Below are 57312 nucleotides of genomic sequence, written 5' to 3'. Positions count from 1 at the left end.
CGAGATCCAGCGCATCCTCGACCTCGGCGTCAACGTCCGCACCGGCTACCGGGTCGGCGAGCAGGTCACCCTTGAACAGCTCGAAAGCAACTACGACGCCGTACTCTGGGCCGTGGGCACCCACGAGGGGCGTCCCCTGCCGGTAGACGGCTGGGACGAGGCGTCCAACTGCCTGACCGGCGTCGAGTTCCTGCGCGCCTTCAACGAGGGCCGTCTAGGTGCGGTCAGCGACCGGATCCTGGTCATCGGCGGCGGCGACACCTCCATCGATGTGGCCTCCGTGGCCCGACGCCTGGGCTACAGTGCCGAGCTGCCCGACGAGGACCGGCCGGAGCACGCCGTGCTCGGTTACACCGCCCACGACGCCGCCAACCTGGCGATCCGCGAGGGAGCGGAGGTGGTTCTCACCTCCCTGTTTCCCCGTGAGGAGATGGCCGCCTCGGAGCAGGAGATCGAGGACGCGCTGCGCGAGGGGGTGACCATCCGCGACGGGGTGATGCCCCTGGTCGTCGAGCGCGACGCCGACGGCCGCGCCTGCGCGGTGCGCTTCGCCGAGTGCCGCATGGAGGGCAACACCCCGCACCCGATCGAAGGCACGGAGTTCCGGGTCGAAACCGACCTGGTCATCGCCGCCATCGGCCAGCGGGGCAACCTCGAGGGGCTCGAGGCGCTGGATAACGGCCACGGATTCATGGATGCGGACCAGTCCTACCAGCTCAGCGGCCGTCCGGGCCACTTCGTCGCCGGCGACATCATCCAGCCGCACCTGCTGACCACAGCCATCGGCCAGGCGGCCACGGCAGTGCAGGGCATCGACGCCTACCTCCAGGGCCGCGAGCCGTCCCGGCCGCCCAAGGTCAATGCCCACCATTTCCGACTGCTCGACGCGCTGCGGCGGGCAGACCGCGAACCGGAACCCTATGAGCCGGCAGCGGTGCGCGGCACCGATACGAGCGGCTTCGCCATCCACAACTTCGAGGACCGCGCCACCCACGAGGTGATTCGCCACGACCGGCTCTACCTCGGCCACTTCACCCCCGGGGAACGCCCCGAGCGCGAACGCCGAGCCATCGACCCGGAAGGCGTGATCGGCGACTTCAGCGAACGCATCCAGCCGCTGCCCGCCGAGACGGCCGTTGGCGAGGCTCGCCGGTGCATGAGCTGTGGGCTCTGCTTCGAGTGCGACAACTGCCTCGTCTACTGCCCACAGACCGCCGTGCAGCGCGTGCCCAAAACTGAGCGGGCCATCGGCCGCTACGTGCAGACCGACTACAGCCGCTGCGTGGGCTGCCACATCTGCCGAGACGTCTGCCCCACGGGGTACATCGAGATGGGCTTGGGCGAGTAGGGGGAACCGGCCATGCGGCGGAGACATCGACTGGCGTGGATCGGCTCCGGGGCCGCACTGGTGCTGGTGGCCACCGGCCTTGCCCTGGCCATCGGCGGCCTGCCCGGCAACGGTGGCGAGCCGTCAGCCCTCGCCGACCGTCCCGAGCCCCGGGGCGACGCTTGCATCCACGACGATGCCGGCACCATGCGCCGCGAGCACATGGACCTGCTCCGGGCGCACAAGGATGAGTCAGTGCGCGAGGGCCGGCGAGACGCCGACAAGAGCCTGCAGGGGTGCGTGAACTGCCACGCCACCCCTGCCGAGCAGCAGGCGCAGGGCGTCCCGGAGATGGCCTTCTGCACCAGCTGCCACGAGTACACCGCCGTGGAGATGGCGTGCTTCCAATGCCACAGCAGCGACGACACGGAGGGGCACGATGAGCGATAGGGATCCGGGCGGCATCAGCCGCCGGCGGCTGCTCGGCAGCGCCGCGGCGCTTGCCGGCGCCGCGCTCGCCCCCGGGCTTTTCCTAGTCCAGGCACACCCGGATGGCGGGGCCGATGCCGGGGCCCGCTGGGGACTGCTGGTGGATACCAACCGCTGCCGCCGGGATTGCCGGGCCTGCGTGGACGCCTGCCGCGAGGAGAACGGCTGGCCCGCCGCCGACAACGCGGGCGGCGACATCCACTGGATCCGCAAGGTGGACCTGCAGCCAGCCGAGGCAGACGGTCCCGGCCACTCTGCGCCGGTGATGTGCCAGCACTGCGCCGAACCGCCCTGCGTCAGTGTCTGCCCCACACGGGCCTCGTTCCGGCGCGCCGACGGCATCGTGTTGGTCGACAAGCATCGCTGCATCGGCTGTCGCTACTGCATGGTGGCCTGCCCCTTCCACGCCCGCGCCTTCGTCCATGCGCCGGTCGACGAACGCTCGCCCAACCACCCACGGGGCAAGGGTACCGTGGAGTCATGCACCCTCTGCGTCCACCGCATCGACCGGGGCGAGGCCCCGGCCTGCGTGGCACGCTGCGCCGAGGCGGGGCACGCGGCCCTCGTCTTCGGCGATCTCAACGACCCCGACAGCGAGATACGCCACGCCCTGCGCGAGCGCAGCGCCGAATCTCTGCGCCCGGACCTGGCGCTGGATGCCGGCGTGCGCTACCACGGACTGTCCTGAGGGAGCATCAGTCATGGCGACACGGATTCGCTATCAACACCTGGGCACGCGCCACCCGCTGCGCTGGGCTGCCGCCATGGCTGGCGCCGGCGTGCTGGCGCTGATCGGGGCGGCAACAGGCCTCTATCTCATCGTGGCCGGCCACCACCTGACCGGCATGGGCCAGCAGGTGGTCTGGGGGTGGCCACACGTCGTCGCCATCGGCCTGATCCTCGCTGGCGCCGGGGCCTTCGCCCTGGCGGCACTGGCCCCCGGCGCCCTGGGGCAATCCGGCGAGCCGTGGGCCCGCCTGGGCACGGCGTCCGCGGCGGCACTGCTGGTCGGCGGGCTGGCGGTCCTCAGCCTGGATCTGGGCAGCCCGCAGCGCATCCTTCCGCCGCTGGAACTCAACCTGATGTCGAGCTTCAGCCGCAACCTCTTCCTGTACACGGCGTTTCTGGCCGTCGCCCTGCTCTACCTGGCCACCCTGATCGAGCCGCGCATGCGTCGCTACACGGTGACCGCCGGCGCCCTGGCCGCGGTGGTAGCGGTCCTGCTGGCGCTGAACGTCGGCTCGATCTTCGCCATGCTCGCCGCCCGTCCGGTCTACGGCGGCGCCATCATGATGCCGCTTTTCCTCGCCGCCGCACTCACCCTGGGCACGGCGGCCCTCTCCCTGATCTGGCTGGCGGTGCTGCGCGCCCAGGGCCAGGCGCCGCCGCCCCGGGCCACGGAGCGGCTCGGCAGCATCCTGCTCGTCGCACTGCTGGCCCTGGCCACCCTGCTGGCGCTGCACTTCGTGACCCTTGCCTACCAGCCGGGCCATAGGGACATTGCCCGTTTCCTCCTCGTCGACGGCGGCGTCTACCCGATCGTGTTCTGGCTCGGGGCAGTCGCCGTCGGCATCATCACGCCCACTCTCCTCCTGCTGCGGAAGGCGGCCCGCGCTCGTGGTCAGGCCCTCGCCTGGGCCTCGGGGGTTGCCCTGATCGGCGGGTTCGCCCATCTTTTCGTGATGATCGTCGGTGCCCAGGCCTTTCCGCTGCAGATCTTTCCGGGGCGCGAGGTCCAGGGCGCCGTCTTCGACGGGGAGGCTGCCTCCTACCTCCCCAGCGCCTGGGAGGCCCTGCTGAGCTTGGCCGGCCCCGGGCTGGCCCTGCTCATCCTCCTGCTGGCGCTGCGCGCGCTGCCCCTGGCAGCGGTGCACCCCCCGGAGGAGCGAACGGCGGCGGAAGACCCGCCAGCAGCCGACTCCGAAACCCGGGCAACCCCCGAGCCGGGCCAGTGACCCGCGGCATGACCGGACACCCAGCCAGGCTCTACCTCTCGGCCCTGCACAAGGGCTCCGGCAAGACCTCCCTGAGCGTCGGCCTGGCCGCAGCCCTGATCCGCCAGGGGGTCGGGGTGCGACCCTACAAGCGCGGGCCGGACTATATCGACCCCGGCTGGCTGACGCTGGCCAGCGGCCACCCGTGCCGCAACCTCGACCACCACACCATGGCGCGCGACGAGATCCGCGCCGAGGTGGCCGGGGCCGGCGACAGCCTGGCGCTGATCGAGGGCAACAAGGGCCTGCACGATGGCGTCGACCCCGGCGGCCGGGACAGCAACGCCGCACTGGCCGCAGAGCTGCAGGCACCGATCGTGCTCATCGTCGACACCCGGGGCATGACCCGCGGGATCGCCCCCACGGTCCTCGGCCACGCCGGCTTCGACCCGCAGGCCCCGGTCGCCGGGGTGATCCTCAACCGCGTCGGCGGCTCCCGCCACGAACGCAAGCTACGCCAGGCCCTGGAGACCTACACCGATCTGCCCGTGTTCGGGGCCGTTCCCGACGACCGCACGCTGCACATCGACGCCCCGTATCTGGGGCTGATCCCGGCGGCGGAGCAGGCGCAGGCCCAGCGGGTGATCGATCGCTGGGCCGACCGGGCCGAGACGCACCTCGATCTTGACGGCCTACAGGCTCTGGCGGCGACGGCCCCGCCACTACCAGCCCCAGCCCGACCCGCGACCCTGGGGCGGGCGGCGGATGTGGACATCGGGATCGCCCACGACCGGGCGTTCAACTTCTACTACCCTGGGGACCTGGAGGCCCTCGAACGGGCCGGTGCCCGGCTTCACTGGATCGACCTGATCTCCGACATGCGCCTTCCAGCGCTCGACGGGCTCATCCTCGGTGGCGGATTCCCTGAGCGTCACGCCGCCGAACTCGCCGCCAACCAGGCCATGAGGCGAGCGGTTGCCCGGCTTGCGGCGGCGGGACTGCCCATCTACGCCGAGTGTGGCGGACTGCTCTACCTGTGCCGGCAGCTCCACACCCACGATGGCTATCACGCCATGGCTGGTGTTTTCCCGGTGGACGCCGAGATGACCGACCGGCCCCAGGGGCACGGATACATGACGCTGCACGCCTCGCCGCAGGCCCCGTGGAACCCGGGGGCCGGGACGGCCGGGATCCCGGCCCACGAATTCCATTACTCCCGACTCCGCGCGCCTCTGCCACAGGAACTGCCGTGCGCCTACCTCGTTGATCGCGGCCAGGGCCTGGGCGGGGGCCGGGACGGCCTGGTCACCGGCAACACCCTGGCCTCGTACGCCCACCTGCGCCATACGTGGGCCACGCCATGGGCCGAGCGCTTCGTGGACTTCGTCCGCGCGCAGCGGTCCGGTGCAGCATGCGCCGCCCCAGGGTGACGTTTGCGTCAGATCAATTTTTTCGCCTTCCCCCCCTTTATTCCGGACGTGCTGATGAATATAGTCTGAATATATGAGGCAGATAGCCGCGGACTTTCTGCGGCGAAAAAAACAGCAACGGCCCTAATAAAAACAAGGACTTACGTTCCAAAGGGCCCCCGGTTGAACGTCAGGAGGAGACATGTACGCCGGGAGAGATGCGGACCCAACCGGCCTGCGCCGGCAACGGGCGGCGCGCACTATCGAGCCCCCCAACGCACGGGAGCCCCACGGGCATGGATTCCACGAGGGACCCGGCGGCTCCAGCCGCTGGCGGCCGCTGCGCCGGTTGCGGACCCTCCCGACCCCCACACACTACCCCGATACGCCGCATGCCTCCGCATCCTCAGCCACCGAGCAGGAAGCCCTGCACCTGCTCAGCGCCCTGGGCGTAGTGGCGGCGCAGGCCCGCGACCTCGATGAACTGCTCGAGCACGGCCTGGCACGACTCATCGAGCAGACGGGGGCCGCCGCGGCCGCCGTGCGCCTCTTCGACGAGCAGGGTTATCTGCGCCTGGTCGAGGCCAACGGACTCAACGCCGGCTTCATCGACGCCGAGCGTCGTCAGCCGGCGGAGGGCTGCCCCTGCGCCATCGCCGGAGAACGCACCGCTGTGCAGTTCCGCGGCGACCTGCGTCAGTGCATCCGGCGCAGCGGCTGCAACCCGCTGCCGAACCGACCACAGCTGGCCATGCTGGCGGTACCGATTCTCGATCCGGGCGGCAACGGCGTTGGCATCTACAACCTGTACTTCGAACCGCACGAAGCACAGCGCTGGATGCACCCGCCGCGCATGCTGGAGTGGATCGGCCGTCAGCTCGGCGCGGCCATCGCCCGGATCCGCGAAGAGTACCGCACCCATCACAGCGCGCTGCAGGAGGAGCGCAACCTCCTCGCCCACGAACTACACGACACGGTCGCCCAGGAGGTGGCCACGCTGCGCCTGCGGGTCCGGCAGCTGGAGGAACGGGTCAGCAGCGGAGCCGACACCGAGGCCCTGCTCGCCCCGCTGGAGGATCTGCGCACCCGGCTCGACCACACCAACGACCAGGTCCGGACGGTGATGCAGCAGTTCCGCACGCAGGCGTTGGGCACGCCGCTGGAGACGGCCCTGAGCCGACTGGTCAACCGGTTCAGCCGGGACAGCGGCATCGAGGTCCGACTGATCCACCGCTGGCCGGAGCTGGCCCTCGGCGAGCGCGAGCAGCTGCACATCCACCGCATTGTCGAGGAAGCCCTGTCCAACGCCTGGCACCACGGCGGCGCCCGCAATGTCCGCCTGCAGCTGGAGACCCCCGGCGGTGACCTCTGCCTGCTGATCGAGGACGACGGCGGCGGCTTCGTGGTGGACGAGGTACCCGATTCGGACCCGACCCAGCCCCGCGGACACGGCCTGCGGGGGATGCGCGAGCGCGCCCGGCACCTGGGGGCGATCCTGAGCGTGGAGAGCGAGCCGGGCCAGGGCACTGCCATCCATCTGCGCCTGCCGCAGCCGCAGCGCCTGACGTGGACCACCAAGAGCCTTCACCAAGCGGGGTTCAACGACCATGCGTATCCTGCTTGTCGATGATCATCAGCTCTTCCGCGCCGCGCTGCAGGAGCTGCTCAACGCCCAGGGGCTGACCACCGCGAGCGGCTCCGGCCAGGACGACGTGCTCGCCCTGGTGGCTTCGTTCGGACCCGATCTGGTGCTGCTCGATCTGCGCATGCCCGGACAGGACGGGCTGACGGTCCTGCGGCGGATCCACGATCAGCACCCCGGGCTGCCGGTGGTGATGCTCACCGGCAGCGAGGAGGAGCGCGACTTGTTCGACTGCCTGCGCGCCGGGGCGCAGGGGTACCTGCTCAAACACAACGACCCCGATTACCTGATCTCCGCCTTGCACCAGGCCACCGACGGTAAGATCGCCGTGGCGCCCCAACTGACCGACACCCTGGCGCGGGCCCTGGGGCAGCCGCCTGATCAGCGAGCCGACGACACCCCGCCGGACCCCTTCGCCGGCCTCACCCCGAGGGAACGGGACATCCTCGAACGCCTGGCCGCCGGCGAGAGCAACAAGGTCATCGCCCGGCACCTGGGAATCTCCGACGGGACCGTCAAGCTTCATGTCAAATCGGTGCTGCGCAAGCTCGGCGTCCACTCCCGGGTTGAGGCGGCTATCAAGGCCGTGGACTTCGGGCTGACCCGTCGCCCCACCACCTGAGACGCCACCTCGGCTACCCTCTCCCCCGCGCGGGGGGCCGTTCAGCGACTGCAGTCCCCCGTTTGGGATATTCCGGGCAACGCTTGCACGCTGAAGAATGTGCCGGGCAGAGACGCAGACCGCCCGGCGCCGCCGGGCTGCCCTCCTGAACCGACGCTGAAGGGTCGCACAGTTATGGTCTTCGATTCCTTTATCGCAGCGCACTGGACGATGCTCGGCACCGTCTTCGCCATCGCGGTGGTCCTCGGTGCCGTCGTCAACAAGAGCAACTTCTGCACGATGGGCGCCGTCTCCGACATCGTGAACATGCAGGACTGGCAGCGGATGCGCATGTGGATCCTGATCATCGCCGTGGCGATCCTCGGCGTGGGGCTGCTCGAGCCACTGGGGCTGATCAATGCCGACGAGAGCATGCCACCATATCGCAGCGCCGACTTCGCCTGGGCCGGCTACCTCGTCGGCGGCCTGCTCTTCGGCATCGGCATGACCCTGGGCAGCGGCTGCGGCAACAAGACCGTGGTGCGCATCGGCGCCGGCAACCTCAAGTCGCTATTCGTGGCCGCGATCCTGGGCACGGTGGCCTTTTTCATGGTCAATCCCCTGCCGCTGGTCGACGCCTCGCTGCGCGATCTGCTCTTCGGATGGGTCCAGGCGACGGCCCTGTCCCACAGCCACGGCCAGGACCTGGGCAGCCTCATCGCCGGCGAGGCGGGGCACTGGGTGCGGCCGCTCCTGGCCCTGTTCATCGGCGGCGCCCTGCTCTACGCCGTGCTGCGGGTGACCGGCTTCCGCCGGGACCGCAACGCCGTCTCCGGGGCCCTGATCATCGGCGCCTGCATCGTCGCGGTCTGGACGGTGACCAGCAACGTCTACGTGGCCGACGAGATGGGTCAGCGGGATACCCTGCAGACCTACGCCACAGACTGGGACTTCCACCACCCCGACACCGACACCGGCCGCCCGGAGAGCACCCGCTGGCTGGCACCGCAGGGGGTCAACTTCGTTGGTCCGCTGGTGCAGAGCACCGAATACACCGCCAGCGGCTTCGATCCGGCACTGGTCACCGTGGGCGTGATGGTCATCGGCGGCGTAATCCTCGGCTCTTTCCTTTGGGCCCTGATCAGCCGCAGCTTCCGCTTTGAGTGGTTCGCCGACCGCCAGGACTTCAACCGCCACCTCAGCGGTGGCGTCCTCATGGGCATCGGCGGCCCCCTGGCAATGGGGTGCACCTTCGGCCAGGGCATCACCGGCATGTCCACTCTGGCCCTGAGCGCACCGCTGGCCCTGGGCGGACTGATCCTGGGCAGTGCCCTAACCATGAAGGTCCAGTACTACAAGCTCCTCTACGAAGACGAGGCGACCTTCGGCAAGGCCTTGGTCACCGGCTTGGTGGACCTGCGCCTGTTACCGGCATCGCTGAGGCAACTCGATGCGCTTTGACGGCAGCGGGCGGTGGGCCCCCGCCCGCCGCCTGATCCCCTGTCGCGAGTGGCCCCGTCCAACCCCGGCGAGCATCCGGGCCGACCTGATCGCCGGCATCGCCGTGGCGCTGGTGCTCATCCCCCAGTCCATGGCGTATGCGGCGCTGGCCGGTATGCCGCCCTACTACGGCCTGTACGCTGCCTTCCTGCCGGTGATCGTCGCAGCCGTATGGGGCTCCTCGCCGCAGCTGGCTACCGGCCCGGTCGCTGTAGTGGCCCTGCTAACGGCCTCGGCACTGACCCCGCTGGCCGAGCCGGGCAGCGGCGAGTTCATCACCCTGGCTATCGCCCTCGCCTTCCTGGTCGGCGTGATCCAACTGGTGCTCGGACTCTTCTCCCTGGGCACTCTGGTGAACTTTCTCGCCCACCCGGTCATCCTGGGCTTCACCAACGCCGCTGCCATCGTCATCGCCCTGTCCCAGGTCAACGACCTGCTCGGCGTTCCCTTGGACCGCGACGCCGGAATGCTGGTGGCCTTCGCCGACGTCCTCGGTCGGCTGGAGAATGCTCATCTGCCCACGCTGGCTATGGGGCTCGGCGCGCTGGCTCTGATGCTCGCCGCCCGGCGCTGGCTGCCGCGGATCCCCGGCGTCCTGCTGGCAGTGGCCGTCGGCGTGCCGGTGAGCTACCTGGTGGGGTTTGAAGACCTCGGCGGGGCCGTGGTGGGTACGGTGCCCGAGGGCCTGCCCGCGCCCGCGCTGCCCGAGCTGAGCTGGGACCTGGTGGTCACCCTGCTCGGCACGGCGGCGGTGATCGCCCTGGTCGCCTTCATGGAGGCGATCTCCATCGCCAAGGCCCTGGCGACGCGTACCCGCGACCGCATCGATCCCAATCAGGAGCTGGTCGGCCAGGGGCTGTCCAACCTCACCGCCAGCGTTTTCCAGGCCTTCCCGGTCAGCGGCTCGTTCTCGCGCAGCGCGGTGAACCACGACAGCGGAGCCCGCAGCGGCCTGGCCTCGGTCTTCACGGCGGCGCTGGTGGGCCTGACCCTGCTTTTCCTCACCCCGCTGCTCCACCACCTGCCCGAGGCAATCCTGGCGGCGATCATCATCATGGCGGTGATCGGACTGGTGAACATCCGGGCCCTGGTACAGACCTGGCACACCCACCGCCATGACGGTATCGCCGCGCTGGTGACCTTCGGCGGGACCCTGATCTTTGCCCCCCACCTCGACTACGGCATCCTCCTCGGCGCCGGGCTGGCGATCGTGCTCTACCTGCTGCGCACCATGCGCCCACGGGTGGTTATCCTCTCGCGCCACCCGGAGGACGGAGCGCTGCGCGACGCACGCTTTTTCGACCTGCCCGAGAGCGAGCACATCGCGGCGCTGCGCTTCGACGGGCCACTCTATTTCGCCAATGTCGGCCACCTAGAGGACACGGTGCTGCAGATCAACAACGAGCACCCGCAGGCGCGCTTCCTGCTGCTCGTCGCCGACGGCATCACCTCCATCGACTCCTCCGGGGTGGAGAGCCTGCACGGGCTGCGGGAGCGGCTTGACGACAATGGCGTGACCCTGGTGCTGGCCGGGGTCAAGCTTCAGGTCCGGGAGGTGATGCAGCGCGCCGGGCTGGAGACCGAGATCGGCGCGGAGAACATCTTCCGCCACGAGGACGACGCCATCGAGGCCATCCACCAGCGGATCGATGACCCGACCTTCGATCCAGCCCGGTGCCCCCTGGCACCGCAACGGGGCGCCGCAGTCTGATGGCGCCCCGTCACCTCAGTCGATATCGAAACGGTACATCAGGTCGAGGGCGCTATCCTCACCGCTGACCGCCTCGAGGTAAAGCTGCCAGGTCAGGTAGTAGCGCAGGGTCACGGTATTCACCGGGCTGAACACGGCCACCCCGTACGCGACGTAGAGCCGCGGAGTGATGTACCCGGAGAGCACCACTTGGGCGTCCTCGCCCTCGCCGGCAGTGTCGATGTCGAAATCGCGTATACCCACCTGCTCGGCCGCCGCGGTGACCACGCCGGCGCCACCGTAAAGCCCGAGGGCCAGGGCCGCCGAGGCGAGCATTTCGTCGGTCCCAGGGCCCTCGGCCCCCATCGGCCGCCCCCGGATCAGGTAGGACAGGGCGTTCTCCTGGGACATGGTCGGCTCGCTGAACAGCGTGACCTGGGGCTCGTCAGCAAAGCCGCCGACGCGGATGCCGGCCGTTACCCGGTCACGCTCGATCCGCCGCACAGCCTCGATATCGAGCTGCGGCCGATCCAGCGGACCAGCAAACAGCACCAGCCCCCGCCGGATGGCCAAGCGCTGCCCGTAGGCACGGTACTCGCCATCCTCGACGCGCAGCTCGCCGTAAGCCTCGGTGGATCCATCCGGCTGCTGGAGCACACGCAAGGCCCCGCCGAGGCGCCCGCGCACCCCGAAGGCGGCAAGGGTGACCGCATCGCCGAGGGCCAGCTCCACATCCCCCTCTACCTGCCAGCCTTCGGGCATGGCGTCGGTCAGCGCCGGCGCCTCTTCGTCGCGGCGAACCACCACCACATCGCGCGAATGCCCTACCGCCCGGTCCGGAAGCTCGCGTATGGCGATGGCGCCCCGCGGCACCTGCACCTGTCCACCAACGCGCACCTGGCCCGGGCGCACTGCCAGGTTCAGCCGCGGACTGACCGCCAACTCGGCGAACGGGGGCACGTCCGCCCATAGCTCGTCCCCGTCCAGGCCCAGGTCCACGCGCCAGTCATCCCCGTTCCAGGCGGCGTCCCCCTGGATCCGCGCCTGGCCGTCGCCGACCCGGAAGCCGCCGCCGATATCGGCCTGATCGCCGTCGAAAGCGACCCACAGCCCCAAGTCCTCCACACGGCTGGCGGACTGCGGCGCCGCTACGATGCCATCCCGCAGCTCGACCCGCCCGGCCAACCGCGGATCGCTGCGTGTACCGGTGAGCTGCGCCCGAGCATTGACCTCACCGGCCAGTTCGCTGAGATCGGGCACAAGGGGCCGGAAGAAGCCCACGCGCAGGCCGTCGACCCTCAGTTCGCCGGCAACGGCCTCACCGTCCGCACGCGGATCGCCGCGGACCCGGAGCGCCGCATTGCCCGCATCGGCGGCCTCAAAGTCGAGCTGGGCCTCCGCCTCGTCAGGGCTATAGCGCCCCTGGACAGCCAGGCGCTGATAATCGACGTCGCGAATCACCGGATCCCCATCGTCGAATTCGTCGTGTAGCGTCAGGGCCAGGCGCCCATCGAGGCTTTCCGCCCGGACCCGGGCGTCCACACCCTCCTCCGGGGTCCAGCGGACCGCGCCGTCCCCGGACAGGCCGCCCTCCCAGTCAACCCCGGCGGGGAGCCAAGGCTCTACCCAGGCCAGGTCGAAGCCCTCGAGGAGGAATCGCAGGTCGGCCCCCTCGGGGCCAGCGCGCACACCGTCGGGCAGCTGCAGGCGCGCGTCCCGGTAACGCCAGCACTGCGCCCCAAGTTCAAGCTCCTCGTCGGCATAGCGCATCGGGAAGGGGGCATCCAGGCGAACCCGGTGGTCGCGGAACTCGCCGCCGGCGTCCACGAGCAGACCACTCCACCCGAATTCCGGTTGCCAGCCCCCGGCCACCCCCAGGTGGCCCTGCCCCTCGGGGGCGTGCAGGCGCACCCCTAAGTGGTGGGCGGCGCGGCTGCCGGTGGCGCGCATCTCGAGTTCGTCGACTCCCCCCTGGGGCAGCTCGATACCTCGGGCCTGCACGACGGCATCGCCCGGCTGCTGCGCCAGCGCCGGGACATCGGCCTGCCAGTCCAGGGCATCGATGTGGTAGGCGTCGTAGCGCAGCCCGCGCCCACGGCCGGCACTTTCGATATCCAGGGCGTCGGGGGCGCCGCGCACCCGTGCATGGGCCTCCAGGGCGCCGCCCAGACGCTCGTCCAGCGCGCCGAGATCAGACAGCCGGGCGCGTAGCTCTACATCCCAGGTCTCCGCCAGGGCACCGTCCAGCAAGACCTCCCCACCATCGACCCGCGCCTCGATGCCGCTCAGGCGCCAGACCTCGTCCAGGGTGTGCTCGCCACGGCCGCGGACGGCCACCGCGCGCCCGTGCAGCTCGCCACTCAGGCCGGGGGTATCGATGGTCAACGCCCACCCCTCCCCGCCGGCCTGACCGCGGACGCTGAGCGGTCCGCTCACCCCTTGCGGGGCCTGCGGCCATTCCAGCGACGGATCCAAGGCGACAGCCTCGGCGGTCACGTCCCAACGCACCCCGTCGGCGTCCCAGCCGAGCCGCGCCTGCCCTTCGAGCTCGCCGCCGAGCAGCTCACCCCGCAAATCGGTAAGACGCGCCCCCTCGGCATCAACCTCGAACCGGCTGCGCCAGTACCCGCGGGGCACGTGCTCACCGGTCAGATCGGTGTCCAGGGTGCCGCGCAGGCCGTCGAGATCCCCCTCGGCAGTCAGGTTCAGCCCTTCGGCGGCCACGACCCCCCGGGTATCCAGGGGCCAGCCGCCATCCAGATCCTCGGTCTCGATCCGCAGAGGCAGCTGCGGATCGAGCGGCTGGATATCCAGATCGATCGCGCCGCTGACCGGCCCAGCCAGGGTGCTGGTCACCCGCAACGCCGCCACGCTGCCGCCGAACCGCGAGGCGAAACGGAGACGTTCCGGCAGCCCGGGGGCTGCCGCTGTGCCGCGCACAAACAGGGACAGCGGATAGCTCTCGGCGGTATGCAGCGAGCCCTCCAGCTCCACCCGGGCGTCGTCCCGCTCGACCAGCAACCGATGGATGCGCCACTCGGTGCCGACAGCCGTCCACGCGGTCTCCAGACGCTTGATCCGCTGCGCCGGGGCATCACCGAAGGTCAGGGTCACCTGCTCGACCAGCAGTTTCTCGACGTCGACGGCGAGGGGCAGCTCGATGCGGGGCAGGGTCAGCGGCTCGTCCCGGGCCTCCGGGTCGGCTTGGACCGGCGGCTCCTCTCCCTCGGCCACGGTCACCTCGACCCCACTGACCCGCAGGGAATCGACCCGCGCCTCACCGGCAAGCAGGCGCTGCGGCTGCCAGACCAGGGCCGCGCTCGTCACGGCGACGTCGACCCGTTCATCGCGCCAGCCCACGTCCGCCACTTCAACGCCCCGCGCGAGGTTGCCGCCGGTGACCCGCAGCTCCAGCCGCGGCTCCACCGACTCGGCCACGGCGGCGGCCAGGCGCGCCCCCGAGGTGGTCATCAGCAGCCAGGCAAGCGCCAGCAAAAGCAGGCCGAGCACCGCCAGAAGGATCGTGCCGGAAAGCTTGAACAGGCGACGCAGAGTGATCACAGGTCCGACCCCATGGAAAAGTGGAGACGCCAGGAGTCATCCGCCTCCCCCACCGTCGAGGCGAGATCGAGACGGACCGGCCCCACCGGCGACGACCAACGGATACCGAAACCGGCCCCGGTTTTCGCTTCGCTGCCGAGGTTGTCCCAGTCGGCGTAGGCATTGCCGCTGTCGAGAAAGACCGCCGGGCGCCAGTTGGGCGTAAGCTGGTAACCGTATTCGACACTGCCTACGGCCAGGTAACGCCCGCCGATCACCGTGCCGTCCTCCTCCGGCCCCAGCGTCTGGTACTTGTAGCCGCGCACGCTCTGATCACCACCGGCGTAAAAGCGCAGCGACGGCGGTACATCCGCGAATGAATCCGTGGCCAGCGCACCGACTTCACCACGGACGAGGAAACGGTGCCGCTCGCCCAGCGTGCGCACCCAGCGGGTGGCGGCACGCACACGGCGCAGCTCAATGTCCGAGGCCAGATCGGGGTCCGCCACCTCCAGGGCCAGCAGCTGCCGGTCGCCCCAGCGCGGATCGAGCCCGCCGCGGCTGCGCACCCGGCTCCAGCTGACGCCCGGGATGTAGAGCTGCGTCGTGCGCCGGTCGTCATCGATGCGGTATCGCTCGCGCTGGGCGCGCAGGGACAGGACCTGCTGCCAGCCACTCTCCAGCCGATGCCGGTGCTGAACGGAGGCGGTGATCTGCTCGGTATCGATGTCCGCCACGTCCTGGGCCTGGACCCCAAGCTGGTATTCCAGCTGGGTGCGCAGGGGGTCGCGCAGCGGCACCGTATAGGTGCCGCTCAGGTTCTGCCGGCGCTGGGCGATCTCGCTTTCCACCGCCAGGGAGTGACCCCACTGGTTAACCCAGGGCCGGCGCCAACCCAGACGAATACGGGCACCGAGGTCCGTGGTGTAGCCCACCCCGGTGGTGATCTCATGCCGGGCCCGGGTCGAGAGGTCCACGTCTACCGGCACCTCGCCCTCGTCCGCGCCATCGCGCTGCGGGCGAACGCGCACGTCGGAGAAATAGCCGCTGTCGAGCAGCTGGCGGTTGAAGGCCGCCACCTGCTCGGCGGTGTACGGCTCGCCGCGCTCGAAGGGGACCAGGCGCTGCAGGAACTCTTCGGCCAGGGGGGCTTCGGCGAACTGCACCACTCCGAAGCGGTACCGTATGCCGCTGTGGTAATGCAGGATCACCTCGGCCTCGCGGGCCTCCGGGTCCACCTCGACCCGGCGGGTGACGTAGCGGCCATCGAAGTACCCCCGATCCAGCGCGAGGTTCTGGATCGCCCGGCGCGCCGCCTCGTAGCGCCCGTGGTGGAGGACATCCCCCTCGGCGAGGCCGAGCCGCTGCTCGATCCCGGCGAAGGCCGGATCCGTCCCCGCCGGCCCGGTGATTAGCACGTGCACACGGCTCAGGCGGACCGGCTCACCCGGATCCACCAGCACGGTCAGCCGCACCTGCTCTTCGTCGATCCGCTCGCGACGCACCTGGACCTGCGAGTCGTAATAGCCCACGGCCTGCAGTCCGCGCTCGGCCCGCTCCGGGGCCCGCCGGCGGAAGGCGGCAACAACCGCGGGGTCGGCGGATGCCGGTTCGCCGATATGGCCGCGCACCTGATCGGCCAACTCGCCGCTGACCCCCTCGATGACCACCTCCACCCCGGCTTGGGCCGGACGCCCGGGCAGTGCCAGCAGGATCAGCAAGAGCACGACCGGCAGCCAGACCGGGGGGGTCACCAAGGGCCGGCACAGGCTTGTATACTCGGGGGCTGCGCCCCCCCGGGAGCGCCTTGGCCGATCAGAAGAGGGGATCACGAGGTCCATGCAAGAAGAGCCGGAAACGGAACGGACGGAACAGGATGAGCACCACCTGCGCCTGCGCAACATGGTCCTCGAGGACTATGACGATGTCGCGCGCATCATGGACCAAGTGTATCCCGATATGGACGGGGCGTGGTCCCGGGAGCAGTTCGCCGCGCAGATCAACCGCTTCCCGGAGGGGCAGATCTGCATCGAGGACAATGGTCGTGTGGTTGCCGGCGCCATCACGCTCATCGTGGACTACGGCCGTTTTGGCGACAAGCACACCTACGAGGAGATCACCGGCGGGGGCTACCTGACCACCCACGACCCCAACGGCGACGTCCTCTACGGCGTGGACATCTTCGTCGATCCGGAGTACCGCGCCATGCGCCTCGGCCGTCGGCTCTACGACGCGCGCAAGGAGCTGTGCCGGCGCCTGAACCTGCGCGGCATCGTCGCCGGCGGGCGCATTCCCGGCTACACCCGGCACGCCGACGAGATGTCGCCCGAGGAGTACATCGAGCTGGTCAAGCGCCGCGAGATCCACGATCCGATCCTCTCCTTCCAGCTCGCCAACGACTTCCACGTGCGGCGGATCATCACCGACTACCTGCCGTCGGACCGCGACTCGCACGCCTACGCCACCCTGGTGCAGTGGAACAACATCTTCTACGAGCCCAAGGAGCAGCCGCTGATCACGCGGCGCAAGGCCGTGGTCCGGGTTGGCACCGTGCAGTGGCAGATGCGCCCGATGAGCTCGGTCGATGAACTGATCGACCAAGTCGAGTTCTTCGTGGACGCCCTGGCCGGCTACAACGCCGATTTCGCCCTGTTCCCGGAGTTCTTCAACGGCCCGTTGCTGTCACTATTCAACCAGGAGAACCCGGCCGAGGCCATCCGCGGACTGGCGCAGTACACCGACGAGATCGTCGATGAGATGTCGCGTCTGGCCGTCTCCTACAACATCAACATCATCGCCGGCTCGATGCCGGTCTACCAGGAGCAGTCGCTCTACAACGTCTCCTACCTGTGCCGGCGCGACGGCACCACCGACGAGCAGCACAAGCTGCACATCACCCCCGACGAACGCTCCTACTGGGGCGTGCGCGGCGGCGACGAGCTCAAGGTCTTCGAGACCGACATCGGCAAGATCGGCATCCTGGTCTGCTACGACTCCGAGTTCCCGGAACTGCCGCGAATCCTCAACCAGAAAGGGGCGCGCATCCTCTTCGTGCCGTACTGGGTGGACACGCAGACCGGCTACCTGCGCGTGCGCCGCTGCGCCCAGGCCCGGGCCATCGAGAACGAGTGCTACGTGGCGATCACCGGATCCGTCGGCAACCTGCCCAAGGTCGAGAACATCGACATCCAGTATTCACAGTCGGCCGTGTTCTCGCCGGCGGACTTCGCCTTCCCCCACGACGCCATCGTGGCGGAGACGACGCCGAACACGGAGATGACCCTGATCGTCGACCTGGACCTGGACAAGCTCACCGAGATCCGCAACGAGGGATCCGTCCGCAACTACAAGGACCGCCGCCTGGACCTCTACCGCATCCAGTGGCTGGGCCGGGACTGATCGGCCCGGCCCCGGAAATCAGGCGATCAGCGCCAGCAGCACGAGTACAGCGCAGACCACGGCGGTGAGCCGCCCGCGGAGCTGGCGGTACCAAGGCGGGAAGCCGGTCCCCGGATCGGCGAGGCGCTCGTAGCCGTACCAGGCGGCGAACCCGGCGGCCAGCAGCAGTGCCCCGGCGGCAGGGGCGGCAACAACCCCGAGCCCGGCACCCAGCCAGCCGACCAGCGCCGGCAGGACACCGACTGTCATGACCGGCCAGGGGCGCTGGTCCCGCAGCAGCGCCACCCCCCAGTGGACCCCGCCGAGGAACGCCAGGATGGCGGCGCCGTAGGCCAGGGTGGCGGCCACCGCCTGCTCGTGGACCCCCGCGGGAGCGGCGGCGGCCACCAGCAGGCCGACCACGAACGGGATCAGCCCGGCATAACCCAGCGCACGGCCCGGGCGCTCGGCCCGTGCCGACGCTGCGGTGTCACCGCCGACCACCGGATGCTCGAGGAGCTCATCGGGACCGCCGACGAAGGCGCCGTGGACGAAGATCTGGGGCAGGCTCCGCCAGCCGGTCATCTCCTGGAGCTGGTGGAATCGGTCGCGCATCTGCGCCGATCCCATGGGCATCTCGACCTCCCGGTAATCCACCCCGCTGCGGTGCAGCGCCCGCACCACCGAACGGGTATCGGTCAACCCCGAGCGGAAGATGACCACCGTCGCCGAACTCAGCTCACGGGCCAATGCGGGATCGCCGCCGCCCTGCCGTATCGTGCCGTCATCTGTCATGCCAGCTCCTCCGGTTGCATCGCGCCCCCAGTGTAGGGGATCCGGCGCGGCACCGTCGCCGGACATGCGGACTCTGAAAGTCCACTTTTGCTAGCATGAACCCGTCCGCCACACCGTTCAGCAAACCCGGGGATCCGAGCCATGTACGCACCCAAGGGCGAACCCATCACCTTCCAGCGCGACTGCGAAGCCGTGGTCATCCCCGCCGGGGACACCGGCATCATCCCCGCCGGCGCAGAAGGGGTGCTGACACAGGCCCTCGGCGGGAGCTACACCATCTACCTGCAGGGCTACCTGTTCCGCATCGACGGCGCCAACGCCGACGCCATCGGCAAGGAACCACCCCAGCCCCCGGAACTCCCGGAAGGCGCCGGCGACGAGGACGTGGAGCGGCTGATCTGGGAACAGATGGCCACCTGCTACGACCCGGAGATCCCGGTCAACGTGGTCGACCTCGGGCTGATCTACCGCTGCGACATCCACAAGGACGAGCACGGGCAGCGCCATGTGGACATCGACATGACCCTCACCGCGCCAGGCTGCGGCATGGGCGACATCCTCGCCCACGACGTCCGGGTCAAGGTGCAGATGGTGCCCACCGTCGCCGAGGCCCAGGTGAACCTCGTCTTCACGCCGCCGTGGAGCAAGGAGATGATGTCCGAGGCCGCCAAGCTGCAGGTCGGCCTGATGTAGTCGCAGACACTGGCGCCGCCCCCGGGGGGGGGGCCCCCCGCGGGGGGGGGCGGGGGGGGGGGCCCCCCCCCGGGGGCGCGGACATCCGGCCGCGATCAGAAGCCCTGCTTCTCCATCCAAGGGATGATGCGATCGAAGGCACGCTCGATATCGTCCATGGAGGCCGCGTAGCTGATGCGCAGCGAATTCGGGCAGCTGTCACCGAAGGCATCGCCGGGGACCACGCACACGCCGGTCTCTTTGAGCATTCGCGTGGCCAGATTGGTGGCGTCGGTGTTCGGCGGCAGCGACGGGAAGATGTAGAACGCCCCCTGCGGCCGATAGCTGGTCATATGCGGGGTGTTGCTGACCAGCTCCACAATGCGGTCACGACGCTGACGGTAAGCGTCGAGCATCTCGTCGACGCACGCCATCCCCCCCTTGAGGGCGGCAACCCCGGCCCACTGGGCCGGCGTGTTGGCGACCGTGGTGGTGAAGATGTGGAAGCGCTGGAGCTTCTTGATCGCCCCCTGGCTGGAGATCAGCCAACCGATGCGCAGACCGGCCATGCTGAAGGTCTTCGACAGGCTGGAGACCGCCATGACGTGGTCTAGGTCCGAGGTGCAGCGCAGCACACTCGGATACTCCATCTCGTCGAGCACCAGGTGATCGTAGACCTCGTCACTGAAGACGTAGACCCCGCGGTAGGCGGCCTCCTGGACGATGGCCTCGACGGTCTCCCGCGGGTAGACCGTGCCGGTGGGGTTGCTCGGCGAGTTGAGGATGATGCCGAAGGTGCGCATGCCGATGTTGTCGATCACCTCCTGCGGATCGATCTGATGACCGTGCTCCGCCCGGGTGGGGATCGGCTTGACCTCCGCGCCGTTCATGCGGATCAGGGGGGCGTAGAGGGGGAAGGTCGGATCCGGGACGAGGAACTGCCGCCCCGGCGCCGCCGTGGCGGCGATCGCCAGGTACATCGCCTCGGTGGCGCCGGTGGTGATGAGCACGTTCTCCGGGGCCAGCGGGCGATCGTAGCGCTCGCTGTAGTACTCCGCCACGGCCTCGAGCATCTGCGGCAGGCCGGCATCCATGGTGTAGCCGGTCTTGCCGTCCCGCAGGGCCTGGATATGCGCCTCGACCACGTGCTCCGGCATGGGGAAATCGGGCTGGCCGATGGACAGGTGGATCACGTCGTCCATCTCGGCCGCCATGTTCACCATCTTGCGGATGCCGGGGATGGGCAGGGCCCGGATCGAAGGGCTCCATACCGGCTCGCGCTCGTCGTCGGGATCGATATCGTCGGGATAGGCCACGGCACGCTCCCTGCGTTTCTTCGCACTGGACTCGCGGGTGGCGGCTGCTTCGCCACTCGCCCCTGACTGCAAAGTGTCATCCTTTCCAGTCCGCTTACAAGACCCCCGCGGCCGAAAGCCGGGCAGTCGCGCTCCTTGTCCCTCCCCCGTCCACCCGATACCTTGGACAGAAATCACCGCTAGGAGGTCGAGGGGTCATGGCCGACGGAGCACGACCTGTCATCGCCCTGCTCACCGCCCCGGACGAGGGACCGCCGCCGGGGCTCGAGCAGCTTGAGGACCGCGCCGAGGTCCGCCACGCCACCACCCGCGAAGGGCTCACCGAAGCCATCGCCGATGCCCGGGTCCTGCTGGTGACGGATTTCCGCACCCGCTTCGTCCGCGATGCCTGGCCCCACGCCCGTCAGCTCGAATGGGTCCACGCCACCAGCGCCGGCGTCGATGCCCTGCTCTTCCCCGAGATGGCCCGCTCCTCGATCCCCCTGACCAACGCCCGCGGCATCTTCGACCGGGCCATCGCGGAGACGGTGCTGGGGATGATCCTGCTCTTCGCCAAGGACATGCGTACCACCCTGGCCCTGCAGGAGCGCCGCGAATGGCGCCACCGTGAGACCGAGCGCATCCAGGGCAAGCGGGCGCTGGTCGTCGGGGCCGGATCCATCGGCCGGCAGATCGCCCGGCTACTGGACGGCGCCGGGCTGTCCGTCGACGGCGTGGCCAGCCGTCCGCGCAGCGACGACGCCGACTTCGGCACGGTCTACGGCACAGCGGACCTGCACGAGCAGCTGCCGCGGGCGGACTACGTGATCATCGCCGCCCCGCTGACCGACGCCACCCGGGGGCTGTTCGACCGCCGTGCCTTCCGGGCCATGGACCCCGGCGCGCGCCTGATCAACATCGGCCGCGGGCCGATCGTGGTCACCGAGGATCTGGTCGCGTCCCTGCACGACGGGGAAATCGCCGGCGCCGCCCTGGACGTCTTCGAGGAAGAGCCCCTGCCGGCGGCGCACCCGCTGTGGGACATGCCCAACGTCTTTATCTCGCACCATATGGCCGGCGATTTCGTCGGCTGGCGCAAGGCGCTGATCCATCAGTTCATCGACAACTTCGAGCGGTGGTCCACCGGCTCACCGCTGTGCAACGTCGTCGACAAGCAACGCGGTTACGTGCCACCGGAGAACCCAGCATGAGCAGCAACCCCAACGCCATCGCCGAACTCACCGCCAGCGAGCTGCTCCGTCGCTACCGCGACGGCACCCTCTCCCCCGTCGAGGCCACGGAGGCGGCCCTGGCGCGGATCCGGGCCCACAACGAGACGGTCAACGCCTTCTGCCTGGTGGACGAAGAGACGACGCTGGCCGCTGCCCGGCGCGCCGAGCAGCGCTACCACAACACCTCGCCGATGGGCGAGCTCGATGGCGTGCCGGTGGCCATCAAGGACGTCTTCCTGACCCGCGGCTGGCCCAATCTCAAGGGCTCCAAGACCGTCGACCCGGCCGGCCCCTGGGAGCAGGACGCCCCGGCGGTCTCGGCGCTGCGCCGCCACGGCTTCGTGCCGCTAGGCAAGACCACCACGCCGGAACTCGGCTGGAAGGGGGTCACCGACTGCCCCTGCTACGGCGTCACCCGCAACCCCTTCGACCCCGACAAGACGGCCGGTGGCTCCAGCGGCGGCAGCGCCTCCTCGGTGGTACTGGGCATGGGCCCGCTGGCCCTGGGCACCGACGCCGGCGGCTCGATCCGCATCCCGGCCGGCTTCTCGGGCCTGGTCGGGCACAAGCCAACCCAGGGCCGGGTGCCCCTGTGGCCGGCGAGCCCGTTCGGGCAGCTGGCCCACCCGGGCCCGATGACCTGGACCGTGGAGGACGCCGCACGGCTGATGAACGTCATCGCCGAACCCGACCTCCGGGATCCGACCCTGCCCGCGGCCGGCGGCGACTACGTGGCCGCACTGGCCGGCGGTGTCGGCGGCCTGCGCGTGGCCTTCAGCCCCAACCTCGGCTACGTGCAGGTCGATCCCGAGATCGCGCGCAGCGTGGCCGAGGCGGCGCGCCTGTTCGAGGCGCTGGGCGCGCAGATCGAGGAGGTGGATCCGGGCTTCGCCGACCCGCGCGAGGCCTTCGATCTGCTCTTCTTCGGCGGTGCCGCCAACGCCCTGCGCAGCATCCCCGAGGAGCGCCACGCCGAGATGGACCCCAACCTCATCGAAGCGGTGGGCAGCGTTCGCGACGCCTCCATGCTCGACTACCTGGCGGCGATGAACGAGCGGGCCGCGCTCATCGAGCGCACCAGCCTGTTCCACCAGCGCTACGACCTGCTGCTCACACCGACGCTGCCCATCCCGGCGTTCACGGCCGGGCTCGAGGTGCCGGAGGGGTGGCACGACCGCCGCTGGCCCAGCTGGACCCCCTTCACCTACCCGTTCAACATGACCGGCCAACCGGCCTGCTCGGTACCGTGCGGCTTCACGGCCCAGGGCCTACCCATTGGCCTGCAGATCGTTGGCACCCGGCACGCCGACGCGCTGGTCCTGCGTGCGGCCCACACCTACCAGCAGGCCGCGCCGCTGACTGACCAGCGGCCAGCCTGGGCCCACTGACCGGCGGGCACCGGCTCCGGAATACCGAACCACGACTCCGCTGCCAAGAAGGTCAACATGATCGATTCTCCGCTACTGCCCGAATTCAACTCTTACATCGCCGGCAACTGGGTGGGCGCCGACAACGGCGCCACATTCCAGATCACCAACCCGGCCAACGGCGAGCTGCTCGGCGAACTCCCGGCGCTGGGCGCCCACGAGGCCAACCGGGCGGTCGATGCCGCCGATGCCGCCCTGGCGGAAACGCCGGACCTGGAGACCCGGCGCGGCTGGCTGCAGGCCATCGATGCCGCACTGCGCGAGCACCAGGAGGAGCTCGGGCGCATCCTGACCCTGGAACACGGCAAACCCCACGCCGAGGGCCAGGGCGAGGTGCTCTACGCTGCCGGCTTCTTCGCCTACGCGGCCCGCAACCTCGATGCACTCGCCCCGCGGACCCTGGAGGAACAGCCCCGCGGCTGCACCTGGACCGTACACAACCGTCCAGCGGGCGCGGTGGCCTTGGTCACGCCGTGGAACTTCCCCATCGGCATGATCGCCAAGAAGCTCTCCGCCTCCCTCGCCGCCGGGGCGCCGGCGGTGGTCAAGCCGTCCTCGAAGACGCCGCTGACCATGGTGGCGCTGTTCACCCTGCTCCACCGCGAGCTGGACCTGCCGCCGGGCATGGTCAACCTGGTCACCGGGGCCGCGGGCCCCATCGGCGATGCCCTGCTCGCCGACCGGCGCATCCGGGTGTTCAGCTTCACCGGCTCGACCGGCGTCGGTCAGCAACTGATCCGCGCCAGCGCCGACGACTGCACGCGCCTGGCTCTGGAACTCGGCGGCAACGCACCGTTCATTGTCTTTGCCGACACCGATCTTGACTGGGCCGCGGATCAGCTGATGGCCAACAAGTTCCGCGGCGGCGGACAGACCTGCGTCTGCGCCAACCGCATCCTGGTCGAGGCGTCGGTGATCGACACCTTCTCCGAGAAGGTGGCCGAGCGCGCCGCCCGGCTGACCGTCGGTGATGGCATGGCCCCCGGGGTGGATCTGGGGCCGCTGATCGACCGCAGCGGTTACGACAAGGTCCGCCGCCACTACCTGGACGCCGTCGAGCAGGGCGCCACGCCGGTGCTCGGCGAAGACCCGGGCCCGCTGGAGCACGAGCACGGCGCCTACTTCCCGCCGACGGTCGTCCGCGGCGTCACCGCCGACATGGCCTGCTGGCAGGAGGAGACCTTCGGGCCGCTGGTGCCCATGGCCGCCTTCGGCGATGAGGCCGAGGCGCTGGCCATGGCCAACGATACGGAGTTCGGCCTGGCCGCCTACCTGTTCACCGGTGACGACGCCCGGGCCGAGCGATTCATCCGGCGCCTGGCCTTCCCCCACGTGGGCTGGAACACCGGCAGCGGCCCGACGCCGGAGGCCCCCTTCGGCGGCATGAAGCTCTCCGGCTACGGCCGCGAGGGCGGCCTCGAGGGGCTGTTCGAGTTCATCGATACGCAGACCGTGCCCCGCGGCGGCTGACCCTCCGCGGCGCCCCGGGGGCCTGCGGCTGCCGGGGCGCCCCACCCCGCCTACCCGTCGGCCCCGCGCACCTCGCGGAGCGACGAGGCGCCCAGCGCCAGCGCCAGGAGCCGATCCACCCCCAGCGCCACACCGGCGCAATCGGGAACGCCCTGCTCGAGCGCGGTGAGCAACCGCTCATCGAGCGCGTGTACCGGCTGGCCGGCACCGCGGCGCTCGGCCTGCTCGGCCCGGAAGCGCTCGCGCTGCGCCGCCGCATCGGTGAGCTCATGGTACCCGTTGGCGATCTCCAAGCCGTCGATGAAGAGCTCGAAGCGCCGGGCCGTGCGCGGGTCGGCGTCGTCCAGGCGGGCCAGGGCGGCCTGGCTGGCCGGGAACCCATCGAGAAAGGTCAACTTACCGTGGCCCAGGGCCGGCCCCACGGCGTGAGAGAGCAGCAGATCGAGCGTCTCATCGCGCCCCGCCGGGACGCCCCCGTGCAACTCGATGCCCTGGTCCGCCAGAGCGTCGCGGAGCACGTCATCCGCGTCGGCCAGGGGATCGACACCGGCATAATGACGAAAGGCCCCTTGGTAGGACCAGCGCTCCACCGGGCGATCACCGACAAGCAGCGCCGCCAGCGCCGCCACCTCGTCCATCAGGTGGTGGTGATCAAAACCAATGCGATACCACTCGAGCAGGGTGAACTCGGCGGCGTGCCAGCGCCCGCACTCGCCACCGCGCCAGGCCGGACCGAGGTAGTAGATGTCGCCACTGCCGGCGGCAAGCATCGCCTTCATGGCCGATTCCGGCGAGGTCTGCAGGTAAGCGGTGGCGCCGTCAGCGGCGGCGCCTGGCACCGAGATGCTCTCCAGCGCCGGGTCCATGGCCGCAGGACCGAGACACGGCGGCTGCACCTCCAGCACCTCGCGCTCGGCCAGGAAGCGGCGGATCCGTGCCAGCTCCCGCCCCACCCGGCGCACGGTGGCGCCATCGGCGGCGCCGCGCGGAGCGCCGGCCGCCATCGTCAGTCCTTGGCGCGGCTGACGTACTCCGCCTTGCGGGTGTCGACGCGCAGCACCTCACCCTCCTCGATGAACAGGGGCACCCGCACCGTGGCTCCGGTCTCCAGCTTGGCCGGCTTGGTGCCGCCGCTGCTGGTATCGCCACGCACACCCGGATCGGTCTCGATGACCTTGAGGTCGACGAAGCTCGGCGCCTCGACCTGCAGCGGCGCGTCGTTCCAAAGGATCACGGTGCAGGTATCCTGCTCCTTGATCCACTGGGCCGCATCGCCCACGGCGCTGGCCGGGGCGGCCTTCTGGTCGAAGGAGTTGGGATCCATGAAGTACCAGAACTCACCGTCGTTGTAGAGGTACTGGAGTTCGGTCTCCATGACGTCGGCCGCCTCGACGCTCTCGCCGGACTTGAAGGTCTTCTCGACGACGCGGTTGGTCTTCAGATTGCGCAGCTTGACGCGGTTGAAGGCCTGCCCCTTACCGGGCTTGACGAACTCGTTCTCGACGATGGTGTAAGGATCACCGTCGAGCATAATCTTGAGTCCGCCCTTGAATTCGTTGGTGCTATAGGTCGCCATAATCCCCTCGGGTATGCGAAGTTGAAGCGATGCTAACCGATACGGCCCGACAGCCCAAGCCAGGCAGGCAACGCCGCGCCAACGAGCGCTGGCGCCAGGAGCTGGTCGGCGCGATCCGCCAACCCGCCGAGCTGCTCCACCGCCTGGACCTGCCCGAGGCCCTGCTCGCCCCGGCGGAGCGGGCGGCGCGGTCATTCCCGCTGCGGGTCCCAGTTCCCTATCTGGCACGCATCCGGCCCGGGGATCCCCACGACCCACTGCTGCGTCAGGTGCTCCCCATCGATGCGGAACTCGAGACGCACCCCGGCTACACCGCGGATCCCCTGGCCGAACAGGACGGGCACCCCGGCAGCGGCGTCCTGCAGAAGTACCAGGGCCGCAGCCTGCTCATCGCCACCGGGGGCTGTGCCATCCACTGCCGCTACTGCTTCCGGCGCTGCTTCCCCTACAACCGCGAACCCGGCTGGCGCACCGCCCTCGACCGGCTGGAGCAGGCGGGAGCGCCGGAAGAGGTGATCCTCAGCGGCGGCGATCCGCTGCTGCTCGATGATCAGGCCCTGGGCGCCTGCCTCCGGCGCCTCGGTGAAATCGAGGCGGTACGCCGGGTGCGTATCCACACACGGCTGCCGGTGGTGATCCCGTCCCGGGTGACGGCCGCCCTGGCCCGCCATCTGGGACAGACCCGCCTGCAGACCGTGGTCGTCGTTCACGCCAACCACCCCAGGGAGGTCGACGCGGAGGTGGGCTCGGCGTTGGCCCGTCTGGGCAATGTCTGCTCGACAGTGCTCAATCAGACGGTCCTCCTGCGAGGGGTCAACGACGACAGCGCCACTCTGGCAGCGCTCTCCGAGCGGCTGTTCGCCGCTGACGTCCTGCCCTATTACCTGCACCTGCTCGACCCGGTGGCCGGCGCCGCCCACTTCGACGTCGACGAAAAAACCGGGCAGCGGCTCTGGGCGGAACTCGCCCGGAGACTGCCCGGCTACCTGGTCCCGCGCCTGGCCCGCGAGGAGCCCGGCGCGGCGGCCAAGACGGTGATTACACCGGACGCGCCTTGAGCGCCTCGATGCGCTCATCCAGCGGCGGGTGCGACATGAACAGCCGCTTGATCGAAGAGCCGCCCATCCGGCCATTGATGCCGAAGGCCTCCATCTCGTCCGGCATGTTCTGCGGCTCCACCGAGCGCTTGAGCTTCTCCAGCGCGGCGATCATCTTGTCGCGCCCGGCCAGCTTGGCGGACCCGGCGTCGGCCCGGAACTCGCGCTTGCGCGAGAAGTACATAGTAATCATCGAGGCCAACACGCCGAGGACCATCTGGGCGAAGATCATGGTGATCCAAAAGCCGGGGCCGTGGCCGTCCTCGTTCTTGAACACCACCCGGTCGACGAAGCGCCCGGCGACGTGGGAGAGGAAGATCACGAAGGTGTTCACCACGCCCTGAATCAGGGTCAGGGTGACCATATCCCCGTTAGAGACGTGGGCCACCTCGTGGGCGATGACCGCCTCGGCCTCGTCTCGGGTCATGTTCTGCAGCAGCCCCGAGCTGACCGCCACCAGGGCGCTGTTGCGCCGCGCACCGGTGGCAAAGGCGTTGATCTCCGGGGCGTCGTAGATCGCCACATCGGGCATGCCGATGCCCTCACGCTGGGCGAAACGGCGCACCGTCTCCACCAGCCACTGCTCCTGCTCGCCGCGCGGACTCTCGATGGGCTGTGCACCCATCATCTTCATCGCCATGTACTTGGACATCGCTAGCGAGATGAACGAGCCGGCGAAGCCGATACCCGCGGCAAAGATCAGCAGCGTGACCAGCTCCGCATCGATGCCGTGCTCGCGGAGGAACTGCTCCACGCCGAGCAGGTTCAGGATGATCGACAGCACCAACACGACGGCGATGTTGGTCGCCAGCAATAACGCGATCCGGGTCAGCATCGTTGAGAACGCTCCTCTTTCGTCAGACTGCGGGATCCACTTCCTGACGCTTGGATTGGGTTCGGCGGCAAAGGTTTCAAGACCCCGTCACCACGCTCAGACGTCGACACGCAGGCCGCGGACCTGGCGCAGGCCCCGCGGCAGCTGAACGCCACGCCGGCCCCGGGCGGCGCGGAAGGCCTCCAGGTCGTCGCGACTGAGCCGCTTGCCGGTCTTGCCGGCCTCCACCCGCAGCGCAGCGCCGGCGGGCAGCACGGCGACCGCCACCACCACCTCCTCACGGCTGCGCAGGCGCTGGGCCGGGATGCCGATGAGCTTGTTGCCCTTGCCCCGCGCCATCTCCGGGAGCTCCTCGAGGGGGAAGACCAGCAGCCGACCGTCGGAGCTGGCCACCGCCACCTCGGCCCCATCGGCCTCGGCGGGCAACGCCACCGGCGGCAGCACCGCCGCCCCCTCCGGCAGGGTCAGCACGGCCTTGCCCGCGCGGTTGCGCGAGAAGAGCTCCCGCAGGGGGACACGGAAGCCGTAGCCGGCGTCGGAGGCGAGCAGCCAGCGCGACTCCGGGTCGCCGGCGAGCACCGACTGGAAGCGCGCCTTCTCCGGCGGCGTGAGCCGCTTGGTCAGCGGTTCACCTTGGCTGCGCGCCGACGGGAGCGTGTGAGCCGGCACCGCGTAGGCCCGGCCGGTGGAGTCGAGGAAGACCGCCGGCTGGTTGGAGCGCCCCGGGGCGTGATCCAGGTAACCGTCGCCGGCTTTGTAGGACAGCCCGCTCGGATCAACCTCATGCCCCTTGGCCGCGCGCACCCAGCCCTTCTCCGAGAGGACCACGGTCACCGGCTCGCTGGGCATCAGCTCGGTCTCGTCCATGGCCCGCGCCGGGCCGCGGTGGACCAGTGGCGAGCGCCGCTCGTCGCCGTGGGCCTCGGTGTCGCTGAGCAGCTCGCTCTTGACCTGCTCGCGCAGCCGGGCCTCATCGCCGAGGGTGGCGCGCAGCTCGTCGCGCTCGCGCTCCAGATCCCCCTGCTCACCGCGGATCTTCATCTCCTCGAGCCGCGCCAAGTGGCGCAGGCGCAGCTCGAGAATCGCCTCGGCCTGGGCATCACTGAGCCCGAAGCGCTCCATGAGCACCGGCTTGGGCTCGTCCTCCTCGCGGATGATGGCGATGACCTCATCGATGTTCAGATAGGCGGTGAGCAGGCCCTCGAGGATATGCAGCCGGTCCTCCACCTTATCCAGGCGCCAGGCCAGGCGGCGGCGGACCGTCTCGGTGCGGAAGCTCAGCCACTCCGCGAGCAGGTCGCGCAGGGAGAAGACCCGTGGCCGGCCATCGAGGCCGATGACGTTGAGGTGAACCCGGTAGCCGCGCTCGAGATCGGTGGTGGCGAACAGGTGATCCATCACCCGCTCCGGATCCTGGCGCCGGGAGCGCAGCTGGACCACGATGCGCACCGGCGCATCGTGGTCCGACTCATCGCGCAGATCCTCGACCATCGGTAGCTTGCGCGACTGGATCTGGGCCGCGATCTGCTCCATGACCTTGGCGCCGGCCACCTGGTAGGGAAGCGCGTGGATGACGATCTGCGCCTGCTCCCGCTCGTACTCCCAGCGGGCCCGGGCGCGCACGGTGCCGTGACCGCGCTCGTAGATGCCGCGCAGCTCCTCGCGCGGGGTGATCACGTCCGAGGCAGTGGGGAAATCCGGCGCCGGAACGTGCTCGCAGAGTTCAGCGGTGGTGGCCTCGGGATGGTCAAGCAGATGGACGCAGGCGGCAACCACCTCGCGCAGGTTGTGCGGGGGGATGTCCGTGGCCATCCCCACGGCGATCCCCGAACCGCCGTTGAGCAGCACGTTGGGCAGTCGCGCCGGCAGGCGCTCCGGCTCCTGAAGGGCGCCATCGAAATTGGGGATCCACTCCACCGTGCCCTGCCCCAGCTCGCTGAGCAGCACCCGGGCGTAGGGCGTCAGGCGCGCTTCGGTGTAACGCATGGCCGCGAAGGATTTCGGGTCGTCCGGCGAGCCCCAGTTGCCCTGCCCGTCGATCAGCGGGTAGCGGTAAGTGAACGGCTGGGCCATGTGGACCATGGCCTCATAGCAGGCCGCGTCTCCGTGGGGGTGGTACTTGCCCAGCACATCGCCGACGGTGCGCGCCGACTTCTTGTACTTTGCCGCCGCCGAAAGGCCGAGCTCGGACATGGCGTAGACGATCCGCCGCTGCACCGGCTTGAGGCCATCGGAGACGTGGGGCAGGGCACGATCGAGGATGACGTACATCGAGTAATCGAGGTAGGCCCGCTCCGTGAACTCGCGGAGCGGCTGGGTCTCGAAATCGGAGGCAGCGGGATCGGACATAGTTTTTCAGGATTCAGGTTTAGGGGTTCAGGGCTCAGGGGGCAGCGGTCAGGTTGAACGGATCAGGGGCAGTGGCTACTGGTCCCTAAATGACAATCTCCGCCAAGTTGCCCTTGCTCTCCAGCCACTCCCGGCGCTGGGCGGCGGCGCCGCGACCGAGCAGCATGCCCAGCAGGCGCTCGGTCTCCTCCGGGTCGTCGACGGTGAGCTGCACCAGGCGGCGGGTATCCGGGGCCATGGTGGTCTCGCGCAGCTGGACCGGATTCATCTCGCCCAGGCCCTTGAAGCGGGTCTCCTGCACCTTGCCCTTGATGCGCTCCGCCTCGATGCGATCGAGGATGCCCTGGCGCTCGTCGCGATCCAGGGCGTAGAAGGTCTGCTTGCCGACATCGATGCGATACAGCGGCGGCATGGCCACGTAGACGTGTCCGCCGGCGACCAGGGCCGGGAAGTGGCGCTGGAACAGCGCGCAGAGCAGCGTGGCGATATGCGCCCCATCGGGGTCGGCGTCGGCGAGGACGCAGACCTTGTGGTAGCGCAGCCCGGAGAGGTCGTCGCTGCCCGGATCGACCCCCAGCGCCACGGCGATGTCGTGGACCTCCTGCGAGGCCATGACCTCGTCCGGCGCCACCTCCCAGGTGTTGAGGATCTTGCCACGCAGGGGCATGACCGCCTGGAACTCCCGCTCGCGCGCCTGCTTGGCGGAACCGCCGGCGGAATCGCCCTCGACCAGGAAGAGTTCACTGCGCGCCGGATCCTGCCCGGTGCAGTCGGCCAGCTTGCCCGGCAGCGCCGGCCCGCTGCCGACGCGCTTGCGGGTCACCTTCTTGGCAGCGCGCTGACGGCGCTGCGCGGCGCGCACCACCAGATCGACGATCTGCTCGGCGCTCTGGGTATGCTCGTTGAGCCACAGGCTGAAGGCGTCCTTGATGGCTCCGGAGACGAAGGCGGCGCAGTTGCGCGAGGAGAGCCGCTCCTTGGTCTGCCCGGCGAACTGCGGCTCGTGCATCTTCACCGACAGGACGTAGCTGATGTGCTCCCAGACGTCCTCCGGGGCAATCCGCACGCCGCGCGGCAGCAGGTTGCGCAGCTCGCAGAACTCCCGCAGGGCCTCGGTCAGGCCGGTACGCAGGCCGTTGACGTGGGTGCCGCCCTGGGCGGTGGGGATCAGGTTGACGTAGCTCTCGGCCGGGCCGCTGCCCTCGGGGAGCCAGACCAGGGCGCACTCCATCTCCTCGTGCTCGGAGCCGAGCCGGGCGGTGAACGGCGGATCCGGCAGGTGCTCGTACTCGGCCACGGCGCCGGCCAGGTAGTCGCGCAGACCGTCCTCGTAATACCAGCTCAGCACCTCCGGCTCCTGCCCCTCGCCGCCGGTGGCGTCGCGGAGGACGACCGTCAGCCCCGGGCAGAGCACCGCCTTGGCACGCAGCAGGTGCTCGAGCCGCGCCCGGGAGAAGCGCGGGCTATCGAAGTAGCTGGTATCCGGCCAGAAGCGCAGCGTGGTCCCGGTCTCCCGCGTCTTGCCCACCTGCTCCAACGGCTCGATGCGCTCCCCTGCGGAGAAAGCGATGGTGTGCTCGGCGCCGTCACGGCGGATGTGCACCTGCAGCCGCGTCGACAGGGCATTGACCACCGAGACGCCAACCCCGTGCAGGCCGCCGGAGTAGCGGTAGCTCTTACTGGAGAACTTGCCGCCAGCGTGGAGCCGGCCGAGGATCACCTCCACGGCCGGGACCCCTTCGGTGGGGTGGGTATCCACCGGCATCCCGCGGCCGTCGTCGCTGACCTCCAGCGAACCATCGGCGTGCAGAGTCACCTCGATACGCCGGGCGTGGCCGGCCACCGCCTCGTCGACGCTGTTGTCGATGACCTCCTGTGCCAGGTGGTCGGGGCGGTTGGTCTCGGTGTACATGCCGGGGCGCCGGCGCACCGGCTCCAGGCCGGTGAGGACTTCGATGTCGGTGGCGTCGTAGGTCTGCTGGGTCTTGGTCGTCATCGGATCACGTGGTCGCGGATCGGGCCATTGAGGGTTCGCGCTCAGGGCGAGCAGTTTCCGGCTCCCGGCGGCAACTTACAAGGGAGCCGTGCACCGGATATCCCGTCCCCCTCCGGGGCACGGGCGCGAGCGGGCACCCTGCCGGCTCGACGCTCATTTGACCACCCCTTGCGGCTCCGTTACTTTTCCCCGTCATGAGTGAGAGCGATTCGCAGGAATCCGCCCCCCAGGGCGACCTCCCCGACTTCGAGCGCTCGGTGGCCGAGCTCGAGGCACTGATCGAACGCATGGAGCGTGGCGAGCAGAGCCTCGAGGAGGCGCTGCGCGACTTCGAGCGGGGCATCCACCTGACCCGCCACTGCCAGAAGGCGCTGGGCGCCGCCGAGCAGAAAGTGGCCATCCTACTCGAGAACAGCGAGGACGGTGATGTCGGCCCGTTTCGACCCGACGATTCTTGAAGCCCTGGAGGCGGCACTGCCGCCACTGCGCGAACGCGCGGAGCGGGCCCTGGAGGCGGCCCTGCCCGCCGCTGAAGCCCACCCGACGGGCCTCCACGAGGCCATGCGCTACGCCGTGCTCGGCGGCGGCAAGCGCATGCGCCCGACCCTGGTCTACGCCACCGGCCGGGCCCTGGACTACACCGGCAGTGGGCTGGACGCCCCGGCCTGCGCCGTCGAGATGATCCACGCCTATTCGCTCGTCCACGACGATCTGCCCGCCATGGACGATGACGACATGCGCCGCGGGCAGCCCACCTGCCACCGCGCCTACGACGAACCGACGGCCATCCTGGTCGGCGACGCCCTGCAGGCCCGGGCCTTCGAGCTGCTCGCCGACGGCGAGCGGGAGGACGCCCCGGCCCCGGCCGCCCGCGCCGGGATGGTGCAGGCACTGGCCCGGGCGGCCGGCTCGCGCGGCATGGTCGGCGGCCAGGCCATCGACCTCGCCTCCGTCGGGCGCCGGCTCGACGCCGCCGAGCTCGAGGACATGCACATCCACAAGACCGGGGCCCTGATCCGCGCCAGTGTCCAGCTCGGCGCCCTGGCCAGTGGCCCGACCTGCGCCGCCACCCTCAACGCCCTCGACCGCTACGCCAAGTGCGTCGGTCTCGCCTTCCAGATCCACGACGACGTGCTCGACGTCGAAGGCGACGCCAAGGCCCTGGGCAAGGAGCAGGGCGCCGACGCAGCCCGGGATAAGCCCACCTACCCGTCAATCCTCGGGCTGCGCCAGTCGCGCGAACTGGCCGAGCGGCTGGCTGGCGACGCCATCGATGCCCTCGACGGACTGGGCCCCGGCGCCGATGTACTGCGCGGACTGGCCGCCTACTGCATCCAGCGCCAGGCCTGAAAGCCCGCCTTCCCGGACAAAAACCCTGCCGAGACCGTCGGGATCGCCCCTTTACAAATATTTAAACTCGTTCCAAATTCAAACCTACCGCTGGAAGCCGAGACCGAGGCCGCAGAATCATGCTGAACCCCACTTGTCACCCGCCGCACACGACGGGCTCAGACACCAGGAACAAGACCATGGAAGACGTCCAGGGACGAGCCGACACCCGGCAGATCGAGATCAACAAGGTCGGCATCAAGGACATCCGCCATCCGGTGCGGGTCCGCGACCGCACGGGGCGGGACCAGCACACCGTGGCCACCTTCAGCATGTACGTGAACCTGCCGCAACACTTCAAGGGCACGCACATGTCGCGGTTCGTCTCGATCCTCGAGGGCCACGACCGCGAGGTGACCGTCGAGTCCTTCCACGAGATGCTCGCCGAGATGACCGACCGGCTCGAGGCCCATTCCGGGCACATCGAGATGGCGTTTCCCTACTTCGTGAACAAGCAGGCGCCGATCACCGGGGTCGAGAGCCTCATGGACTACGAGGTGACCTTCGTCGGCGAGATCCACGGCGACCGGCACGAAACCTGGGTGCGCGTTGCCGTGCCGATCACCACACTCTGCCCTTGCTCCAAGGAGATCGCCGACCGTGGCGCCCACAACCAGCGCTCGCTGGTCATCGTGACGGCCCTCATGGACGGTTTTGTCTGGCTTGAGGAACTCATCGACCTCGTCGAGCAGGAAGGCTCCTGTGAGCTTTACGGGCTCCTCAAGCGCCCGGACGAAAAACACGTGACGGAGCGCGCCTACGACAACCCGAAGTTCGTCGAGGACGTGGTCCGGGACATCGCCGGCCGCCTCAACGACGATGAGCGCATCGCCGCGTACTCCGTGACCTCCGAGAACTACGAGTCCATCCACAACCACTCCGCGTTTGCGCTCATCGAGCAGGACAAGCGGGGGCGCTGACCGCGCGGCGACACCGCCCCGGCGCGGCCCGGATCAGCTGCCCCGCCCCGCCCGGGGGGCGACCTCCGCCCCCCGGGAGCCCATTTGATAGCAATCAATCGCGACCCGTGCATCGACCGCCTTGAGTGCGTAGCATAGTCCTTGTAGAGTCTCTGACCGTTCGGTCGGTTGGCGAGATGACCGCACCCCGGAACCCGACGTAGGACGCGGAGCCCATGCCCGACAACACCGGTCGCACCGAAGCTGCCGAACGGATCGTCGCCGCTGCCAAGCAACTGTTCGCCCGCGAGGGCTACAGCTCGGTGTCGATCCGCGACATCGCCGAGGCCGCCGAAGTCAGCAAGGCCAATGTCTTCCACCACTTCGCCTCCAAAGAGGAGCTCTACGTGGAGACGCTGCGCCGCTGCTGCGAATCGGCCCGGGCGCTGATCCACGCCTTCGCCGAGGAAGAGACCCGTGACCCGGCACAGCAGCTGCGGGCCTTCGTCCGCGCCGACCTGCACCGCGCCCTGGACGACCCCGATGCCACCCGGCTGGTGCTCGCCGAGGCCTTTGACGCCAATCCGTGTCGCGCCCGGACCCTGGTCGACGAGGTCTTCGGTGCCGACTTCCAGCGCATGACAGAGATCTTCTCGCGCGGCCAGCACACCGGCTCCTGGCGCCGGGACACGAACCCGGCGCTGATGGCGTCACTGATGCTCGCCGCCAACACCTTCTACACCGCTCACCGAGAGGTCCTGCGCCAGCTTCCCGGCGTGGACTTCGCCGACGACCCTGATCAGTACGCGGATCACGTCGTCGACATCCTGCTCGACGGGATCCAAAAGGAGGCCTAAGTGACTGACTGGCACATGCTCGATTCGTCCCCCGAGGCGCCGGCCCGGCCACGCCGGCTGCGGACGGTGGTCGCCATCATCGCCCTGGCCCTGCTCGCTGCCGGCTGTGGCGACGATGCCGGCGACAACGACGGGAACGGCGGCGAGGAGGCGCTTTCGGTGACCTGGATCGAGGCCACCGAGGAACAGGTCCGCGAGGTCCGCAACACCGTCGGCAGCGTCGAGGCCAAGTCGCGCCCGCTGCTCGCCGCCGAGGTCGGTGGCGTCATCGATGCCATCCATGTCGACGAGGGCGCCCGCGTCGAGCGCGGCGACCTGCTCGCCGAGATCGACCGCGAGGACTACGTCGACGACCGGGATGCCGCGGCCGCCGATGTGGCCCGGCTGACGGCGATGGTCGGCGTGCAGGAGCGCAACGTGGCCCGCAACCGGGAACTCTACGAGGACGATCACATCTCCGAGGACGAGCTCGACAACGCCGAGGCCGAACTCGAGGCTCGCGAGGAGGAGCTCGCCTCCGCCCTGGCGCAGTTGCGGCGCGCCGAGCGGGACCTGGAGCGGACCCGGATCCGCGCCGTGGTCAGCGGTGCCGTTGATGAACGCCATATCAGCGAGGGCGACTACGTCACCGCCGGCGACTCGGTCTTCCAGCTCATCAATCTGGATCGGCTCAAGGTCCGCCTGCCGGTCTCCGAGAGCCTGGCCCCGCGGCTCGACAGCGGGACAGAGCTGATCCTGCGCAGCCGCTCCGGCCTGCAGCCAGAGCTGGAGACCACCATCTCGGACCTGCGACCCGGCATCCGCGATGCCACCCGCTCGCTGCAGCTGATCGCCGAGGTGGACAACCCCGGCGGCTGGCGCCCCGGGGCCAGCGCCGAGGCGGAGGTGGTGCTCGATGTCCGCGACGGCCTCGTCCTGCCCAACCAGAGCGTCGTGCGCCGCCCCGCCGGCGAGGTGATCTACGTCCTCGGCGAGGACGGCGGCGCCGTCGAGGAGCGCGCCGTGGAGGTCGGCACCCGCTTCGGGGACCGCGCCGAGATCCGCGACGGGCTGGAGCCGGGTGAGCGCGTCGTCCTCGACGGCGCGGGCTTTCTCACCGACGGCGCCGCCGTGGACGCCGCTCCCCACGAAGGCGACGACGCGGACACGGAGTAACGCACCATGACGCTCTCCGAGCTCTCCATACGCCGCCACGTTCTGGCGGTGATGATCAGCGCGCTGATCGTGCTCATCGGCGCGATCGCCTATCAGGATATCGGCACCGACCGCATCCCCAATATCGACTTCCCCATGGTCAGCGTCACCGTCCACCAGGACGGCGCCGACCCGGAGCTGATGGATTCGGCGGTCACCGACGAGGTCGAACGGGCCGTCAACACTGTCCCGGGCATCGACGACATCCAGTCGGTCTCCCTGCCCGGGACCTCGGTGGTCACCATCCAGTTCGATCTGGAAGTGGACGTGGACGTGGCCTTCAACGAGGTCAACGCGAAGGTCTCCGAGATCGTCCAGGACCTGCCCGAGGAGGCGGAGGCACCGGTCGTCGACAAGGTCGAGATGGACGCCCAGCCGATCATGTGGCTCTCCCTGCAGGGAGATCGCACGGCGCAGGATCTCGACCGCTACGCCCGCAACGAGGTCCGCCCGCAGCTCGAGGGCATCACCGGCGTCGGCGAAGTGCAGATCGGCGGCGCCCGGGAGCGGACCATGCGCCTGGAGGTCGACCCCGACCGCATGGCCGCCCACAACGTCGACGTGCAGACGATCATGCGGGCCCTCGAGGAGGAGCACGCCCAGATGCCGGGCGGCTTCCTGGTCGGTGGCGAGACCGAAGAGATGCTCAAGCTCGACGTCGAGTACCACGACGCCGAAGGACTCGAGCAGATGATCGTCGCCGGGGACGGCGACGAACGCGTGCGCTTTAGCGACATCGGCCGGGTCGAGGACGGCCTGGCGGACATGCGCCAGCTGGCCCGGTTCAACGGCGAGCCGACCATCGGCCTGGGCGTGGTCAAGATCTCCGGGGCGAACACCGTCGCCATCATCGACGAGGTCAAGGAACGCCTGGACGATCAGATCCGTCCCCAGCTGCCGCCGGGGCTGGAGCTGCACATCTCCACCGACGAGTCGCAGTTCATCCTCGAGCAGATCGACTCGCTCTACCTGACCATCGCCCTGGGCATCCTCTTCGCTGCCCTGGTGATGTGGCTGTTCCTGCGCAACCTGCGCTCGACGGCCATCGTCTCGCTGGCCATCCCTGTCTCGCTGATGGCGGCCATCGCGGTGATCCACTTCTTCGGCTACACGCTGAACTCGATCACCATGCTCGGCATGCTGCTGCTCATCGGCGTGGTGGTGGACGACGCCATCGTGGTGCTGGAGAACATCTACCGCCACCGCCAGCAGTACCGGGAAGGCCCCATGGCGTCGGCGATTTCCGGCTCCAACGAGGTTTTCTTCGCGGTCATCGCCTCCACCCTGACGCTGATCTCGATCTTCGGTTCGGTGATCTTCATGGAGGCGATCATCGGTCGGTTCTTCGAATCGTTCGCGGTGGTGGTCGCCTTCGGCGTGCTCGCTTCGAGCATTGTTGCCCTGACCCTGATCCCGATGCTCGCCTCCCGCTTCCTCCACGTACCGGAGCAGGAGGGGGCCTTCTACCGGGCCCTGGAGCAGGGCTTCAAGGCCATCGAGCGGGTCTATCGGTGGGCGCTCGGCTACATCCTGCGTTTCCGGTGGACGACGCTCGGCCTGGCGGCGGTCTTCGCCGTCACCGTCGCGGTGGTCATCGCCCCGCGCCTGGGCGGCGAGTTCGCCCCGGACGAGGACACCGGGGAGTTCATGGTCAATTTCCAGACGCCGCTCGGCTCCGGGATCGAGTACACCGACCGGCAGATGCGCGAGGTCGAGGCTATCCTTGAGGCGCAGCCGGAGGTGGATCGCTACTTCTCGGCCATCGGCATCGGCGACCGCGGGCAGGTCAACCGCGGCATCGCCTTCGTCCGCATGGTCGACCGCGACGAGCGGGACGCTTCGCAGCAGGAGGTGGTGCAGCGGATCCGCCCCGAGCTCGCCGAACTGCCCGGGGTACGCGCCTTCGCCTCCGACGTGCCCTTCGTCCCCGGCCAGCGCGGCGAGCCCCTGCAGTTCGTGGTCACCGGACCCAACGTCGAGGAACTCGGCGATCACGCGCGGGCGATCCAGGAGCGCCTGGAGGAGGTCGACGGCATGGGCAGCATCGACCTGGACCTGGATCTGGAGCTGCCCCAGGTGGAGGTCGAGGTGGATCGGGAGCAAGCCCGGAGTCTGGGCCTGAACGCCCACGACATCGCCCAGACCATCAACGTGCTTGCCGGCGGCTTCGATGTAGCCCGCTTCGACGACGGCCCCGGGGGCCAGGACGGGCGGCGCTACGACATCCGCCTCAAGGCCCAGGAGGACATGATCCGCGACATCGACGACCTGCAGCGGATCCAGCTCCTCTCTGAGCACGGCGAGATGGTGCCGCTGGAGGCGGTGACCACCATGGAGGAGACCTTGGGGCCGGCGGCGATCACCCGCCACAACCTCTCTTACTCGGCGGAGTTCTACGCCGACCCGGAACTACCACTGGCCGAGGCCGTCGAGGAGCTCAACGCCGTGGCCGACGACGTCCTGCCGCTGAACTTCGACGTGGAGCTGGTCGGCCAGGCCGAGGAGATGGAACGGGCCGTCGCCGCCATGCTCTTCGTGCTCTTCCTGGCGGCGACGCTCGTCTATATCGTGCTGGCCAGCCAGTTCAACTCCTTCGTCCAGCCACTGCTGATCATGGCGGCACAGCCGCTGGCGCTGATCGGCGGACTGCTCGGTCTCTGGGTGGGCGGCTTCACGCTGAACATCTACTCGATGATCGGCATGGTGTTGCTCATGGGCCTGGTCACCAAGAACGGCATCCTACTGGTGGATCTAACCAACCAGTACCGCGAGAAGCGGGATCTCTCGATCAACGAGGCCCTGGCCGAGGCGTGCCCCATCCGTCTGCGCCCGGTCCTGATGACCTCGCTGACGCTGATCCTGGCGCTGATCCCGGCGGCGGCCGGCCTGGGTGCCGGGGCCGAGACCAATGCACCGATGGCAGCGGCGATCATCGGCGGTATGATCACGGCCATGCTGCTCACCCTGGCTGTAATACCGGCGGCCTACTCCCTGCTCGAGGGCTACCTCGCGCGGCGGGGCTGGGGCCGGCTGAGCAAGATCGCCGAGGACTACTTCGGATGAGGGGCGGCCCCGGGGGCCTGACGGCCCCCAAGCCCCTGCGAAAAGGACCAACGCCCATGAAGCGAGGCAACACGAGAGCGCAGTTCAGGCTCGCCCCCCGGTTCACCGGCTGGACCCTGGCCGCCCTACTGGCGCTGCCCGGGGCCATCGCCGCCGGTGACAACGGCAACAACGAGCACGACGCCGCGGAGGCGGTGGTCGACGCCCCGGTCCCGGTGGAGGACGACGAGGACGCCCTGGCGCCGGCAGAGGTCAAGGAGCGAGACCCGCAACAGGACCTGCTGCAGGTGTACCGGCTGGCCCTGGAGGCGGACCGCAGCCTGGCCGCCGCCCTCAACCGGCGCCGCGCCGCCGACGAGGAGATCGCCCAGGCCCGCTCGCAGTTCCTGCCACAGATCACCGCCTCGGCGGGCTACGAGGACCGCGAGACTGCGATCGACATCGACGGGCAAGCCGATTTCGACGACGAGAGCCGCGGCTGGGACGCCTCGCTGTCGCTGACCCAGCCGATCTTCCGGCGCGGCAACTTCATCGACCTGGAGCGGGCCCGTACCGCCGTGGACCGGGCCGACGTGGAGCTCTCCCTGGCCGAGCAGGCACTGGTGGTGGATGTCACCGAGGCCTACTTCGACGTCCTGCTGGCCCAGGACGAGCAGGCCCTGGTCGAGGCCGAGCTGGCCGCCGTCGAGAGCCAGCTGCGCCGGGCCGAGCGGGCCCTGGAGGTGGGGACCGGCACCCAGACCGACGTCGACGAGGCGCGGGCCGCATTCGACCGGGTGCGCGCCGAGCAGGTGGCCGTGGACAACCAGGTGGAGGTCGCCCAGCAGGCACTGCGCCGGCTGACCGGCGAACTGCCCGGCGAGCTGGCCGGCCTGGGCGAGACGTTCGAGCCCAAGCCGGTGGAGCCCACCGACACCGACCACTGGGTGGACCTGGCCCAGCGCTACAACCTGGAGGTCCAGCTCGCCGAGCGCGATGACCAGTTGGCCCGACACGATGTCGAAAGCCAGCGGGCCGATCGCTGGCCGGAAGTAGAGCTCGAGGCGAGCTACCGCCATTTCGACGGCGAGGAGACCTTCCGGCAGGGTTCGGCCGCGACGGATCCGGAGACCCTTGACCAGATTCAGGACACGCGGACCATCCGCTTACAGGCTTCCATCCCTCTATTCACCGGCGGGGCCATCTCCAGCCGGGTGCGCCAGGCCGAGGCGGAGCGCACCGCGGCCAGCGACGACCTGGCCGATCAGCGCCGGGCCGCTGCCCTGGACGCCCGTTCCGCCTTCCTCGGCCTGACCTCGGAGCTGGAGCGAGTCCGGGCGCTGGAGCAGGCCCTCGTCTCGGCGCGCAGCAACGAGGCCTCGGTACGTCGCGGCCAGGAGGTAGGTACCCGCACCACCACCGACGTCCTCGACGCCCAGAGCCAACGCTTCGAGACCAAGCGCGACCTGGCTGCGGCGCGTTATGATTACCTGCTGAACTTCGTGCAGCTGCAGGTGGCCGCCGGACTGGCGGTGGACGAGACGGTCATCCGCGAGGTCAACGAACAGCTGCAATCGGTTTCCCGATAACCCCGGATCCCATGAAACAAGCAGCGTGCACGACGACCACGGACGAAGCCCTGCAGGCCCTGCGTGACGCGGGGCTGCGCCTGACCCAGCCGCGGCGGCAGATCGTCGCCACCCTGGTGGCCGCCGATACCCCGCTGAGCCCGCGCGAGCTGCATCAGCAGCTCGGGTCTACGGCGTGCGACCCGGTGACGGTCTACCGCTGCCTGACCGACTTCGAACGCCTCGGGCTCGTGCACCGCCACGAGTTCGGGGACGGCTCCACCCGCTACCAGCTGGTGGAGGCCGACGGCAGCCACCAGCACTACGTCATCTGCCGGCACTGCCAGCGCAAGGACCCCATCCACGCCTGCCCGGCGGACCTCGAAGCCGCGGTGCGCGCCCGCGGCTACGCCGGGGTCAGCCACACCCTGGAGTTCTTCGGCGTGTGCCCGGACTGCCAGCAGGGATCCGATCAGGAGCCGCGGTGAGCGCCTCCCGAGCCACGCGCACTGCCGAGGATCCTGCACGGGCCAAGCGCCGGGTCACCCTGATCGGCGGGGTGATCAATCTCTTCCTCGGCTCCGGTAAGATCGTCGCCGGCTGGCTGGGGCAATCCCAGGCCTTGGTCGTGGACGGGGTCCACTCCCTCTCGGACCTGGCCTCCGACGCCCTGGTGTACGTGGCCGCCACCTACGGGAGCCAGGAAGCGGACAGCGACCACCCGTACGGCCACGCCCGCATCGAGACGGCGGCGACCGCCGGCATCGGCGCGGTGCTCCTGCTGGTGGCCGCCGGGTTCATCTACGACGCGGTACAGCGGCTACTCGTCGCCCCGGAGTCGCTCTGGGTGCCGGGCTGGCTTGCCCTCGGCGCAGCGCTGGCGTCGCTGGTCATCAAGGAGGGCCTCTACCACTACACCCGGTGGGTGGCCAACCGGGCGCACTCGAACCTCATCCACGCCAATGCCTGGCACCACCGCTCCGATGCCCTCTCCTCCGTGGTGGTCATCGGCGGCATCATCGGCGTATTCCTGGGGCTACCGTGGCTGGACGCCGTCGCCGCCATCGTGGTGGCACTGATGCTCGCCCACGTGGGGATCCGCTTCGCCTGGCGCTCGGTCTGCGAGCTGGTCGATACCGGCCTCGATCCGGAGCAGGTGGCGCGCATCGAGGGACTGGTCGGCGAGATCGACGGGGTTCGCGACGTTCACGGCCTGCGCAGCCGGCACATGGCCGAGGAGGCACTGATCGACCTGCACATCCAGGTGGACCCGCGGCTGAGCGTCTCCGAGGGCCACCGGATCAGTGAGGCCGTGCGCCGGCGCCTCATCGAGGACATCGGCGTGGTCACGGAAGTGCTGGTGCACGTCGACCACGAGCCGCCGCACTGGGACGAGGCCACCGCCGCCCTGCCCCTGCGCAGCAAGGTCGAGCGCGACCTACAGACCGCCTGGTCGGGCATCCAGGGGGGCGACAGCGTCGAGCGCGTCGACCTGCACTATATGGAGGGACGCCTGGAGGTGGAACTCCACCTGCCCTGGGGCCCGGACTGCGACACCACCGCCCTGCACCAACGTGCCACCCAGCTGGCCGCAGCCGCCGAGGGCCTGGCCTACGTCAGCGCCTGTCGGGTCCACTTCATCGGACGCTGAGCGGGGGCTCGGCCAAAGCAGCCAGTTGCTCGCGCAGCGCCAACATGTGTTCCTCCCAGTAGCGGGGCTCGGCGAACCAGGGGAAGGCCTGCGGGAACGCCGGATCCTCCCAGCGCTCCGCCAGCCAGGCGGCGTGGCGCATCAGCCGCAGGGTGCGCAGGGGCTCGATTAGGTGCAGCTCGCGCGGGTCGAGCTCACAAAAGGTCCGGTACCCCTCCAGGACCGCCTCGAGGAACGACTCCTGCTCGGCCCGCTCGCCGGGAAGCAGCATCCAGAGATCCTGGACGGCCGGCCCGGTGCAGGTGTCATCCAGGTCCACCAGATGGAACCCGGCCTCGGTCTGCAGCACGTTCCCCGGGTGGAAATCGCCGTGCACGCGGATCGGGCGCACCGCCCCGGCACGCTCCCAGCAGGCGCTCACCGCCTCGAGGAGATCCTCGGTAAGGGTGGCGTAGGCCTCCTCCAGGTGCGGCGGCAGCCAGTTGCCGGCCAGCAGCCAGTCCCGGACCCGCCGGCCGTGATCCCCCGGGTCGAGGGCGGGACGATGGGTGAAGGCACCGCCCCCGCCGACGACATGGATGCGACCCAGGTAGGCGCCCAGGCGGCGAAGCACGTCGCGGTTGTCCACCTCCAGCATGCGCCCGCCCCGCATGGGATACAGGGCGATGCGGAAGCCGTGGCTGTGGGCCAGGGTGCTCGCTCCACAGCGCATGGGCGCCACCACCGGCACCTCGGCGGCGACCAGCTCCTCGCTGAAGGCGTGCTCCTCGAGGATCTGCGCATCGTCCCAGCGCCCGGGGCGGTAGAATTTGGCCACCACGGCCGGGCCGTCCTCCACCCCGACCATGTAGACCCGGTTCTCGTAGCTGTTCAGTGCCAGCAACCGGCCGTCGCTGCGCACGCCGCCGACGGCCTCGACGGCATCGAGGACGGTGTCGGGACCGAGGGTCTCGAACGGGTGGCGCGTATCCATGAACCGGCTCCTACAGCTGGGTGTGGGCGACGACGGTCGTCCGGGGGACGGCCCCGGCCCCGCAGTCAGGGTAGCCCGCGGGCTGGTCGGCCGGCTATCCTTGGCGCTTTGAAAGGTCAAGCAGGTGGGAAACCCCATGCGCATGCAGAACGTCGAACGCGGGCCGATCGCGCGGGTCGCGGGCGTCATCGGGGCCATCGCCGTCATCGCCCTGGCGGCAACGCTCGGGATCGTCGTGCTGGCGGTGATGCTCGGTCTGGCCCTCATCGGTGCCGTGATCATCGCCGCCCGCACGTGGTGGCTACGCCGCCAGATGCGTCGCGCCGCCGCCCGCGGCGAAGGCTTCGACCCGGCACGCCGATCCGGCACGCCGACCCGTGGCCGGATCATCGAGGGCGAGTACAGCCGCGGCTCAGAGGACGATCCGCGTCATCCGCGGCGCTGAGTTGAGCCCGCCCCGGCAAAAGCGGCAGGAACCGCCGCGCCCCCGGGAGCGCCCCGTTCGCCATAGGGGAGCAGAGACGGCGTGAAGGATCGTTTCACGGTCACCATCACCGACTTCCGCGGCGCCCGCCACTATTCGCTGCACCAGATCGCCAAGCGCTTCGCGCTGGCCCTGGCCGGCGGCTTGGCGCTCGTGCTGCTCGCAGGCGCCCTCGCCCTCCATGCGCTCAACGACAAGATCACCGAACTGAACCAGGTCCGCGCCGACAAGGCCGAGGCCGCCCGCCAGATCGAGCGGCGCAACGAGGAACTCCGCGAGCTGGTCAGCGAGCGGGAGCAAGAGATCCACCGCATGGATCTCGAGCTCGGCCACATCGAGACCCTGGTCGGACTCGATCCCCAGCCGGAGGCCAAGCGCCGCGAGCGGCTCGACACCGCCGGCCAGACGGCGCTCGAGAAGGCGCTGATGTTGCGAACCATCCCCAGCGGCTGGCCCCTCCAAGAGGAGTCACGAATCACCAGCGGCTACGGCTGGCGGACCCATCCGGTGACCGGCGAGCGCTCGTTCCACGCCGCGGTCGATCTGCGCGCACCGGTGGGCGAGAAGATCGTCGCCACCGCCGACGGGGTAGTCAACTTTGCGGCCAAGCACCAGGGCAGCGGGCTCGGCAAGCTGGTCATCCTCGCCCACGATTTCGGTTTCCAGACCCACTACGCCCACCTGAGCCGGATCGAGGTGGAGACCGGCGAGTTCGTCGAAGAGGGCGATGTCATTGCCCGCTCCGGGGCCACCGGCAATGTCAACGGCCCCCATCTGCACTACGAGATCTGGCACACCCAGCGCAAGCTGAACCCGGAACCGTTTCTGGACTGGAGCCTGGAGAACTATGAAGAGCTCTTTGAAGAAGAGGGCCGCGTAAAATGGGAATCATTGGCAAAGGGGATCAATCGAAGAGCCGAAGCCCTGGAACGACAGTTATCTGCGACGGCACGCGACTGGTCGGAGAACTGACCCTGGAGTCGAACCTGCACCTGGACGGGCAGATCAAGGGCACCATCGTCTCGGACCATGACGTGAGTATCGGCCACACCGGCCGCTTCGAGGGCAATATCAAGGCCCACCGTCTGCTGGTCAGTGGCTACGTGGAAGGCGTGATCGACTGCGCCAGCCTCGAGATCGTCGCCGAGGGGCGCGTCTTCGGCGAGCTCCACAGCGACGACTTCATCATCGAGGCCGGCGGCCAGTTCCTCGGCGAGAGCCATCCGCGGCGCGAGGTGCCACTGGCCGCCTTGCAGCATGAAGCCGGCCGGGAGTCGCAACTGACCGGGCCGGAACAGGCGCAGGCGCCAGCACAGGCGGAGACCGGGGCCGATACCGAGGCCGGGGCCACCCCGACGACGGACACCCCGCCCGAGCCCGAACCGGAACCGCCGCGTGCCGACCCCAGGCCCGAGCCGCACCGGGAGGAAGCGCACGGCCCGGCGGAGGAACCTGAGCAAGCGCAGGGAAGGCAGGAGCAGGAAGAAGAGGAGCCGTCGCGCAATGTCCGCCCCCAGCCGAGGCAGACGTTCTGGGGGCGGCGCTGATCTGTGGCGGGCCCGCCGGCGGCGTGTGCTAGCATGGCCTGTATCCGCCTGGGGGATTCAGGGTTTCTGAGCGCCCAGACAGAGACGGCGAACGGGCAACAGAGGGGGAGACGCCGTGGAACGTTGTATTGGCCTGGACATGGGGTACGGGTTCATCAAGATCGATGACGGCCGCGAGGGGCACGTATTCCCCAGCGTCGTCGGCGAGGGCGAGTCGGGCATGCCGATGTCCCTGGGCGTGGCCCAGCGCAGCGGCAGCAGCGAGCTGCGCATCACCTACGGTGGTAAGAGCTATCTGCTGGGCGACTACGCCATCCGCCACTCGCGCCTGGCGCACCGGGGACTGTCGCCGACCCGCGCGGAGGGGGACGACCTCAAGATCCTCTTCCTCGGCGCCCTCAGCCTCTACGCCCGCGAGACGGTGAACAACTTCCACGTGGTCACCGGCCTGCCACCAGGCCGCATGCACATGGCCGACGACCTGGTCCGCCAGCTGCGCGGCGACCACGAGGTCATCCGCCACGTCGGCCCGAGCCGCTTCGGGGTCAGCATTCGGCTCGAGAACATCGAGGTGGTCCCGCAGCCGGTGGGCAGCTTCTGGGCCGAGGTCCTCGACGACCGCGGGCAGATCCGCGGCGATCACCCGCTGCTCAACGGCCGCGTCGGCATCATGGACATCGGCTTCCGCACCAGCGACTTTGCCACCGTGATCGACGGCGAGTACTCCCCGGGCTTCTGCAAGACGGTGCCGCTGGGGATCTCCTTCGGCTACGAGGAGATCGCCCAGGAACTCTCCACCCAGTACGGGCTCGAGCGCGAGCAGTACACGCTGGACGAGGCCATCATCCAGGGCCAGGTCAACGTCAACGGGCGACCGGTAGACATCGTCGAGCTCCGCGACCGCATCTTCGGCGACATCGCCACCAAACTGCTGGTCGAGGCCCGCTCGATGTGGCAGATCCAAGAGTACGACCACATCATCATCACCGGTGGCGGTGGCCGGGTGCTCGAGCGCTACCTCCGGCCCGAGCTCTCCCAGGCTCAGCTGGCGCAGGACTCCGTCACCGCCAATGCCCGCGGCTACTTCAACTGGGCCTATTTCAACGCCCAGCAACGCGCCGCGGAGATGGGCCACGCCGCCGAGCAGGAGGCCGCCCCGCAGGAGGACTACCGTTCCGGCAGCTACGGCACCGGCAGTACCACCTACAGCCGCGGGGGCGACAGCGGCGGGGACGGCGCGGCCGTGCCGCCGGCCCGCAGCGGCAGCGAGGGCTGACCGCCTCCCGCTGGGGCCCACGCCCCGGCGAGCGGATCGGACCGAGGGGCCGCGCCGCCTGGCGCGGCCCCTTTTTGTTTGGCGTGGGTCAATCTGCTGTTGCAACGCAACACGGGTGGTGCTATGTTGCATCGCACAAGGCATGGCGAGCGGTCATGCCTCGAGCAGCTTCAACAAGGAGAGAGACCCATGCAAGACCAGCTCAACAAGACCATGCAACAGTTCCAGAAGATGATGGAGCCGAGCCGCAAGCTCAACGCGCTGCTCCTCGACCACGCCGAGAAGGTCGCTCACCTGAACCTGGAGGCGGCGCGCTCCTACACCGACCTGGCCATGGAGCAGATGCGCAAGGCCATGGAGGTCCGTGATCCGGAGAGCTTCCAGAACTACCTGAACGACCAGGGCAAGGTCGTGCAGACGATGAGCAACAAGTTCACCGAGAACGCCAGCACCCTGGCCGACATCAGCAAGAACATGGGCGAGGAAGTGCAGAAGATCGCCCAGGAGAACGTCACGGCCATGACCGAGACGATGCAGGGCCAGGCCGAGAAGGCCACCGGCAAGGGCCGCAGCGCGGGCAGCAGTGCCAGCGGTGGTGCCTCGGCGGGTGGCAGCGGCAGTGGCTCCGCCGCCTCCGGCAGCAGCAGCAAGAAGTCCGCGTAACCCCTCCGGGGATTCGCGACAACGGAGCCGGTGCCCCGCGGGGCGCCGGCTCCGTTTCGTTCAGCCCCCTCAACGGGGCACCGGGGGGTCAGCCGGTTTCCCGGGCAATGGCCCGGGCACCGATGTCCCGCCGGTAAAACACCCCCTCCCAGTGGATGGCGGCGACACCGCGATAAGCGGCCTGTTGCGCAGCAGCCACACGCTCGCCCAGGGCGCAGCAGCAGAGCACCCGACCGCCGTTGGTCACCACCCGGCCGTCGGCGTCGAGGGTCGTGCCCCCGTGGAAGACCTTGCAGCCGGTGTGCTCGGCGTCGTCGAGCCCTTCAATGACATCGCCCCGCTCCACCGGCCCCGGATAGCCGGCCGCCGCCATCACCACGCCGACCGCCGGGCGCGGATCCCAGCTCAGCGCCACCTCCGGCAGCCGGCCGTCGAGGGCAGCCCGGCAGAGCTCGGCGAAGTCCGCATCCAGACGCATCAGCAGGGGTTGCGCCTCCGGGTCGCCCAGGCGGCAGTTGTACTCGAGGACGCGCGGATGGCCCTCGTCGTCGATCATCAGCCCGGCGTAGAGAAACCCCTTGTAGGGCCGCCCCTCGGCGGCCAGCCCGCCGACCGTGGGCCGGATCACCTCGTCCATGACCCGCTGGTAGAGCCGTTCATCCATCAGCGGCGCCGGCGAGTACGCGCCCATCCCCCCGGTGTTCGGACCCTCATCACCGTCGTCCCGCGGTTTGTGATCCTGAGAGCTGGCCATCGCCACCACATGCTCGCCGTCGACCAGGGCGATGAAGCTCAGCTCCTCGCCCTGCAGGCACTCCTCGACCACGACGCGCGCACCGGCGTCCCCGAAGGCCTGGCCTGAGAGCATGCGCTCGGCGGCCAGCAGGGCGGCATCCTTGGTCGCCGCCACCTCGACACCCTTGCCCGAGGCCAGCCCATCGGCCTTGATGACCATCGGCGCGGGGTGTTCCCGGATGTAGTCGGTGGCCGCGCCCAGATCGTCAAAGGTCCGGTAGGCCGCCGTGGGGATCCCGTGACGGGCCATGAAGGCCTTGGCGAAGGCCTTGGAGCCCTCCAGCTCCGCGGCGGCCGCGGTCGGGCCCAGACAGGGGAGCCCCGCCTCCTGGAACGCGTCCACCACCCCGGCCACCAGCGGTGCCTCGGGCCCAACCACCGTAAAGGCCACCGCTTGTTCCCGGGCCTGCTGGACCAGCGCCGGGACGTCCTCCGCGCCAACCTGGATGTTCCGGACCCCGGGCTCGCGGGCGGTGCCGGCGTTACCGGGAGCGACGAGCACCTCTTCGACCTGCGCCGAGCGCGCCAGGGCCCAGGCCATGGCGTGCTCGCGACCGCCCCCTCCGATAACCAGTACCTTCATCCTCTACCTCGCTTGGCCGCGTTCAGTGGCGGAAGTGGCGCATCCCGGTGAAGACCATGGCCAGGCCATGCTCGTCGGCGGCGTCGATCACCTCTTGGTCGCGCATCGAGCCACCGGGCTGGATGAGCGCCGCGGCACCGGCCTCGGCGGCCTGATCGACTCCGTCCCGGAACGGGAAGAAGGCGTCGGAGGCGAGCACCGAGCCCTGCAGGGCGAGCCCCGCATCCGACGCCTTCTCGCAGGCGATCCGGGTACTGAACACGCGGCTCATCTGCCCGGCCCCCACACCGAGGGTGCGCTGCCCGCCCGCAAAGACGATGGCGTTGGACTTGACGTGCCGCACCACTTCCCAGGCGAAACGAAGGTCGGCCCATTCGGCGTCGGTGGGCTGACGCCGGGTGACCACCCGCAGGTCGGCCGGATCGACCACTGCGGTGTCTCGATCCTGGACCAGGAGACCGCCGCGCACCCGCTTGAGCTCCAGATCTGCGCCAGCCTTCCGCGGCCAGCGGCCGGTCTGCAGCACGCGCACGTTGGCCTTGGCGGAGAAGCGCGACAGGGCCTCGTCGGTGACCGCCGGGGCAATGACCACCTCCACGAACTGGCGATCCAGGATGGCACCGGCCAACTCGGCGTCGACGGTGTCGTTGAAGGCGATGATGCCACCGAAGGCCGAGGTCGGGTCGACCTCGAAGGCCCGGTCGTAGGCCTCGCGCAGGGTCTCGGCACAGGCCACACCGCAGGGGTTGGCATGCTTGACGATGACACAGGCCGGCGCCTCGAACCCCTTGACGCACTCCAGCGCGGCATCGGTATCGGCGACGTTGTTGTAGGACAGGGCCTTGCCCTGGAGCTGGCGCGCCGTGGCGACGCTGGCCTCACCGGGGGTGACGTCACGGTAGAAGGCAGCGGACTGATGCGGGTTCTCGCCGTAGCGCATATCCGCGATCTTCTCCACCTGCAACGTCCAGATACCCGGGAAATCGCCCTGCTGCTCACCCTGCTCGTCGCGCTGGCTCAGGTAGGCGGCGATGGCGCCATCGTAGCGTGCGGTGTGGCTGAACGCCCGGGTTGCCAGGTGGTGACGCAGGGCCCGGCTGGTCCCGCCCAGGCGCTGGACTTCGTCCAGGACCCGATCGTAGGCGGCAGCCTCGGTGACCACCGCCACATCGGTGTGGTTCTTGGCCGCGGCACGGATCATGGCCGGCCCGCCGACGTCGATGTTCTCGATGGCCTCGGCCAGCGTGCAATCCTCGGCGGCGACGGCCTGCTCGAAGGGGTAGAGGTTCACGCAGAGCAGGTCGATGGGCCCGATGCCGTGCTCGTCCATGACCGCGTCGTCCGTGCCGCGCCGCCCCAGCAGCCCGCCGTGGATGCGCGGATGCAGGGTCTTGACCCGGCCATCCATGATCTCCGGGAAGCCGGTCTCGGCCGAAACCTCACGCACCGGGATACCGGCCTCGCCCAGCAGGCGGGCCGTACCACCGGTCGAGAGGATCTCGACGCCTTGCTCATGCAGGGCCCGGGCGAAGCCCTCCACCCCGCTCTTGTCGGAAACGCTGATCAAGGCCCGCCGCAGGGGCCGCACGCCGTCGTTGGTCGCCATATTGGATTGTCCGGGTTGTTCAGTTGTAGTCGATGCCGTGATCGCGCAGCTTCTTGCGCAGGGTCGCCCGATTAAGGCCGAGCAGCTGCGCAGCCCGCGTCTGATTGCCAGAGCAGTAGTCCATCACCGACTCGAGGAGCGGAACCTCCACCTCGTTGAGCACGAGCCGATAGAGACCATTGCAGTCGTGCCCGTCCAGCTCCCTGAAATAGTCATCCAGGGCGCGACTGACCGCCTCGCGGATGGGCCCCCCCACCTCGCCGTCGCCGCCCCTGCCAGGACCCTGTCCGGGACCGGGTCCCTTGCCGTCCTGCATGCATCACCCCCATTCATGTCTGTCTGGAAGGATAACAGAGCCGACCGGCGGCCCCCCGGGCCCTGGCGGCCCTACTCGACCGGTCGGAATGACAGCGAGAAACTCTCGGCCCCGCCGTCGGGCTCTGCCACGTAGAGTTCCACCGGGATCCGAGCCCCCGGCTCCATGCCCGCGCCCAGGCGCGCCCGCAGACGGCTGTCGGCCACGTAGTCCTCAGGGCGAACCCAGCGCTCGCCGGTCACGTGGCCGTCCAGATCCCGCAGTGTCAGCCGCATCTCGGGATAGGGCAGGCGCCGCTCGCCGGTGTGCACCAGCACCCCGCCGAGCATCAGCGCATCGTCCCGACGCGGATCCGGCTCCAGCCAGCGCTCCTCGACCTCGATGACGTCGTAGCTCGCCGCGGTCTCCAGCTGGCAGTCGTACACGGCGCAGACCGCCGAGAGCCACGCCCGCGTCCCGGGCAGCTCGAGCAGCTGCGCGCGGTAGAGGTACGAGCCATGGACCAGGGCCGCCGCCAACACCAGCACGCCAGCGGCGGTCATCCAGAGGCGCCGCTTGGGCCTCGTGCCAGCCCCCGGGGCACGGGCGGGACGCTGCCCGGCACGCAGCTCGGCCAGGACCTGCTCCCAGTCGGCCTCGGACCCCCCCGGTTCGGCTGCCCGATCCGCCGCCTCCGGGCCGGAACCTGCGCGCTCCCCCGCGGTCGAGCGCTCACCGACGAGGGCCTGCAGGTCCACCGGCCGATCGCCGCTGTCGTCGGGCAGCAGTCGGCCGATGGCCGACATCTGCGGTCCCAGGGCGGGGATGCGCACCTCGTCCCCACCGGCGGACCGGGACGGCGGGGCCCCGTCGGTCGTCGCGGCACCCGGCTCGCCGGGCAAGTCCTCGCTCAGCGCCTGAACCGCGTCGAAGGTGGTCTGGCACAGGCCACAGGTAACCCGACCGCGCGCCTGGCGAAGCTGCCACGCACGCAGCGCGAAGATCGTCCCGCATCCAGGGCACTGGGTGTACACGGGCTTCCCTCGTTGTTGGAAAATCCGGCGACCGACGTTCAGGCGGTGCGGGTGCCGCTGACCAGCACCCAGTCGCCGCGAGTCTGCAGCGCATCCCAGGCGATGCTGCCCTGGAAGGCATCCATGACCTGCTGCTCCTGCCCCAGGAGGATCCCGGAGAGCGCCAGGCGCCCACCGACGCGAACGCCGCTACGCAGCTCACCGGCCAGCTCCACCAGCGTCGATGCAAGGATATTGGCGACGAGGAAATCGGCGCAATACGCCGGCCGCTGATCGACGGCGTACGCCGGGACCCAATCGGCGACACCGTTGCGCTCGGCGTTCTCGCGGCTGGCGATCACTGCTTGGGGGTCGTTATCGACGGCCATGCAGCGGGCCGCGCCCAGACGTACCGCAGCCACGGCCAGGACGCCAGAGCCGGCGCCGAAATCGAGGCCGTCACGCCCCTGGATCGGCTCGCCATCAAGCCACTGCAGGCACAGCGCCGTGGTCTCGTGGGTGCCGGTGCCAAAGGCCAGCCCCGGGTCGAGGCGGATGGCCACGGCGTCGCGCGGCAGCTCCGGCTCGCTCCCGGTGGGGACGATCCAAAGCCGCTCGCCGAAGGCCATGGGGCGGAAGTGGTCGAGCCACTCGCGCTCCCAGGCACGATCCTCCAGCGTCTCCGCCTGCCAGCCTTGCAGACGTTCGCCCAGCTGCCCGGCGAGCAGCTTGTAAAGGTCCTCGGGATCGGTCCCGGCAGGAAACAGCGCGGCAACTCGAACCCGCTCCCACATCGGGTGCTCGCCCACGCCGGGCTCGAGGAGCACGGTGCCGTCATCGGCCTGGTAGGTCTGGGACAGCGCCCCGGCCAGTTCCAGGGCGCCATCCACGGCATCGAGGTCGCCGGCGGCGACCTCCAGCGTCACCTGCAGCTGCGCCACGACTCAGGAACCTTGTCGCGGGGTCGGGGGAACCACGAAGCAGGCGGCCTGCTCGCGGGTATAGAAGCAGCCGTCGCGCTCGAACCCGGAGACCACCCGCTGCTTCACCGCGATGACCCGACCGCGGTCGTCGCGTTCGCTGATCAGCTCCTCGGGCAGACCGTCGAGGCGGTGAAAGGGGGCCGGCTGCCCGTTCCCGCTGCAGGAGAGGTAGATCGTCCCCGTCTCGGTGTCCAGGAAGGCCGGGCGGAAGCCGTGGTCCCGGTTGCAAGCGCTGACGCCACCGGTCCCCTGGAACGTGGCGTTCTCACACTTGAGTCGCTCTGCCGTAAGGGCGCGAGCCATCGCTCACCACCTCCGAACGTCGATACCGCTTCACGGGTTATCGGCCGCTCCACTGGCCCCCTGAGTCGGGCAACGCTCCCTGCGTTGCTACTGATTCCGGTAGTTGGACACCGCGTGCTCGATCTCGGCTCGCGCGGCGTCGGCGCCCTTCCAGTCGCGCACCTGAACCCACTTGCCGGGCTCAAGATCCTTGTAGTGCTCAAAGAAGTGGCTGATCTCCTGCAGCAGGCGCGGCGGCAGGTCGTCGGGCCCCTTCACCTCGCTGTAGTCGGTGGTCAGCTTGTCCACCGGAACCGCAATCAGCTTGGCATCCTCGCCGGACTCGTCCGCCATCTCCAGCACACCCACCGGGCGGCAGCGGATCACCGAGCCGGGCTGCAACGGCAGGGGGGTGATGACCAGGGCGTCTACCGGATCGCCATCATCGGCCAGCGTCTGCGGCACAAAGCCGTAGTTGCACGGATAGTGCATGGCCGTGGCCATGATGCGATCGACGGTGAGCGCACCCGTCTCCTTATCCACTTCGTACTTCACGGGGCCGCCGTGGAGCGGGATCTCGATGACGACGTTGATATCGTCCGGAATCGACCGCCCGGCGGGCACGGAATCGAGGCTCATGCAGTTACTCCGTTCAGTAGAGGACGTTTGCGTATCGAGGAACGGTTCGACAGGGGCGAACTGTAACGCCGTTGCTGCGCCGCGGCAAGCAAGGCCGCGGCGCAACCGGCCGCCCCGTAAGGGGCCCTATGCCAGCGCACCCCGGCGTCGACGTCAACCGGCGGCATCGTGCCGCCATGCCATGCGGTATGATTGGGCCGAACAACCACCCAGGGGGAGAGCATGGGTCCTTTGCTGCAGAAACTGGTGGGGATCTGCCTCTTTCGCGACGGTCCCCAGGATCTGCCCTACTCGGCCACGCACCTGCTCGGGTTGATCGGGGCGAGCATGATCCTAACCTACATCGCCGCGGACAACCTCCCGGACACGGGCACCGTCGGCCTGCAGGTGGTGGTCGCGACCGGCTTCAGCCTGGCCTTCCTCTACGCCCTGCTCCTGCTGCGCGGACTAACCCCGCGCTTCACCCAGAGCGCCACGGCGATGTTCGGCACCGACGTGCTGATCGGCATCCCGGTCACACTGATGACCTTCCCCATCGCCGCCTACGGCGCGGAGCAGGCCCAGGGCGCCGCCGCCGGCATCCTCTTGCTCTGGTTCTGGCAGGTGGCCATCCTCGGGCACATCTTCCGGCATACGCTGGAGATGCGCCTGGCGCTCGGCATCCTCCTGGCGCTGGCGTACAGCTTCCTCAGCTTTCAGGTGGTCCAGCTGGCCGCCGACTGATCGGGACGGTCCATGAAGATACACATCCTCGGTATATGCGGCACGTTCATGGGCGGCGTCGCCCTCCTCGCCCGGGAGAGCGGGCACGCGGTGGACGGCAGCGACAGCGCGGCGTGGCCACCGATGAGCGACATCCTCGACCAGGCGGGCGTCCCGGTCCGACCCGGCTACGACGCCGCCCACCTGGAACCCGCCCCGGACCGGGTGGTCATCGGCAACGCCCTCTCCCGCGGCAACCCGGCTGTCGAGCACATCCTGGACCGCGGGCTGCCCTACCAGTCCGGTCCCGCGTGGCTGGCAGAGAACGTCCTCAACGGCCGCTGCGTGGTGGCCATCGCCGGCACCCACGGCAAGACCACCACCGCCTCGATGACCGCTTGGGCCCTGGAGCGCTGCGGCCTCGACCCGGGCTATCTGATCGGCGGCGCCCCGGGGTTCAGCGAGCGCTCCGCCCGGCTAGGCACCGGTTCGCCCTTCGTGGTGGAGGCCGACGAGTACGACACGGCCTTCTTCGACAAGCGCGCCAAGGTCGTCCACTACCAGCCCCGCGTCCTGCTGCTGAACAATCTGGAGTACGACCACGCCGACATCTACCCGGATCTGGAGGCCATCGCCACGCAGCTCCACCATGCGGTGCGTACCGTCCCCGGCAACGGCCGCGTGCTCATCAACGGCGATGACCCCAACCTGCCCGCCGTCGTCGCGCGCGGCTGCTGGTCGCGGCTGGAGCGAATCGGCTTTGGCGCCGACAATGACTGGCGCATCACCGCCGACGACGGCCCTGACGCCGGCGCCGTACTCCTGTACCGGCGCACTCCGCTCGGCCCGCTGCATCCGCCGCAGCCGGGCCGCCACAACCTGGCCAATGCCGCGGCGGCGGTGGCGGCTGCCGCCGGGGCCGGGGCAGATCCGACCACCGCCCTGGAAGCCGTGAACGCCTTCCCCGGCGTCCGCCGCCGGCTGGAGGTGCGCGGCCGCGTCGGCGGGGTCGAGGTCATCGACGACTTCGCCCACCACCCCAGCGCCGTGGCCGCCACCCTGGAGGCCCTGGCCGCCCCGGGGCGGCGACTGCTGGCCGTGCTGGAGCCGCGCTCGAACACCATGCGCCTGGGCATCCACCGCCGGCAGCTGGCCGACGCCCTGGCCCGCGCCGACCACGCCTTCGTGTTGACCCCACCGGACCTGCCCTGGTCCGTCCCCGAGGCCCTGGCACCACTGGGAGGGCGCCTGCATACCGCCGCCGAGGTCGACCACCTGGCCCGGCTCGCCCTGGCCGAGGCGCGCCCTGGCGACCGCCTGGTGGTGATGAGCAACGGCGCCTTCGGCAACATCCACGAGCGACTGCTGGCCGGCCTGGAGGCCGGGAGCGCCCCGGCATGAGCGGGGTCAGCGTCGCCCTAACCGGGGCCTCTGGCCTGCAGTACGGTCTGCGCCTGGTGCAGACCCTCGCCGGGGCGGGCGAGACCGTCCATCTGCTGGTCTCCGATGCTGCCCGGGTGGTTGCCGGACTGGAGACGGACACCCCGCTCCCCCGGCGCAGCGCCGAGTTGCACCGCCAACTGGTCGGGGCCCTAGGCATCGATCCGGCGCGGCTCCACGTCTACAGTGATCAGCAGTGGACCGCACCCCTGGCTTCCGGCTCGGCAGCCCCGAAACGCATGGTGGTCTGCCCCTGCACCACCGGCACCCTGGCGGCGATCGCCGGCGGACACTCGGACAGCCTGATCGAGCGCGCCGCCGATGTGGTACTCAAGGAGCGCGGTCAACTGGTGGTGGTTCCGCGGGAGACCCCGCTCTCGGCGATCCACCTGGAGCATATGCTGTCCCTGACGCGGCTCGGCGTGGTGGTCCTGCCGGCCAACCCGGGGTTCTACCATCGGCCGCAGCGGGTCGAGGACCTGATCGACTTCGTCGTGGCACGGATCCTGGACCACTTGGATGTGGCCCACGACCTGGGCCCCCGCTGGGGCAAGGAGAGCGACTGATGGACGATGAGCTGCCGCTGTTCCCTCTGCGTACAGTGCTTTTCCCGGGTGGGCGACTGGAGCTGCGCATCTTCGAGCGCCGCTATCTGGATCTGGTCACCTACTGCCTGCGCAACGACAACACCGGCTTCGGCATCTGCCTGATCGAGAATGGCGGCGAGGCGGGGCTGCCGGCCCGTCCCCACGCCGTGGGGACGGAGGTGCGCATCATCGACTGGGACCAGCGCAGCGACGGTCTGCTGGGGATCACCGTCGAGGGACAGCGGCGCTTCGAGATCCTTGAGCGGCAGACCCCGACGGGGAAGGTGCAACAGGCGCAGGTGCGCTGGCTGACCGACCCGCCGGCGCCGCAACTGGACGCCGAGCTCCGCCCGCTGGCCGATCTGCTGGAGCGAATCCTCGATCAGATCGGCGGCCTGTACGGGGCCATGCCCCGCCAGCTCGATGATGCCGGCTGGGTCAGCGCGCGGCTATCGGAGCTGTTGCCGATCCCCACCGAGGCGAAGCAGCAGCTGCTGGAGATCGACGCCCCGGAGGAGCGCCTGGAGCTGCTGCGCCGGGCCCTGGAGCAGGACTCGCCGCCCCGCGGCGACGCCGACTAGCCCCACGCA

Annotated in this window: 50 protein-coding genes (1 of these 50 only partly in view); 33 read left to right on the top strand and 17 right to left on the bottom strand. The window is 69.5% G+C overall.

Annotated elements, in window-relative coordinates:
- The 9 genes from LRF89_RS04135 to LRF89_RS04095 form a co-directional block, all read left to right on the top strand.
- Window positions 1-1348, top strand: partial view of an NAD(P)-binding protein gene (locus LRF89_RS04135; RefSeq protein WP_238636636.1) — the 3' portion only. 596 nt of this gene lie to the left of the window's left edge; the window shows 1348 of its 1944 coding nt (coding positions 597-1944); its start codon lies off the left edge, out of view; the stop codon is at window positions 1346-1348.
- A gap of 12 nt (window positions 1349-1360) precedes the next feature.
- Window positions 1361-1777, top strand: coding sequence for a sulfur reduction protein DsrJ (locus tag LRF89_RS04130; RefSeq protein ID WP_201171966.1), 417 nt, complete (start codon window positions 1361-1363; stop codon window positions 1775-1777).
- Window positions 1767-2504, top strand: a complete 738-nt coding sequence (dsrO, locus tag LRF89_RS04125; RefSeq protein WP_201171969.1) for a sulfate reduction electron transfer complex DsrMKJOP subunit DsrO — start codon at window positions 1767-1769, stop codon at window positions 2502-2504. The genes LRF89_RS04130 and dsrO overlap by 11 nt, the downstream gene beginning before the upstream one ends.
- Before the next feature lie 13 nt (window positions 2505-2517).
- Window positions 2518-3771, top strand: coding sequence for an NrfD/PsrC family molybdoenzyme membrane anchor subunit (gene nrfD, locus LRF89_RS04120; RefSeq protein WP_201171984.1), 1254 nt, complete (start codon window positions 2518-2520; stop codon window positions 3769-3771).
- 8 nt (window positions 3772-3779) lie between these two features.
- Entirely contained in the window at window positions 3780-5180 is a 1401-nt protein-coding gene (locus LRF89_RS04115) for a cobyrinate a,c-diamide synthase (protein ID WP_238636635.1), read from the top strand.
- 181 nt (window positions 5181-5361) lie between these two features.
- The gene (locus LRF89_RS04110; protein ID WP_201172002.1) at window positions 5362-6789 is read left to right on the top strand and encodes a GAF domain-containing sensor histidine kinase; all 1428 of its coding nucleotides are present in this window, start codon (window positions 5362-5364) and stop codon (window positions 6787-6789) included.
- A complete protein-coding gene (locus LRF89_RS04105) occupies window positions 6767-7423 on the top strand; it encodes a response regulator (protein WP_201172005.1) in 657 nt (218 codons plus the stop codon). Before LRF89_RS04110 ends, LRF89_RS04105 begins: the two co-directional genes overlap by 23 nt.
- Before the next feature lie 174 nt (window positions 7424-7597).
- Window positions 7598-8863 (top strand): YeeE/YedE family protein, encoded by a 1266-nt coding sequence (locus LRF89_RS04100; protein WP_238632803.1) that lies wholly within the window; start codon window positions 7598-7600, stop codon window positions 8861-8863.
- Window positions 8853-10613 carry a SulP family inorganic anion transporter gene (locus LRF89_RS04095; protein ID WP_201172010.1) on the top strand — a complete coding sequence of 587 codons (1761 nt, stop codon included), beginning with the start codon at window positions 8853-8855 and terminating at the stop codon, window positions 10611-10613. Before LRF89_RS04100 ends, LRF89_RS04095 begins: the two co-directional genes overlap by 11 nt.
- A gap of 15 nt (window positions 10614-10628) precedes the next feature.
- Here LRF89_RS04095 and LRF89_RS04090 read toward each other — a convergent pair whose 3' ends face one another.
- Both LRF89_RS04090 and tamA read right to left on the bottom strand, forming a co-directional pair.
- Window positions 10629-14153 (bottom strand): translocation/assembly module TamB domain-containing protein, encoded by a 3525-nt coding sequence (locus LRF89_RS04090; protein ID WP_201172014.1) that lies wholly within the window; start codon window positions 14151-14153, stop codon window positions 10629-10631.
- Entirely contained in the window at window positions 14150-15886 is a 1737-nt protein-coding gene (gene tamA, locus LRF89_RS04085; RefSeq protein WP_238636661.1) for an autotransporter assembly complex protein TamA, read from the bottom strand. Before tamA ends, LRF89_RS04090 begins: the two co-directional genes overlap by 4 nt.
- 85 nt (window positions 15887-15971) lie before the next feature.
- Between tamA and LRF89_RS04080 the strand changes: the two genes are divergently transcribed.
- On the top strand, window positions 15972-17531 hold the full coding sequence (locus tag LRF89_RS04080) for a bifunctional GNAT family N-acetyltransferase/carbon-nitrogen hydrolase family protein (protein ID WP_201172018.1): 1560 nt from the start codon (window positions 15972-15974) through the stop codon (window positions 17529-17531).
- Window positions 17532-17549: 18 nt separating this feature from the next.
- Here LRF89_RS04080 and LRF89_RS04075 read toward each other — a convergent pair whose 3' ends face one another.
- Entirely contained in the window at window positions 17550-18305 is a 756-nt protein-coding gene (locus tag LRF89_RS04075; RefSeq protein ID WP_201172020.1) for a DUF3429 family protein, read from the bottom strand.
- A gap of 141 nt (window positions 18306-18446) precedes the next feature.
- On the opposite strand from LRF89_RS04075, the gene sufT reads away from it, so the two are divergent.
- Window positions 18447-18998, top strand: a complete 552-nt coding sequence (gene sufT, locus LRF89_RS04070; RefSeq protein ID WP_201172022.1) for a putative Fe-S cluster assembly protein SufT — start codon at window positions 18447-18449, stop codon at window positions 18996-18998.
- Window positions 18999-19093: 95 nt separating this feature from the next.
- Here the strand turns inward: sufT and LRF89_RS04065 are convergent, their stop codons facing one another.
- Window positions 19094-20293 carry an aminotransferase class I/II-fold pyridoxal phosphate-dependent enzyme gene (locus LRF89_RS04065; RefSeq protein WP_201172034.1) on the bottom strand — a complete coding sequence of 400 codons (1200 nt, stop codon included), beginning with the start codon at window positions 20291-20293 and terminating at the stop codon, window positions 19094-19096.
- Window positions 20294-20490: 197 nt separating this feature from the next.
- On the opposite strand from LRF89_RS04065, the gene LRF89_RS04060 reads away from it, so the two are divergent.
- From LRF89_RS04060 to LRF89_RS04050, 3 genes are read left to right on the top strand one after another with little or no spacing between them, the layout of a single operon-like run.
- Window positions 20491-21483: a D-2-hydroxyacid dehydrogenase gene (locus tag LRF89_RS04060; RefSeq protein ID WP_201172036.1), complete on the top strand. Its 993-nt coding sequence runs from the start codon at window positions 20491-20493 to the stop codon at window positions 21481-21483.
- On the top strand, window positions 21480-22892 hold the full coding sequence (locus LRF89_RS04055; protein WP_238636634.1) for an amidase: 1413 nt from the start codon (window positions 21480-21482) through the stop codon (window positions 22890-22892). The genes LRF89_RS04060 and LRF89_RS04055 overlap by 4 nt, the downstream gene beginning before the upstream one ends.
- A 57-nt stretch (window positions 22893-22949) precedes the next feature.
- Entirely contained in the window at window positions 22950-24401 is a 1452-nt protein-coding gene (locus tag LRF89_RS04050) for an aldehyde dehydrogenase family protein (RefSeq protein ID WP_201172051.1), read from the top strand.
- A 50-nt stretch (window positions 24402-24451) separates the two neighbouring features.
- Here the strand turns inward: LRF89_RS04050 and epmA are convergent, their stop codons facing one another.
- Together epmA and efp are read right to left on the bottom strand one after the other, a co-directional pair.
- A complete protein-coding gene (gene epmA, locus LRF89_RS04045) occupies window positions 24452-25405 on the bottom strand; it encodes an EF-P lysine aminoacylase EpmA (RefSeq protein WP_201172053.1) in 954 nt (317 codons plus the stop codon).
- Window positions 25406-25407: 2 nt separating this feature from the next.
- Complete coding sequence (efp, locus tag LRF89_RS04040) at window positions 25408-25977, bottom strand: elongation factor P (RefSeq protein ID WP_201172055.1); 570 nt, start codon at window positions 25975-25977, stop codon at window positions 25408-25410.
- Between the two features lie 29 nt (window positions 25978-26006).
- Here efp and epmB point away from each other — a divergent pair, with 29 nt between their 5' ends.
- A complete protein-coding gene (epmB, locus tag LRF89_RS04035) occupies window positions 26007-27035 on the top strand; it encodes an EF-P beta-lysylation protein EpmB (RefSeq protein WP_238636633.1) in 1029 nt (342 codons plus the stop codon).
- Here the strand turns inward: epmB and htpX are convergent.
- The 3 genes from htpX to parE form a co-directional block, all read right to left on the bottom strand.
- Window positions 27016-27906, bottom strand: a complete 891-nt coding sequence (gene htpX, locus LRF89_RS04030; protein WP_201242287.1) for a protease HtpX — start codon at window positions 27904-27906, stop codon at window positions 27016-27018. The genes epmB and htpX overlap by 20 nt on opposite strands.
- Window positions 27907-28005: 99 nt before the next feature.
- Window positions 28006-30258 (bottom strand): DNA topoisomerase IV subunit A, encoded by a 2253-nt coding sequence (parC, locus tag LRF89_RS04025; protein ID WP_201242268.1) that lies wholly within the window; start codon window positions 30256-30258, stop codon window positions 28006-28008.
- A gap of 85 nt (window positions 30259-30343) precedes the next feature.
- A complete protein-coding gene (gene parE, locus LRF89_RS04020) occupies window positions 30344-32254 on the bottom strand; it encodes a DNA topoisomerase IV subunit B (RefSeq protein ID WP_201172061.1) in 1911 nt (636 codons plus the stop codon).
- 194 nt (window positions 32255-32448) lie between these two features.
- On the opposite strand from parE, the gene LRF89_RS04015 reads away from it, so the two are divergent.
- The 9 genes from LRF89_RS04015 to LRF89_RS03975 all read left to right on the top strand — a co-directional run bounded on the left by LRF89_RS04015 (window position 32449) and on the right by LRF89_RS03975 (window position 42854).
- On the top strand, window positions 32449-32712 hold the full coding sequence (locus tag LRF89_RS04015) for an exodeoxyribonuclease VII small subunit (RefSeq protein WP_201172064.1): 264 nt from the start codon (window positions 32449-32451) through the stop codon (window positions 32710-32712).
- Window positions 32681-33604, top strand: coding sequence for a polyprenyl synthetase family protein (locus LRF89_RS04010; RefSeq protein WP_201172067.1), 924 nt, complete (start codon window positions 32681-32683; stop codon window positions 33602-33604). Before LRF89_RS04015 ends, LRF89_RS04010 begins: the two co-directional genes overlap by 32 nt.
- A 179-nt stretch (window positions 33605-33783) precedes the next feature.
- Complete coding sequence (gene folE2, locus LRF89_RS04005) at window positions 33784-34563, top strand: GTP cyclohydrolase FolE2 (protein WP_238634003.1); 780 nt, start codon at window positions 33784-33786, stop codon at window positions 34561-34563.
- 215 nt (window positions 34564-34778) lie between these two features.
- Window positions 34779-35399 carry a TetR/AcrR family transcriptional regulator gene (locus LRF89_RS04000; RefSeq protein ID WP_238634002.1) on the top strand — a complete coding sequence of 207 codons (621 nt, stop codon included), beginning with the start codon at window positions 34779-34781 and terminating at the stop codon, window positions 35397-35399.
- Entirely contained in the window at window positions 35400-36554 is a 1155-nt protein-coding gene (locus LRF89_RS03995; protein WP_201242272.1) for an efflux RND transporter periplasmic adaptor subunit, read from the top strand.
- 6 nt (window positions 36555-36560) lie between these two features.
- Entirely contained in the window at window positions 36561-39656 is a 3096-nt protein-coding gene (locus LRF89_RS03990) for an efflux RND transporter permease subunit (protein ID WP_238636632.1), read from the top strand.
- A 56-nt stretch (window positions 39657-39712) separates the two neighbouring features.
- Window positions 39713-41224 carry a TolC family outer membrane protein gene (locus LRF89_RS03985; RefSeq protein WP_238636631.1) on the top strand — a complete coding sequence of 504 codons (1512 nt, stop codon included), beginning with the start codon at window positions 39713-39715 and terminating at the stop codon, window positions 41222-41224.
- Between the two features lie 11 nt (window positions 41225-41235).
- Window positions 41236-41691, top strand: a complete 456-nt coding sequence (locus tag LRF89_RS03980; protein ID WP_201172086.1) for a Fur family transcriptional regulator — start codon at window positions 41236-41238, stop codon at window positions 41689-41691.
- The gene (locus LRF89_RS03975; RefSeq protein ID WP_201172089.1) at window positions 41688-42854 is read left to right on the top strand and encodes a cation diffusion facilitator family transporter; all 1167 of its coding nucleotides are present in this window, start codon (window positions 41688-41690) and stop codon (window positions 42852-42854) included. The genes LRF89_RS03980 and LRF89_RS03975 overlap by 4 nt, the downstream gene beginning before the upstream one ends.
- Here the strand turns inward: LRF89_RS03975 and LRF89_RS03970 are convergent.
- Window positions 42841-43827 carry a serine/threonine protein kinase gene (locus LRF89_RS03970; RefSeq protein WP_238636630.1) on the bottom strand — a complete coding sequence of 329 codons (987 nt, stop codon included), beginning with the start codon at window positions 43825-43827 and terminating at the stop codon, window positions 42841-42843. The two genes, LRF89_RS03975 and LRF89_RS03970, sit on opposite strands and share 14 nt — an antisense overlap.
- Window positions 43828-43963: 136 nt before the next feature.
- Here LRF89_RS03970 and LRF89_RS03965 point away from each other — a divergent pair, with 136 nt between their 5' ends.
- The 5 genes from LRF89_RS03965 (at window position 43964) to LRF89_RS03945 (ending at window position 47797) form a co-directional block, all read left to right on the top strand.
- Entirely contained in the window at window positions 43964-44272 is a 309-nt protein-coding gene (locus LRF89_RS03965) for a hypothetical protein (RefSeq protein WP_201172097.1), read from the top strand.
- 81 nt (window positions 44273-44353) lie between these two features.
- A complete protein-coding gene (locus LRF89_RS03960; RefSeq protein WP_201172099.1) occupies window positions 44354-45283 on the top strand; it encodes a peptidoglycan DD-metalloendopeptidase family protein in 930 nt (309 codons plus the stop codon).
- Window positions 45193-45858 carry a bactofilin family protein gene (locus LRF89_RS03955; protein ID WP_201172100.1) on the top strand — a complete coding sequence of 222 codons (666 nt, stop codon included), beginning with the start codon at window positions 45193-45195 and terminating at the stop codon, window positions 45856-45858. Before LRF89_RS03960 ends, LRF89_RS03955 begins: the two co-directional genes overlap by 91 nt.
- Before the next feature lie 115 nt (window positions 45859-45973).
- Window positions 45974-47134, top strand: coding sequence for a ParM/StbA family protein (locus LRF89_RS03950; protein WP_238636629.1), 1161 nt, complete (start codon window positions 45974-45976; stop codon window positions 47132-47134).
- 189 nt (window positions 47135-47323) lie between these two features.
- Window positions 47324-47797, top strand: coding sequence for a phasin family protein (locus LRF89_RS03945; protein WP_201172104.1), 474 nt, complete (start codon window positions 47324-47326; stop codon window positions 47795-47797).
- An 88-nt stretch (window positions 47798-47885) separates the two neighbouring features.
- Here LRF89_RS03945 and purD read toward each other — a convergent pair whose 3' ends face one another.
- The 7 genes from purD to ppa all read right to left on the bottom strand — a co-directional run bounded on the left by purD (window position 47886) and on the right by ppa (window position 53993).
- Entirely contained in the window at window positions 47886-49175 is a 1290-nt protein-coding gene (gene purD, locus LRF89_RS03940; protein ID WP_238636628.1) for a phosphoribosylamine--glycine ligase, read from the bottom strand.
- Window positions 49176-49197: 22 nt separating this feature from the next.
- Window positions 49198-50781: a bifunctional phosphoribosylaminoimidazolecarboxamide formyltransferase/IMP cyclohydrolase gene (gene purH / locus LRF89_RS03935; protein WP_201172108.1), complete on the bottom strand. Its 1584-nt coding sequence runs from the start codon at window positions 50779-50781 to the stop codon at window positions 49198-49200.
- A 19-nt stretch (window positions 50782-50800) separates the two neighbouring features.
- Window positions 50801-51097 carry a DNA-binding transcriptional regulator Fis gene (gene fis / locus LRF89_RS03930; RefSeq protein WP_201172119.1) on the bottom strand — a complete coding sequence of 99 codons (297 nt, stop codon included), beginning with the start codon at window positions 51095-51097 and terminating at the stop codon, window positions 50801-50803.
- 71 nt (window positions 51098-51168) lie between these two features.
- Window positions 51169-52110 carry a DUF3426 domain-containing protein gene (locus tag LRF89_RS03925; RefSeq protein WP_238635678.1) on the bottom strand — a complete coding sequence of 314 codons (942 nt, stop codon included), beginning with the start codon at window positions 52108-52110 and terminating at the stop codon, window positions 51169-51171.
- Between the two features lie 38 nt (window positions 52111-52148).
- The gene (gene prmA / locus LRF89_RS03920; RefSeq protein WP_238636627.1) at window positions 52149-53030 is read right to left on the bottom strand and encodes a 50S ribosomal protein L11 methyltransferase; all 882 of its coding nucleotides are present in this window, start codon (window positions 53028-53030) and stop codon (window positions 52149-52151) included.
- Between the two features lie 3 nt (window positions 53031-53033).
- Window positions 53034-53375, bottom strand: coding sequence for a hypothetical protein (locus LRF89_RS03915; RefSeq protein WP_201172126.1), 342 nt, complete (start codon window positions 53373-53375; stop codon window positions 53034-53036).
- Between the two features lie 87 nt (window positions 53376-53462).
- Entirely contained in the window at window positions 53463-53993 is a 531-nt protein-coding gene (ppa, locus tag LRF89_RS03910) for an inorganic diphosphatase (RefSeq protein WP_201172136.1), read from the bottom strand.
- A gap of 222 nt (window positions 53994-54215) precedes the next feature.
- Here ppa and LRF89_RS03905 point away from each other — a divergent pair, with 222 nt between their 5' ends.
- From LRF89_RS03905 to LRF89_RS03890, 4 genes are read left to right on the top strand one after another with little or no spacing between them, the layout of a single operon-like run.
- Window positions 54216-54716: a hypothetical protein gene (locus LRF89_RS03905; protein WP_201172139.1), complete on the top strand. Its 501-nt coding sequence runs from the start codon at window positions 54216-54218 to the stop codon at window positions 54714-54716.
- Between the two features lie 12 nt (window positions 54717-54728).
- Window positions 54729-56096, top strand: a complete 1368-nt coding sequence (mpl, locus tag LRF89_RS03900) for a UDP-N-acetylmuramate:L-alanyl-gamma-D-glutamyl-meso-diaminopimelate ligase (protein ID WP_238636626.1) — start codon at window positions 54729-54731, stop codon at window positions 56094-56096.
- Window positions 56093-56701: a flavin prenyltransferase UbiX gene (locus LRF89_RS03895; protein ID WP_201172143.1), complete on the top strand. Its 609-nt coding sequence runs from the start codon at window positions 56093-56095 to the stop codon at window positions 56699-56701. The genes mpl and LRF89_RS03895 overlap by 4 nt, the downstream gene beginning before the upstream one ends.
- Window positions 56701-57303 carry an LON peptidase substrate-binding domain-containing protein gene (locus LRF89_RS03890; RefSeq protein WP_201172154.1) on the top strand — a complete coding sequence of 201 codons (603 nt, stop codon included), beginning with the start codon at window positions 56701-56703 and terminating at the stop codon, window positions 57301-57303. The genes LRF89_RS03895 and LRF89_RS03890 overlap by 1 nt, the downstream gene beginning before the upstream one ends.
- Window positions 57304-57312: the final 9 nt, after the last annotated feature.

Origin of the sequence: Halorhodospira sp. 9621 (assembly GCF_022228055.1) — a bacterium.
Taxonomy (GTDB): Bacteria; Pseudomonadota; Gammaproteobacteria; order Nitrococcales; family Halorhodospiraceae; genus Halorhodospira; species Halorhodospira halophila_A.
Note: the sequence above shows the minus strand (reverse complement) of the source record. Positions and strands in the feature narration are given on the sequence as shown.

What these genes read in the sequence shown, in the direction of transcription:
- LRF89_RS03955 (WP_201172100.1), top strand. Translation starts at nt 45,193, where the DNA reads ATGGGAATCATTGGCAAAGGGGATCAATCGAAGAGCCGAAGCCCTGGA.
- LRF89_RS04010 (WP_201172067.1), top strand. Translation starts at nt 32,681, where the DNA reads ATGTCGGCCCGTTTCGACCCGACGATTCTTGAAGCCCTGGAGGCGGCA.
- LRF89_RS04105 (WP_201172005.1), top strand. Translation starts at nt 6,767, where the DNA reads ATGCGTATCCTGCTTGTCGATGATCATCAGCTCTTCCGCGCCGCGCTG.
- LRF89_RS03965 (WP_201172097.1), top strand. Translation starts at nt 43,964, where the DNA reads ATGCGCATGCAGAACGTCGAACGCGGGCCGATCGCGCGGGTCGCGGGC.
- LRF89_RS03970 (WP_238636630.1), bottom strand. Translation starts at nt 43,827, where the DNA reads ATGGATACGCGCCACCCGTTCGAGACCCTCGGTCCCGACACCGTCCTC.
- mpl (WP_238636626.1), top strand. Translation starts at nt 54,729, where the DNA reads ATGAAGATACACATCCTCGGTATATGCGGCACGTTCATGGGCGGCGTC.
- LRF89_RS03895 (WP_201172143.1), top strand. Translation starts at nt 56,093, where the DNA reads ATGAGCGGGGTCAGCGTCGCCCTAACCGGGGCCTCTGGCCTGCAGTAC.
- efp (WP_201172055.1), bottom strand. Translation starts at nt 25,977, where the DNA reads ATGGCGACCTATAGCACCAACGAATTCAAGGGCGGACTCAAGATTATG.
- epmB (WP_238636633.1), top strand. Translation starts at nt 26,007, where the DNA reads ATGCTAACCGATACGGCCCGACAGCCCAAGCCAGGCAGGCAACGCCGC.
- LRF89_RS03985 (WP_238636631.1), top strand. Translation starts at nt 39,713, where the DNA reads ATGAAGCGAGGCAACACGAGAGCGCAGTTCAGGCTCGCCCCCCGGTTC.
- LRF89_RS04000 (WP_238634002.1), top strand. Translation starts at nt 34,779, where the DNA reads ATGCCCGACAACACCGGTCGCACCGAAGCTGCCGAACGGATCGTCGCC.
- LRF89_RS03990 (WP_238636632.1), top strand. Translation starts at nt 36,561, where the DNA reads ATGACGCTCTCCGAGCTCTCCATACGCCGCCACGTTCTGGCGGTGATG.
- epmA (WP_201172053.1), bottom strand. Translation starts at nt 25,405, where the DNA reads ATGGCGGCCGGCGCTCCGCGCGGCGCCGCCGATGGCGCCACCGTGCGC.
- nrfD (WP_201171984.1), top strand. Translation starts at nt 2,518, where the DNA reads ATGGCGACACGGATTCGCTATCAACACCTGGGCACGCGCCACCCGCTG.
- purD (WP_238636628.1), bottom strand. Translation starts at nt 49,175, where the DNA reads ATGAAGGTACTGGTTATCGGAGGGGGCGGTCGCGAGCACGCCATGGCC.
- LRF89_RS04015 (WP_201172064.1), top strand. Translation starts at nt 32,449, where the DNA reads ATGAGTGAGAGCGATTCGCAGGAATCCGCCCCCCAGGGCGACCTCCCC.
- parE (WP_201172061.1), bottom strand. Translation starts at nt 32,254, where the DNA reads ATGACGACCAAGACCCAGCAGACCTACGACGCCACCGACATCGAAGTC.
- folE2 (WP_238634003.1), top strand. Translation starts at nt 33,784, where the DNA reads ATGGAAGACGTCCAGGGACGAGCCGACACCCGGCAGATCGAGATCAAC.
- LRF89_RS03915 (WP_201172126.1), bottom strand. Translation starts at nt 53,375, where the DNA reads ATGGCTCGCGCCCTTACGGCAGAGCGACTCAAGTGTGAGAACGCCACG.
- LRF89_RS04115 (WP_238636635.1), top strand. Translation starts at nt 3,780, where the DNA reads ATGACCGGACACCCAGCCAGGCTCTACCTCTCGGCCCTGCACAAGGGC.
- LRF89_RS03905 (WP_201172139.1), top strand. Translation starts at nt 54,216, where the DNA reads ATGGGTCCTTTGCTGCAGAAACTGGTGGGGATCTGCCTCTTTCGCGAC.
- LRF89_RS04060 (WP_201172036.1), top strand. Translation starts at nt 20,491, where the DNA reads ATGGCCGACGGAGCACGACCTGTCATCGCCCTGCTCACCGCCCCGGAC.
- LRF89_RS04050 (WP_201172051.1), top strand. Translation starts at nt 22,950, where the DNA reads ATGATCGATTCTCCGCTACTGCCCGAATTCAACTCTTACATCGCCGGC.
- sufT (WP_201172022.1), top strand. Translation starts at nt 18,447, where the DNA reads ATGTACGCACCCAAGGGCGAACCCATCACCTTCCAGCGCGACTGCGAA.
- LRF89_RS04075 (WP_201172020.1), bottom strand. Translation starts at nt 18,305, where the DNA reads ATGACAGATGACGGCACGATACGGCAGGGCGGCGGCGATCCCGCATTG.
- LRF89_RS03890 (WP_201172154.1), top strand. Translation starts at nt 56,701, where the DNA reads ATGGACGATGAGCTGCCGCTGTTCCCTCTGCGTACAGTGCTTTTCCCG.
- LRF89_RS03945 (WP_201172104.1), top strand. Translation starts at nt 47,324, where the DNA reads ATGCAAGACCAGCTCAACAAGACCATGCAACAGTTCCAGAAGATGATG.
- LRF89_RS03980 (WP_201172086.1), top strand. Translation starts at nt 41,236, where the DNA reads ATGAAACAAGCAGCGTGCACGACGACCACGGACGAAGCCCTGCAGGCC.
- dsrO (WP_201171969.1), top strand. Translation starts at nt 1,767, where the DNA reads ATGAGCGATAGGGATCCGGGCGGCATCAGCCGCCGGCGGCTGCTCGGC.
- purH (WP_201172108.1), bottom strand. Translation starts at nt 50,781, where the DNA reads ATGGCGACCAACGACGGCGTGCGGCCCCTGCGGCGGGCCTTGATCAGC.
- LRF89_RS04095 (WP_201172010.1), top strand. Translation starts at nt 8,853, where the DNA reads ATGCGCTTTGACGGCAGCGGGCGGTGGGCCCCCGCCCGCCGCCTGATC.
- LRF89_RS04055 (WP_238636634.1), top strand. Translation starts at nt 21,480, where the DNA reads ATGAGCAGCAACCCCAACGCCATCGCCGAACTCACCGCCAGCGAGCTG.
- LRF89_RS04100 (WP_238632803.1), top strand. Translation starts at nt 7,598, where the DNA reads ATGGTCTTCGATTCCTTTATCGCAGCGCACTGGACGATGCTCGGCACC.
- LRF89_RS04110 (WP_201172002.1), top strand. Translation starts at nt 5,362, where the DNA reads ATGTACGCCGGGAGAGATGCGGACCCAACCGGCCTGCGCCGGCAACGG.
- LRF89_RS04080 (WP_201172018.1), top strand. Translation starts at nt 15,972, where the DNA reads ATGCAAGAAGAGCCGGAAACGGAACGGACGGAACAGGATGAGCACCAC.
- fis (WP_201172119.1), bottom strand. Translation starts at nt 51,097, where the DNA reads ATGCAGGACGGCAAGGGACCCGGTCCCGGACAGGGTCCTGGCAGGGGC.
- LRF89_RS04130 (WP_201171966.1), top strand. Translation starts at nt 1,361, where the DNA reads ATGCGGCGGAGACATCGACTGGCGTGGATCGGCTCCGGGGCCGCACTG.
- ppa (WP_201172136.1), bottom strand. Translation starts at nt 53,993, where the DNA reads ATGAGCCTCGATTCCGTGCCCGCCGGGCGGTCGATTCCGGACGATATC.
- parC (WP_201242268.1), bottom strand. Translation starts at nt 30,258, where the DNA reads ATGTCCGATCCCGCTGCCTCCGATTTCGAGACCCAGCCGCTCCGCGAG.